This window comes from Burkholderia ubonensis subsp. mesacidophila (assembly GCF_002097715.1).
Lineage (GTDB): Bacteria > Pseudomonadota > Gammaproteobacteria > Burkholderiales > Burkholderiaceae > Burkholderia > Burkholderia mesacidophila.
In genome coordinates this window covers 3006059-3060914 of the sequence record NZ_CP020737.1, presented here as the reverse complement: position 1 = coordinate 3060914, position 54856 = coordinate 3006059, and the positions used below count along the sequence as shown (strand labels likewise).

The following is a 54856-nucleotide window of genomic DNA, read 5'->3' as shown; positions in this document are numbered from 1 at the left end:
CACCGGCGCCAGCATGTGTTCCTGCGGCCCGCGTCGCTGGCGGCGGCGAAGCGTCCGCCGCTGCAGCACCTCGGCGGCGCGCTGACCGGGCGCGCAGCCAGCGCGCTTCACCATCGCGGATCCTCTCCGGTGCCGGGCTGGGCGTGGGCGGCGATGATCGTGTTCGTCGCGCTGCTGCTCTACGCGGCGCGCTGGTTCAACGGCTGAGCTGAGCGCCACCCGGCGCGGTCCGCATCCCGCCGGCCGCCGCGCATGCGGCGGCCGTCACCTTGGCGCGTCCGCCGCCGTCCCCCGAAATTCCCGCCGATAGGCCGACGGCGACGTGCCGAGCGCGCTCGCGAAATGCTGGCGCAGCGACACGCTCGACCCGTAGCCGGCCGCCTGCGCGATTGCGTCGATCGATTGTCCCGTGGTTTCGAGCAGATGCTGCGCGCGCGCGAGCCGCTCGGCCTGCAGCCACGCGATCACGGTCGTGCCGGTCGCCTGGCGGAAGTGCCGCGTGAACGTGCGGCGGCTCATCAGCACGCGCGCCGCGAGCGAGTCGACGCTGTGCGGCGCGTCGAGATGCGCGCGCACCCAGTCGAGGAGGCCCGCGAGCCGCGCGTCGCGCGGGTGCGCGGCGACGGGCTGCGGCACGTATTGCGCCTGCCCGCCCTGGCGGTGCGGCGGAATCACGAGGCGCCGCGCGATCCGGTTCGCCGCGTCGGCGCCGAAGCGGCGGCGCACCACGTGCAGGCAGCAGTCGAGCCCCGCGGCGGTGCCGGCCGACGTCATCAGGTTGCCGTCGTCGACGTACAGCACGTCGGGGTCGAGCCGCACGCGCGGAAAGCGCCGCGCGAAGTCGTCCGCCCACGCCCAGTGCGTGGTCGCCGGGCGATCGTCGAGCAGGCCGGCTGCCGCGAGCACGTACGCGCCGAGGCACAGCCCGACCAGCAGCGCGCCGCGCTCGGCGGCCGCGCGCACGGCATCGAGCAGCACCGCCGGCGGCGTTTCGTCCGGGTCGCGCCAGCTCGGCACGATGACGATCTGCGCGTCGTCTAGCGCGTCGAGCCCGAGCGGGGCCGAGATCGTGAAGCCGCCCGTCGTCGCGAGCGGGCCCCGGTCCGCCGAGCACACGCGGAAGTCGAACGCGGGCGTGTCGGCCGCGTCGCGCTCCTTGCCGAACACGACGGACGGGACCGACAGGTGGAACGGGCTGATGCCGTCGAACGCGATCGCGGCGACGACGGTGGGAGAAGGGGCGGCGGGGACGGCGGGCATGGCGGGCTCCGGAATGCGGATGGCCCGATTCTATCGAAGAATGGCAATCGGGCCGCTGTCGGGGCCGGCGCCGCGGTTCGACAATGCGTCGCATCGCGCTGCCGACTGTGCTCGTTCCGAGGCGGGGCGGCGAGTCCGAACCAGGAGAACGTCATGTCGAAGCCCATTTTGAAGCCCGCTTCCCGCCGCGCCCTCATCGTGATCGACGTCCAGAACGAATACGTGACGGGCGGCCTGCCGATCGAATACCCGCCCGTCGACGCATCGCTCGCGAACGTCGGCCGCGCGATCGATGCCGCGCACGCGGCCGGCGTGCCGGTGATCGTCGTCCAGCACGTCGCGCCGGCCGGCGCGCCGATCTTCGCGCCCGGCACCGACGGCGTCGAACTGCATACGGTGGTTGCGTCGAGGCCCTACGCGCACCGGATCGAGAAGTCGCTCGCGAGCGCGTTCGCGGGCACCGATCTCGCCGCGTGGCTCGACGCGCACGGCATCGACACGCTCGCGGTGGCCGGCTACATGACGCACAACTGCAATGCGTCGACCGTGTATCACGCGGCGCATGCGGGGCTGAACGTCGAGTACCTGGAGGATGCGACGGGTGCGGTGCCGTACGAGAACGCGGCCGGCGCGGCGAGCGCCGAGGAGATCCATCGCGCGTTTGCGGTGGTGTTCCAATCGAACTTCGCGTCGGTGATGTCGACCGACGCATGGATTGCCGGGCTGGCGGGCGGCGCGATGCCGGCGCGCGATTCGGTGTCCGCGTCGAACCGGCGGGCCCGCGCGCGCCGCGCGCAGGCCGCCTGAGCCTGCCGCAGCACGCGGCCCGTCAGTCGTCCTTCAGCATCGCCGGGCTGTAGCGCAGCATGTCGAAGCAGCCGTCGACGAGCTTTTCCGCGTGCTGCTCCGCATCGATCTCGTCGGGCAGCATCAGCATGTCGCGCACGAAGCCGCTGACGAGCGTATGCAGCATCAGCGTCGCGCGCCAGGTGTCGAGCCGTTCCGGCAGCATCTTCTGCCGCACGGCCATCGCGAGATCGGCGTCGATCGCGTGCAGCGCGTCGCTCATGCCGGCGCGATTGCGCTGCAGCAGCGGTTCCATGTCCGCCACGTACTCGCACTTCATGAACAGGATGCTGAACACCCGGCGCAGCTGCGAATCGCGCTGGACGCCGAGCAGGCACCAGATCAGGATCTTGCGGACCTTCTCGAGCGGATTGCTGCCGGGCGCGTCGGCCGGCATCTTCTTCAGTTCGTCGATCGGCAGCAGGACGCGATCGAACATCGCATCGAACAGCTCGCTCTTGTTGGCGAAATGCCAGTAGATGGCGCCGCGCGTCACGCCGGCGTGGTGCGCGATGTCCGCGAGCGACGTGTGCGACACGCCTTTCTCGAAGAACACGTGTTCGGCGGCGTCGAGGATGCCGTTGCGGGTGGCAAGGGCTTCCTCCTTGGTGCGTCTGACCATATTCAGGCCTGAGAGGGTCAATCGGTGGGCGAAACAATAAGGTTCGCATCCCTCGCCGTACCCGTGCAAACGGGCTATCCTACTGACTCGTAACGATTTGTAATACCAGCGGTCGGGGCGGCGCAGGGCCTTTTTACATACATTCGTGAATGTATATACAATACCACCCTACGATCGAATGGCCAAAGGGGCAATCAGTTAATATCCCACACTGCTGATTCCCGCCAAAGCACTACCAGCCCGCAGTTCGGGGCGTCTTTCGTCGGCACAGTGGTTCCGTGCCGCGTGCTGTATCTAGCAGTCCAGTAATTCAGGTGTTCGATCTGCGCCGCGAGGCGCATCCGTGTTGCGCCCGGGCCGGGCGCGGCACTCATTCCATTGGTTACACACAGAGGTCGCTCCATGCGCGTCGAACGGGTTCCATACCGCTTAATCACTGTCGCGACGGCCGCCGTTTTCCTGGCCGCGTGCGGGAAAAAAGAATCGGCACCGCCGCCGCAAACGCCGGAAGTCGGCGTCGTCACCGTCCAGCCGGAAACCGTACCGGTCTTCACCGAACTGCCGGGCCGCACCAATGCGTTCCTCGTCGCGCAAGTGCGCGCGCGGGTCGACGGCATCGTGCTGCGCCGTGAATTCACCGAAGGCACCGACGTCAAGGCCGGGCAGCGCCTCTACAAGATCGATCCCGCACCGTACATCGCACAACTGAACAGCGCGAAGGCGTCGCTCGCGAAGGCGCAGGCGAACCTCGCGACGCAGAACGCACTGGTCGCGCGCTACAAGGTGCTGGTCGGCGCGAACGCCATCAGCAAGCAGGACTACGACAACGCGGTCGCCGCGCAAGGGCAGGCGGCGGCGGACGTCGCGGCCGGCAAGGCGGCGGTGGACACCGCGCAGATCAACCTCGGCTATACGGACGTGGTGTCGCCGATCACCGGCCGCGTCGGCATCTCGCAGGTCACGCCGGGCGCGTACGTGCAGGCGAGCCAGGCGACGCTGATGTCGACCGTGCAGCAGCTCGATCCGGTGTATGTGGACCTCACGCAGTCGAGCCTCGAAGGGCTGAAGCTGCGCCAGGACGTGCAGAGCGGCCGGCTGAAGACGAGCGGCCCGGGCGCGGCGAAGGTGTCGCTGATCCTGGAAGACGGCAAGACGTATGCGGAGCCGGGCAAGCTGCAGTTCTCGGACGTGACGGTGGATCAGGCGACGGGCTCGGTGACGATCCGCGCGATCTTCCCGAACCCGCACAAGGTGCTGCTGCCGGGGATGTTCGTGCGCGCGCGCATCGAGGAAGGCGTGAACGAGAACGCGTTCCTGGTGCCGCAGATCGGCGTCACGCATGACCAGAAGGGCCAGGCGGTTGCGCTGGTGGTCGGCGCGGACAACAAGGTCGCGCCGCGTCCGCTGACGACGACCGGCATGCAGGGCCAGAACTGGATCGTCGAAGGCGGCCTGCAGGCGGGCGACCGCGTGATCGTGCAGGGCATCGACAAGGTGCGTCCGGGCGCGACCGTGAAGACCGTCGCGGCCCAGCTCGCGCAGGCGCAGGACGGCGCATCAGGCGCCGCCGCAGGGTCCGCAGCGCCGGCCGCCGCGCCGTCGTCGGGTTCGTCGCCTGCCGCAGGATCGCCTGCCGCAGCGTCGGCCGCCGCCGCGTCGAGTGCTCATTAACCGGGAGCCTGTTTCATGGCAAAGTTTTTTATCGATCGCCCGATCTTTGCGTGGGTGATCGCCATCATCCTGATGCTGGCCGGGGTCGCGGCGATCTTCACGCTGCCGATCGCGCAGTATCCGACGATCGCGCCGCCATCGATCCAGATCACCGCGAACTACCCGGGCGCTTCCGCGAAGACGGTGGAAGACACGGTGACGCAGGTGATCGAGCAGCAGATGAGCGGTCTCGACAACTTCCTGTACATGTCGTCGACGAGTGACGACTCGGGCACGGCGACGATCACGCTGACGTTCGCGCCGGGCACCAATGCCGACATCGCGCAGGTCCAGGTGCAGAACAAGCTGTCGCTCGCGACGCCGATCCTGCCGCAGGTCGTGCAGCAGCTCGGCCTGTCGGTGACGAAGTCGAGCAGCAGCTTCCTGCTGGTGCTCGCCTTCACGTCCGAAGACGGCAGCATGAGCCGCTACGACCTCGCGAACTACGTCGCGTCGCACGTGAAGGACCCGATCAGCCGGCTCAACGGCGTCGGTACCGTCACGCTGTTCGGCTCGCAGTACGCGATGCGGATCTGGCTCGACCCGAACCGCCTGACCAACTACGGCCTCACGCCGGTCGACGTGACCAGCGCGATCGCCGCGCAGAACGTGCAGGTCGCGGGCGGCCAGCTCGGCGGCACGCCGGCGAAGCCGGGCACCGTGCTGCAGGCGACGATCACCGAGGCGACGCTGCTGCGCACGCCGGAGGAGTTCGGCAACATCCTGCTGAAGGTCAACCAGGACGGTTCGCAGGTTCGCCTGAAGGATGTCGGGCACGTCGCGCTCGGCGCGGAAAACTACAACTTCGACACCAAGTTCAACGGCAAGCCGAGCGCGGCGCTGGGCATCCAGCTCGCGACCAACGCGAACGCGCTCGCGACGGCGAAGGCGGTGCGCCAGCAGGTCGACACGCTGTCGAAGTACTTCCCGCATGGCCTGTCGGTGGCATATCCGTATGACACGACGCCGTTCGTGAAGCTGTCGATCGAGGAAGTGGTCAAGACGCTGCTCGAAGGTATCGTGCTCGTGTTCCTCGTGATGTATCTGTTCCTGCAGAACCTGCGGGCGACGATCATCCCGACGATCGCGGTGCCGGTGGTGCTGCTCGGCACGTTCGCGATCATGTCGCTGGTGGGCTTCTCGATCAACACGCTGTCGATGTTCGGCCTCGTGCTCGCGATCGGTCTGCTGGTCGACGATGCGATCGTGGTGGTGGAGAACGTCGAGCGGGTGATGGCGGAAGAGGGGCTGTCACCGAAGGAGGCGACCCGCAAGGCGATGGGCCAGATCACCGGCGCACTCGTCGGCGTCGCGCTCGTGCTGTCGGCGGTGTTCGTGCCGGTCGCGTTCTCCGGCGGGTCGGTCGGCGCGATCTATCGTCAGTTCTCGCTGACGATCGTGTCGGCGATGGTGCTGTCGGTGCTGGTCGCGTTGATTCTGACGCCGGCACTGTGCGCGACGATCCTCAAGCCGATCCCGCAAGGGCATCACGAAGAGAAGAAGGGCTTCTTCGGCTGGTTCAACCGCACGTTCAACAACAGCCGCGACAAGTACCACGTCGGCGTGCACCACGTGATCAAGCGTTCGGGCCGCTGGCTCATCATCTATCTGGTCGTGATCGTCGCGGTCGGCCTGCTGTTCGTGCGCCTGCCGAAGTCGTTCCTGCCCGATGAAGACCAGGGCCTGATGTTCGTGATCGTGCAGACGCCGTCGGGTTCGACGCAGGAAACGACCGCGAAGACGCTCGCGAACATTTCCGACTACCTGTTGAACGACGAGAAGGAGATCGTCGAATCCGCGTTCACGGTCAACGGCTTCAGCTTCGCGGGCCGCGGCCAGAACTCGGGTCTCGTGTTCGTCCGGCTGAAGGACTACGCGCAGCGTCAGCACGCGAACCAGAAGGTCCAGGCGCTGATCGGCCGGATGTTCGGGCGTTACTCGAAGTACAAGGACGCGCTGGTGATTCCGTTCAACCCGCCGTCGATTCCGGAACTCGGCACCGCCGCCGGCTTCGACTTCGAGCTGACGGACAACGCGGGTGTCGGCCACGACGCGCTGATGGCGGCGCGCAACCAGCTGCTGATGATGGCGTCGAAGGATCCGACGCTGCAGGGCGTGCGTCCGAACGGGCTGAACGATACGCCGCAGTACAAGGTGAACATCGACCGCGAGAAGGCGAACGCGCTCGGCGTCACCGCGCAGGCGATCGACCAGACGTTCTCGATCGCATGGGCGTCGCAGTACGTGAACAACTTCCTCGACACCGACGGCCGGATCAAGAAGGTCTACGTGCAGTCCGATGCGCCGTTCCGGATGACGCCGGAAGACCTGAACATCTGGTACGTGCGCAACGGCTCGGGCGGGATGGTGCCGTTCAGCGCGTTCGCGACCGGCCACTGGACGTACGGTTCGCCGAAGCTCGAGCGTTACAACGGCATCTCGGCCATGGAAATCCAGGGCCAGGCCGCACCGGGCAAGTCGACCGGCCAGGCGATGGCGGCGATGGAAGCGCTCGCGAAGAAGCTGCCGGAAGGCGTCGGCTATTCGTGGACGGGGCTGTCGTACCAGGAAATCCAGTCGGGTTCGCAGGCGCCGATCCTGTACGCGATCTCGATCCTCGTCGTGTTCCTGTGTCTCGCGGCGCTGTATGAAAGCTGGTCGATCCCGTTCTCGGTGATCATGGTCGTGCCGCTCGGCGTGATCGGCGCGCTGCTCGCGGCGACGCTGCGCGGGCTGGAAAACGACGTGTTCTTCCAGGTCGGCCTGCTGACCACGGTGGGCTTGTCCGCGAAGAACGCGATCCTGATCGTCGAGTTCGCGCGCGAACTGCAGGTGACGGAGAAGATGGGGCCGATCGAGGCCGCGCTGGAAGCGGCGCGCCTGCGGCTGCGTCCGATCCTGATGACGTCGCTCGCGTTCATTCTCGGCGTGATGCCGCTCGCGATCAGCAACGGGGCGGGCTCGGCGAGCCAGCACGCGATCGGCACGGGCGTGATCGGCGGGATGATCACCGCGACGTTCCTCGCGATCTTCATGATCCCGATGTTCTTCGTGAAGATCCGCGCGATCTTCAGCGGCGAGAAGGAAGATGTCGACGAGGCGCTGCGCCTGGCTCAGGAGCACTCGCATCGCGACGAGACGCCGGGCAACGGCGACGATGGCAAGAAGGGGCAGTGATGATGCAAAAACACGCTTTGACTGCAATTGCAGTCGCACTCTTCGCCACGGGCTGCACGATGGCGCCGCATTACACGCGGCCGGATGCGCCCGTCGCGCAGGCGTTCCCGTCGGGCGGCGTCTATGCGCCGCAGCCGGCCGCCACGGCCGGCGCGCGCAGCGCGAACGGCCAGGCGGCGACCGACATCGGCTGGCGCGAGTTCTTCGTCGATCCGCGCCTGCAGCGGCTGATCGAGATCGCGTTGACGAACAACCGCGACCTGCGGGTCGCGGTGCTGAACATCGAGGCCGCGCGCGCGCAGTACCAGATCACGCGTGCGGACCTGTTCCCGAAACTCGATGCGGTCGGCACCGGCAATCGCACTCGCACGCCGAACGCGCTGACGGCGTTCCCGGGGCGCAACATCTCGACGACCTACAACGTCGGGCTGCAGGCGCAGTGGGAACTCGACCTGTTCGGCCGGATCCAGAGCCTGAAGGACCAGGCGCTCGCGAAATACCTCGCGACCGCGCAGGCGCGCAAGGCGACGGAGATCCTGCTGGTGTCGCAGGTCGCGGACCAATACCTGACGGTGTTGTCGACCGACGACCTGCTGAAGGTCACGGAAGACACGCTGAAGTCCGCGCAGGCGTCGTACGACCTGACGAAGCTGAAGTTCGACAACGGCACCGGCTCGGAGCTCGACCTGCGCCAGGCGCAGACGATCGTCGAGACGGCGCTCGCGAACCAGCAGGCGCAGGCGCGTGCACGCGCGCAGGCGGTGAACGCGCTGGTGCTGCTGATCGGCCAGCCGTTGCCGGACGACCTGCCGGCGGGCCTGCCGCTCGACGCGCAGAATTTCCTGACCGACATCCCGGCCGGGCTGCCGTCGGATCTGCTGACGCGCCGTCCGGACATCATGGAAGCGGAGCAGAACCTGCTCGCCGCGAACGCGAACATCGGCGCGGCGCGCGCGGCGTTCTTCCCGAAGATCTCGCTGACGGGCGCGTTCGGCACCGCGAGCCCGACGCTTGGCGGGCTGTTCAAGGCCGGCACCGCGGCGTGGTCGTTCGCGCCGCAGATCACGATGCCGATCTTCGAGGGCGGCGCGAATCTCGCCAATCTCGATCTCGCGCACGTACAGAAGCGGATCGAGATCGCGAACTACGAGAAGGCGATCCAGTCGGCATTCCGGGATGTGTCGGATGGCCTGGCCGCGCGCGGCACGTACGACCAGCAGATCGCCGCGTTGCAGCGCAACGAGCATGCGCAGCAGCGTCGCTACGACCTGTCGGACCTGCGCTACAAGAACGGTGTGGACAGCTACCTGTCAGTGCTGACCGCGCAGACCGACCTGTATGCGGCGCAGCAGTCGCTGATCAGCGCACGGCTTGCACGGTGGACGAACCTCGTCGACCTGTACCGTTCGCTGGGCGGCGGCTGGATCCAGCGGGCCGGCGAGACGCCGCGTCCGGCCGACCAGCCGGTCGACTACGACAAGGCGGCCGCGCCTGTGCCGGCGTCGGCGGCTGCGAAGAACGGCTGAGCACCGCCGGTCATCGCAATGCATGGCGGGCAACCGCCAACGTCGAGCCGGCGGGCATGGCGTGCGTGACGTGATGCACGATACGCACGCCATGCCCCGCAAACGACAACGCCACGGACGAAAGTCCGTGGCGTTTCTTTTTGGGCGCGGGCTTTCGCGCCGGCACGCGACAGGCGGTCAATGCGGAATCGCGGCGCTTCCGCCCGCAAGCGGATGACACAACGAAAAAACGCCACGGCATGGCCGTGGCGTTTTTCGGTCCGGACGCAGCGCCGCATCACGGCGCGATCGGGCGGTCAGTGCAGGTCGACCGGCCGCCCGTCGAAATCGTGACCGGCGCGGCGGATGTCGCACTTTGCTTCCTTCTCGCCCTTCACGCCGTTGAACACGATGTTCAGGATCACGGCCGTCACCGACGCGAGCAGGATGCCGCTGTGCAGGATCGGCGCGAGCGCGGCCGGCAGCTTCGAGAAGAAGTGCGGCGACACGACCGGCACGAGGCCCATGCCGATGCTTACCGCGACGATGAACAGGTTGTGGTGGTTGTTCACGAAATCGACTTTCGACAGCACCTTCACGCCGTTCGCCGCGACCATCCCGAACATCACGATCCCCGCGCCGCCGAGCACGAACGGCGGCACCGACGCGACGACCTGCGCCATCTTCGGGAACAGGCCGAGCAGCACCAGGATCACGCCGCCCGTCGCGCAGACGAAGCGGCTCTTCACGCCCGTCACGCCGATCAGGCCGACGTTCTGCGAGAACGACGTATGCGGGAACGAGTTGAAGATGCCGCCGATCAGCGTGCCGAGGCCGTCGACGCGCAGGCCGCGCACGAGGCGCTCCTGGTCCACCGGACGATCGACCATGTCGCCGACCGCGAGGAACATCCCGGTCGATTCGATGAACGTGACGAACATCACCGTGACCATCGTCGCGATCGACAGCGGGTCGAAGTGCGGCCAGCCGAAATGGAACGGCATCACGAAGCCGACCCACGGCGCGAGCGAGACGCCATCGGTGTTCACGCGGCCGAGCGCGAACGCGATCGCGAAGCCCGCGACGATGCCGAGCAGCACCGAGATGTTCGCGACGAAGCCGCGGCCGTACTTGTTGATCAGCAGGATCAGCGTGAGCACGAGCAGCGACAGGCCGAGGTAGACGGGGCTGCCGTACTCCGGATTGCCGACGCCGCCGGCGGCCCAGTTGATGCCGACTTCCATCAGCGACAGGCCGATCACCGAGATCACCGTGCCGACGACGACCGGCGGGAAGAACCGCAGCAGCTTGCCGATGGTCGGCGCGAGCACGATGCCGATGATGCCGGCCGCGATCGTCGAGCCGAAGATGTCGAGGATGCCGAGGCCGGGGTTCGTGCCGATCGCCATCATCGGGCCGACCGCCGCGAACGTGCATCCCATGATCACCGGCAGGCGGATGCCGAAGACCCACAGGCCCAGCGTCTGGATCAGCGTCGCGATACCGCACGAAAACAGATCGGCGCTGATCAGGAACGCGATCTGGTCTTTCGGCAGCTTGAGCGCGCCGCCGACGATCAACGGCACGGCGACCGCGCCGGCGTACATGACGAGAACGTGCTGCAGTCCGAGCGTTACAAGCTTGCCGGTCGGCAACACTTCATCGCACGGATGGACCGTGTTCGATTGCATCTGTCTCACTCCATGATCTTGTATTCGGGGTGGTACGAAGTTATGCGGAACGGCACGCCGCAACAAGAGCGCTGGGTTCTATTCCGTTCTTTGCTGGTTCGATATGCCAATTCGGCATGAAGCGGGGTGTCGCGCATCGGGAATCTGCCGTAGGAGTGGGGTTTCCCGGTTTTATAGCCCTCCAAAATAATGCGGACTCCCATGTCAAATATGGATCGCTTTATGGTGTGTATCGCGATTAAGAAATAGTGGTCATTTCGGGGTGTGAAAAATTGAGCCGGGTTAACCCGCGAACGGGCGTTTTAGCGCACACGGTGGGCTCGATCGCATCGGCAATTTACGATCGCGAAAAAATGGGGCGCATATTGCGATCCCGCTATCATCGAAACTTGTCCATTCAAATCGTCGCTTCGTCATGCGCTTGCTCGGAATCGATCTCGGCACCGGCTCGGTGAAACTCGTCACGCTCGACCCGGACGGCGTCGAACGCGCGGTCGCGAGCGAACCTTATGCACTGTCGTCGCCGCAGCCCGGCTGGGCGGAAATCGCGCCGGATGCGTGGTGGGACGCGCTCGTGCGCGCGGCTGCGCGGCTGCCCGCCGATGAACGGGCGCAGGTCGCCGCGATCGGCTTTTCGGGGCAGATGCACGGCGTCGTGCTGATCGACGCGGCCGGCCGCGCGGTGCGGCCCGCGCTGTTGTGGCCCGACACGCGCGCCGCGCGGTTCGCCGGCGCGGCGGACTGGCCGGACGCGCCGAACCCGGTCGCGCCGGGGATGGCGGGCCCGCTGCTGCGCTGGGTGGCCGCTAGCGAGCCGGCGGCGCTGCGCGCCGCGCGCTGGGCCGTGCAGCCGAAGGACTGGCTGCGCATCGCGCTCGGCGGCGACGTCGCGGCCGATCCGAGCGACGCGTGCGCGACTGCGCTCGCGACACCCGACGGCGCATGGGACGACGCGCGGCTCGACGCGCTCGGCCTGCCGCGCGCGCTGTTTGCGCCGGTGCGCGCGTCGACGGCGCCGTGCGGCGTGCTCGCCGCGCAGGCGGCCGCGGCGCTCGGCTTGCCGGCCGGCGTGCCGCTCGCGACCGGCGCGGCCGACACCGCGTGCGCGGCGCTGGGCAGCGGCCTCGTCGCGGACGGCGACGCGCTGCTGACGACCGGCAGCGGCGGACAGATCGTCGTGCTCGCGGACCGGCTGCCCGCCGCGCGACGCGGGCTGCACCGCTATCGCGCGGCGGCGGGCGGCGGGTACTACGCGATGGCGGCGATGCAGAACGTCGGGCTCGCGCTCGAAGCCGTGCGCGGCTGGCTCGGCTACGCGAGCTGGCCGGCGGCCTACGACGATGCGTTCGCGCAGCCGGCGCCCGAACGGCTCTCCTTCCTGCCGTACCTGACCGGCGAGCGCTCGCCGTGGATGAATCCGGACGCGCGCGGCGGCTGGCTCGGCCTCGGGCTCGGCGATACGCGCGGCGCGATGATGAGGGCGGCGTTCGAGGGCGTCGCGTTCGCGCTGCGCGCGGGGCTCGATGCGATTCGCGGCGATCTGTCCGTCGGCGAGCACGCATGGGTCGGTCCTGCATCGGATGATCCGGCGGGTGCGACTCCCGGTCGCGGGCTGGATGTCGGCGTGTCGGCGCCGGCGGAGCGCGGGAGCGGCGCGTATGCACCGGTCGCGTCGCTGCGCCTGGCCGGCGGCGGCTCGGTCGATCCGCGCTGGCGTCAGCTGCTGGCCGACGCGCTTGGCGCCTCGCTCGACGCGGTCGACTGCCCGAACGCCGCGACGCGCGGCGCCGCGCTGCTCGCCGGCGTGGCGATCGGCCACTGGCGCGAGGACGCGCTGCGCGCGCTTGCGCCCGCCGCGTCGCCGGTGGCGGCGCCATGCGGCGACCGCGCACTCGCGGCGCGGCACGCGCGCTTCGTCGACCTGTATGAGCGGACCGCTGCATGGTTCACGCTGGACGTTTAAACTCGGGCACTTGTCGTTTTGCGTCAACGATGACGCATTCGGGCAATGCGGCGGCTGTTTCCCGCACGCGGCGCGTGCGTCGATCAGCCATCATGGTGAGCACGATTTCACTGGCCGTGCCGCACGCGACGCCGCGCGGCACGGCCATGTCAGCTTTGCATGGGACTTGAGCGAGCGCTAAAGCGCGAACTCGGGCCGACCGCGAAGCATGGGGCTGGAGTAAGCGCTGAAGCGCGAACTCGGGCCGACCGCGAAGCATGGGGCCGGAGTAAGCGCTGAAGCGCGAACTCGGGCCGACCGCGAAGCATGGGGCTGGAGTAAGCGCTAAAGCGCGAACTCGGGCCGACCGCGAAGCATGGGGCTGGAGTAAGCGCTGAAGCGCGAACTCGGGCCGACCGCGAAGCATGGGGCTGGAGTAAGCGCTGAAGCGCGAATTCGGGCCGACCGCGAAGCATGGGGCTGGAGTAAGCGCTAAAGCGCCAACTCCGGCCGACCGCGAAGCATGGGGCTGGAGTAAGCGCTAAAGCGCTAACTCCAGCCGACACACTAGACAGGAGTTACACGATGAAGACGAAAGCTGCGATTGCATGGAAGGCGGGTGCGCCGCTGACGATCGAGGAAGTCGATCTGGAAGGGCCGCGCGCGGGCGAGGTGCTGATCGAGGTGAAGGCGACGGGGATCTGTCACACCGACTACTACACGCTGTCGGGCGCGGATCCGGAAGGCATCTTCCCGGCGATTCTCGGTCACGAAGGCGCGGGCGTGGTGGTCGACGTCGGCCCCGGCGTCGGCACGGTAAGGAAGGGCGACCACGTGATTCCGCTCTACACGCCGGAATGCCGCGAGTGCAAGTTCTGCCTGTCGCGCAAGACCAACCTGTGCCAGAAGATCCGCGCGACGCAGGGCAAGGGGCTGATGCCGGACGCGACGTCGCGCTTCTCGCTCGACGGCAAGCCGCTCTTCCACTACATGGGCACGTCGACGTTCTCGAACTACATCGTGGTGCCGGAGATCGCGGTCGCGAAGGTGCGCGAGGACGCGCCGTTCGACAAGATCTGCTACATCGGCTGCGGCGTGACGACGGGCGTCGGCGCGGTGGTGTACTCGGCGAAGGTCGAGGCAGGCGCGAACGTCGTCGTGTTCGGTCTCGGCGGGATCGGCCTGAACGTGATCCAGGGCGCGAAGATGGTCGGCGCGGACAAGATCATCGGCGTCGACATCAACCCGAAGCGCGTCGAGCTCGCGAAGAAGTTCGGGATGACGCACTTCATCAACCCGAACGAGGTCGAGAACGTCGTCGACCACATCGTGCAGCTGACCGACGGCGGCGCGGACTACTCGTTCGAATGCGTGGGCAACGTGAAGCTGATGCGCCAGGCGCTCGAGTGCACGCACAAGGGCTGGGGCCAGTCGTTCATCATCGGCGTCGCGGCGGCGGGCGAGGAAATCAGCACGCGCCCGTTCCAGCTGGTGACGGGCCGCGAGTGGAAGGGCTCGGCGTTCGGCGGCGCGCGCGGGCGCACCGACGTGCCGAAGATCGTCGACTGGTACATGGAAGGCAAGATCAACATCGACGACCTGATCACGCACACGCTGCCGCTCGAGCGGATCAACGAAGGTTTCGACCTGATGAAGCAGGGCGAGTCGATCCGCTCGGTCGTGCTGTACTGACCGGGGAGCGCACCGTCATGCTCGAACTCGTTTCCTCGCATGCATGCCACGGCGGCGAGCAGCGTTTCTACCGTCACGATTCGAAGGCGATCGGCCTGCCGATGAAGTTTTCGGTGTACCTGCCGCCGCAGGCCGCGCACGGCCGCGTGCCGGCGCTGTTCTATCTCGCGGGGCTCACGTGTACCGACGAGACGTTCGCGATCAAGGCCGGCGCGCAGCAATACGCGGCGCAGCATGGCATCGCGCTTGTGATGCCCGATACGAGCCCGCGCGGCGCGGGCGTGCCGGGCGAGACCGATACGTGGGACTTCGGGGTCGGCGCGGGCTTCTACGTCGATGCGACCGAAGCGCCGTGGTCGACGCACTACCGGATGGAGTCGTACGTGACGGGCGAGTTGCGCGAGCGCGTCGCGGCAGAGCTGCCGATCGACGGCGCGCGGCTCGGGATCTTCGGGCACTCGATGGGCGGGCATGGCGCGCTGACGCTCGCGCTGCGTCATCCCGACCTGTACCGGTCGGTGTCGGCGTTCGCGCCGATCGCGGCGCCGACGCGCTGCCCGTGGGGCGAGAAGGCGTTCTCGGGTTACCTCGGCGACGATCGCGAAGCGTGGAAGGCACACGACGCGAGCGAACTCGTCGCACGCGCCGATGCGCCGAAGTTCGCGGACGGCATTTTGGTCGACCAGGGGCTCGCCGACCAGTTCCTCGCGAACCAGCTGAACCCCGACGTGTTCGAAGCGGCGTGCGCGGCGGCCGGACAGCCGCTGACGCTGCGGCGGCATGCGGGCTACGACCACGGCTACTACTTCATCTCGACCTTCATCGCGGATCACGTCGCGCATCACGCGCGGGTGCTCGCGCGATGACCGCATGACCCGCTTCGCGCGGGTCGCGCAATGCAAAACGCCGGCGCTGCCCTCGGGCGCGCCGGCGTTTTTTTCGTCGCGCGCGGCGTTACGCCGCCGCGTGCGTCACGCGTGTCGCCGCAACAGGCTCGCGCCATACACGAGCGCCGACAGCGCGGTGATCCAGAAGCTCGTCGGCCAGTCGGTGTAATACGCGAGCACGATGCCGAGCCACGCTTCGAACAGCGCGAACAGCGCGGCGAGCACCACGCCCGTCGACAGCCGCGTCGATACGTTCTGCGCGGCGGCGGCCGGGCCGACCAGCAGCGTGAACACGAGCAGCACGCCGACGATCTGCGTCGCCGCGGCGACCGCAAGCGCGCACACCGCGAGGAACAGCACCGACACCGCGCGCAGCGACACGCCCTTCGCTTCGGCGAGTTCGGGCTGCAGCGACGCGAACAGGAGCGGCCGCGCGATCAGCGCGAGCGCGGCGAGGCTCACCGCACCGATGCCGGCGAGCGCCGCGAGCGTGTCGTGGCTGACCGCGAGCACGTTGCCGAACAGCAGCGCCGTCACCTGCGTCGCGAACGACGTATAGAAATGCAGGAACAGCAGGCCGAAGCCGAGCGCGCCCGACAGGATCACGCCGATCGCGACGTCGCGCCCCGCGAGCCGCTCGCCGAGCGCGCCCATGCCGATGCCGGCCGCGAGGGTGAAGCCGACCATCCCCCAGATCGGCGAGATGCCGAGCAGCACCGCGCCCGTCGCGCCGGTGAAGCCGACGTGCGACAGCGCGTGGCCGGCGAAGGTCTGCCCGCGCAGCACCAGGAAGTAGCCGACGATGCCCGCGAGCACCGCGACGATTCCCGACGCCGCGAAGGCGTTGATCATGAAGTCGTATTCAAACATCGTGTGATTGCCCGCTCGCGTGAGGGTGCGCGTGTCCGTGGTGGGAATGGCCGTGGCCGCCGTGCGCATGGCCGTCGTCGTCGCCTTCGTGCTCGTGGTCGTGCTTCTCGACTTCCACGTCGCCGGACATCACGAAGATCTTGCCGTTCACGCGCATCACGTCGATCGGCGATCCGTACAGCCGCGACAGCACGGGTTTCGTGATCACCTCGTCGACGGTGCCGAGCGCCGCGACGCCGTTGCCGAGATACAGCACGCGGTCGAGCGCGTTGAGGAGCGGGTTCAGTTCGTGCGCGGAGAACAGCACCGTGATGCCGAGCTCGCGCTGCACGCGGCGCACGAGTTCGACCACGCCGCGCTGGTGGTTCGGGTCGAGGCTGATCAGCGGCTCGTCGAGCAGCAGCAGCCTCGGGCTGCCGAGCAGGCACTGTGCGAGCAGCAACCGCTGCCGTTCGCCGCCGGACAGCTCCGACAGCGGCCGGTGCGCGAGCGTGCGGCCGCCGACGAGGTCGAGCACGCGGTCGACGTCGTGCCGCGTCGCGGCGCTCGCGTGCGGCAGGCCCCAGCGGTGCCCGTCAGCGGCCATCGCGACGAAGTCGTAGCCGCGCATCCGGCGGCTCGCGAGGCCGCTCCTGATTTGCGGCATGTAGCCGATCGACGGATTGCCGCGCGCGACCGGCTCGCCGCCGACGCGCAGCGCGCCGCCCGCGACCGGCACGAGGCCGAGCACCGCGCGCATCAGCGTCGTCTTGCCGGCGCCGTTCGGCCCGAGCACGCCGACGAATTCGCCGGGCTCGATCGACAGGCTGACGTCGCGCAGGATCGTGCGTCCGCCCAGTTCGAGCGTGACGCGATCGAGTTCGAGTGCGTGGGGCGTGTGGGTCATGGCTTGCGGGTGGAAAGGGCCTTGCCGAGCGCGTCGAGCTGGCCGGCCATCCATTGCTGGAAGGTCTTGCCGGCCGGCTGCGTCTCGGTGACGCTGACGGTCGGCACGCCGCCGTCGCGCGCGATCTTCAGCATCCGCTTCGTCATCGGCGCCTCGGCCTGGCTGTTGTAGATGAGCGCGCGCACCTGCTGCTTGCGCAGGTCGGTCTCGAACGCGGCGACGTCCTGCGCGCTCGCCTCGGTGTTGTTCATCGTCGCGAGCTGGAAGCGCTGGTTGCGCATGTCGAGGCCGATCGCGTCGGCCATGTAGCCGAACACGGGCTCGGTGGCCGTCACCGGCACGCCCTTGTACTGCGCGCGCAGCGCGGCGACCTTGTCGTCGACGGGCTTCAGCGACGCGACGAACTTCTGCAGGTTCGCGTCGTAGTCGGCCTGGTGCGCCGGGTCCGCGCGGCCGAGCTCGGCCGCGATCGCGCGCGCGGCGGCGGGCATCGTCGCCGGGTCGTACCACAGGTGCGGGTTGTCGCCGGCCTTCTTGCCGACGAGGTCGGCGACGACGATCGTCGCGCGCTTCGCCTGCTTCGACGCCGCGAGCAGCTTGCCCATCCACGGATCGTAGTCGGCGCCGTTGTAGATCACGAGCTGCGCCTGCTGCAGCGCGCGCGCGGTCTTCGGGCTCGCCTCGAACAGGTGCGGGTCCTGGTCGGGATTGCTGAGGATGCTCGTCACCGCGACGTGGCGGCCGCCGATCTGCGACGCGACGTCGCCGTAGAAGTTCTCCGCGGCGACCACGTTGACGGCGGCCGCGTGCGCGAGCGCAGGCACGGCGAGCGACAGCGCGGCAAGGCCGGCGGCGAGCCAGCGGGCGGGGCGCGAGATGGCGCGCAGCGGGGCGCGCGTCAGGGCAATGGACATGAAACTCCTCGTAGGGAAGGGGCGGCGCGTCGGCGCGCGTTCGGCGTCAGCGCTGCGCCGGCTTGGTCTTGCAGTGTCCGCACAGGCCGCTCAGCTCGACGACCTGGTGATGGACCTCGAAACCGTGCGCGGGCGGGCTCGCGGACAGCTGCTTCGCGAGGTCGCCGCCCGGAATCTCGACGGTTTCGCCGCACGATTCGCAGATCAGGAACTGGCCCTCGTGCGGCACGCCGATCTCGCAGCACGCGAAGAACGCGTTCTTCGATTCGATCCGGTGGATGAAGCCGTGCTCGACGAGGAAATCCAGCGCGCGATACACGGTCGTGGGCGGCACCCGGCCGCGCTGCGGCTCGAGCTCGGCGAGCAGGTCGTACGCGCCGATCGGGCGCTGCGCGGCGAGCACGCGTTCGTAGACCTGCCGGCGCAGCGGCGTCCACGCGAGGCCGTGCTCGGCGGCGAACGCGTCGGCGCGGGACAGCCGGTCGGCGATGGACGCGATTGACGATGAAGTAGCCATGGCGCAATGCGGGCAATGGAACGAGAATATCGCGATGATATAACGTATCGTCACGCCGCGCATGCGGCCATCCGTCCCGTTTCTTCCCGAGCGCGCCAAAGCCGGCCCCACCGCCTGCCCCGCGGCGCGTCCGCCCGCGCCGCAACCTGTCCCGCTCGCCGTTGCCCCGCCTGCGCCCGCGGCCGTCCGCGCGGCGCCGTTCTGCCGCATCGCATCATCGAAACCGGCCCGATCCGCCTTGACAGCCCCGGTTCCGTATCCGATCATTCGATCGCAATCAGAGCAATTGTTCGTGTCGCGAGCGTTCGCTCACCTCGCGGCCCATCGCACAACGCAGAACGAAACGGAGACAGCCAGTGAGATTGCAGGACAAGGTCGCGATCCTGACGGGTGCCGCGAGCGGCATCGGCGAAGCGGTCGCGCAACGCTATCTGGAGGAGGGCGCGCGCTGCGTGCTCGTCGACGTGAAACCGGCCGGCGGGTCGCTTGCGCGGTTGATCGAGACGAGCCCGGGCCGCGCGGTCGCCGTGGCCGCGGACGTCACGCGCCGCGACGACATCGCGCGCATCGTCGCCACCGCGGTCGAGCGCTTCGGCGGCGTCGACATCCTGTTCAACAACGCGGCGCTGTTCGACATGCGCCCGCTCCTCGACGAATCGTGGGACGTGTTCGACCGCCTGTTCGCCGTGAACGTGAAGGGGCTGTTCTTCCTGATGCAGGCCGTCGCGCAGCGGATGGTCGAGCAGGGGCGCGGCGGCAAGATCATCAACATGTCGTCGCAGGCGGGCCGGCGCGGCGAGGCGCTCGTATCGCACTATTGCGCGACCAAGGCGGCGGTGATCAGCTATACGCAGTCGGCCGCGCTCGCGCTCGCGCCGCATCGGATCAACGTGAACGGGATCGCGCCGGGCGTCGTCGACACGCCGATGTGGGAGCAGGTCGACGCGCTGTTCGCGCGCTACGAGCACCGGCCGCCCGGCGAGAAGAAGCGGCTCGTCGGCGAAGCGGTGCCGCTCGGCCGGATGGGGCTGCCCGCGGACCTGACGGGCGCCGCGCTGTTCCTCGCGTCGGCGGACGCGGACTACGTCACCGCGCAGACGCTGAACGTCGACGGCGGCAACTGGATGAGCTGACGCGGCCCGACCCGCCGGCCCATCGATATCAACAACACACAAGAGACACTGGAGACATGCCATGCAACGAAAGACGCTTGCCGCCCGCGTGCTCGCGGGCGCGGCGCTCGCGACGGCCGCCGGCGCGGCGCTCGCGGGAACGCTGACGATCGCGACGCTGAACAATCCCGACATGATCGAGCTGAAGAAGCTCGCGCCGGCGTTCGAGAAGGCCAATCCCGACGTCAGGCTGAACTGGGTGATCCTCGAGGAAAACGTGCTGCGCCAGCGCGCGACGACCGACATCACGACCGGCAGCGGCCAGTTCGACGTGGTGATGATCGGCACCTACGAGACGCCGCAGTGGGGCAAGCGCGGCTGGCTCGCGCCCGTGGCCGGCCTGCCGGCCGACTACGACCTGAACGACGTCGTGAAGACCGCGCGCGACAGCCTGTCGTACAACGGCCAGCTCTACGCGCTGCCGTTCTACGTCGAGAGCTCGATGACGTTCTACCGCAAGGACCTGTTCGCGGCGAAGGGCCTCAGGATGCCCGACCGGCCGACCTACGAGCAGATCGCCGGGTTCGCGGACAAGCTGACCGACAAGTCGAAGGGCATCTACGGCATCTGCCTGCGCGGCAAGGCCGGCTGGGGCGAGAACATGGCGTACCTGTCGACGGTCGTGAACACGTTCGGCGGCCGCTGGTTCGACGACAAGTGGAACGCGCAGCTCACGTCGCCGGAATGGAAGAAGGCCGTCAACTTCTACGTGAACCTGCTGAAGAAGAACGGCCCGCCGGGCGCGAGCTCGAACGGCTTCAACGAGAACCTGACGCTGACCGCGTCCGGCAAGTGCGCGATGTGGATCGACGCGACCGTCGCGGCGGGGATCCTCTACAACAAGCAGCAGTCGCAGGTCTCGGACAAGATCGGCTATGCGGCAGCTCCTGTCGAGGCGACGCCGAAGGGCTCGCACTGGCTGTGGGCGTGGGCGCTCGCGATCCCGAAGACGTCGAAGCAGCAGGACGCCGCGAAGAAGTTCATCGCGTGGGCGACGTCGAAGCAGTACGTGGAGCTGGTCGCGAAGGATGAAGGGTGGGCGTCGGTGCCGCCGGGCACGCGCACGTCGACCTATCAGCGCGCCGAGTACAAGGCCGCCGCGCCGTTCTCCGACTTCGTGCTGAAGGCGATCGAATCGGCCGATCCGAACGATCCGTCCGCGCAGAAGGTGCCGTACGCGGGCGTGCAGTATGTCGGCATTCCCGAGTTCCAGTCGTTCGGCACCGTGGTCGGGCAGGGCATCGCGGGCGCGGTGGCCGGGCAGATGACGGTCGACCAGGCGCTCGCGGCCGGGCAGGCCGCGGCCGACCGCGCGGTGCGGCAGGCCGGCTACCAGAAGTAACGCGGCGCGCGCCGTGCGTCCGCGGACGCACGGCGCTCGTGAAGCGGCAAGGCGGGCGAGCGCTGCGCGCCCGCGTTTCAATCGGAGGTGGTCCCGATCATGCGTCACTTACGTCTTCCCCTGACTCACGCGCACCCGGTCGACGCCGCGTCGCGGCCGCCCGCGCCGGACCGGCCGCGGCGCGGCGCGAGCTGGCTCGTGTCGCCGTCCGTCGCGGTGCTGGTGCTGTGGATGTCGATCCCGCTCGCGATGACGGTCTGGTACTCGTTCTCGCGCTACAACCTGCTCAATCCGGACGTGAAGGGCTTCGCCGGATTCGACAACTACCGTTTCCTCGCGACCGATCCGGCGTTCCTGCCGGCGATCTGGCACACGCTCGTGCTGATCGGCGCGGTGCTCGCGATCACCGTGGTCGGCGGCGTGCTGATGGCGGTGCTGTTCGACCGCAAGTTCTACGGGCAGGGCATCGCGCGCCTCTTCGCGATCGCGCCGTTCTTCGTGATGCCGACCGTGTCCGCGCTGATCTGGAAGAACATGATCCTGCATCCGGTCTACGGGCTCGTCGCGAACGCGATGCGCGCGCTCGGCATGACGCCGGTCGACTGGTTCGCCGACTACCCGCTGACCGCGGTGATCATCATCGTCGCGTGGCAGTGGCTGCCGTTCGCATTCCTGATCCTGTTCACCGCGATCCAGTCGCTCGACCAGGAGCAGAAGGAAGCGGCGCGCATCGACGGCGCCGGCCCGATCGCGATGTTCTTCTACATCACGCTGCCGCACCTGAAGCGCGCGATCGCGGTCGTCGTGATGATGGAGACGATCTTCCTGCTGTCGATCTTCGCGGAGATCTACACGACGACGGGCGGCGGCCCCGGCAACGCGACGACCAACCTGTCGTACCTGATCTATGCGCTCGGCCTGCAGCAGTTCGACGTCGGCCTCGCGTCCGCGGGCGGGATCATCGCCGTCGTGGTCGCGAACGTCGTGTCGTTCTTCCTCGTGCGGATGCTCGCACGCAACCTGAAAGGGGAGTACGAACAATGAGCGACCTGACTCTCGATGCCGGCCGCCGCATGCCCGCCGCGTTCGGCCGGGTGCGCCGCGCGGTGCCGGGCCTGCTGGCATGGCTGATCGCGCTCGCGCTGTTCTTCCCGATCTTCTGGATGGCGCTCACCGCGTTCAAGACCGAGCAGCAGGCGTACGCGTCGGCGCTGTTCTTCGTGCCGACGCTCGACAGCTTCCGCGAGGTGTTCGCGCGCAGCGACTACTTCTCGTTCGCGTGGAATTCGGTGCTGATCTCGGCCGGCGTGACGGCGATCTGCCTGCTGTTCGCGGTGCCGGCCGCGTACGCGATGGCGTTCTTCCCGAACCGCCGCACGCAGAAGGTGCTGCTGTGGATGCTGTCGACGAAGATGATGCCGTCGGTCGGCGTGCTCGTGCCGATCTACCTGCTGTGGAAGAACGCGGGCCTGCTCGACAGCGTGTCGGGGCTCGTGATCGTCTACACGCTGATCAACCTGCCGATCGCGGTGTGGATGACGTTCACCTATTTCAACGAGATCCCGAAGGACATCCTCGAGGCGGGGCGCATCGACGGCGCGTCGACCTGGCAGGAGATCGTCTACCTGCTGCTGCCGATGGCGCTGCCGGGGCTCGCGTCGACCGCGCTGCTGCTGGTGATCCTGTCGTGGAACGAGGCGTTCTGGAGCATCAACCTGTCGAGCTCGAACGCGGCGCCGCTCACCGTGTTCATCGCGTCGTACTCGAGCCCGGAGGGGCTGTTCTGGGCGAAGCTGTCCGCAGCTTCCCTGCTCGCGGTCGCACCGATCCTGATCGTCGGCTGGCTGTCGCAGAAGCAGCTCGTGCGCGGGCTCACGTTCGGGGCGGTGAAATGAGCGCAGCCGGCGAAGGTGCGACCGGCGAAGGCGCGGCCGGCAAAGGTATGGATGACGAACGGATCAACGGCGCCGGCCGTCACGACGGCGTGCTGATTTGCGATTGCGACGGCGTGCTGATCGACAGCGAGGCGGTCGCCGCCGACATGCTGGTGCGCGAGCTCGAAGCGCGCTGGCCCGGCGTCGACGCGCGGCCGGCGGTGATGCCGCTGCTCGGGCTGCGGATCGAGCGCGTGCTCGCCGGCGCGAGCGCCGCGCTCGGCCGCACGCTGGACGACGCGGACGTCGGCGCGATCCGGCGCGCGGTCGAAGCCGCGGCGGTGAACGCGCCGGCCGTCGACGGCATTGCCGCGGCGCTCGACGCGATCACGCTGCCGATCGCGTGCGCGAGCAACAGCTACCGCGCGTACGTCGAGGCCGCGCTCGCGCGCACGGGCCTCAAGCGCTTCTTCGGCGAGCGGCTGTTCTGCGCGGACGCCGTCGCGCGCCCGAAGCCCGCGCCCGACGTGTATCTCGCGGCCGCGCATGCGCTCGGCGTCGCGCCCGCGCAATGCCTCGTCGTCGAGGACAGCGCGACCGGCATCACCGCGGCGGCCGCGGCCGGCATGACCGTGCTCGGCTTCGTCGGCGCGGGGCATGCGTCGCCCGCGCAGGTCGACGCGCTGCGCGGCATCGGCGCGCGCCACGTATTCGACGACATGCACGAGCTGCCCGGCTACGTCGCGCGCTGGCAGGCGACGGGCGCGGTGCTGCCGCATTGAGCAACGCGCCGCCCGCGGGCGGCGCATCACGAATCGAACATCGAACGGAGACAAATCATGGCAAGCGTGCTCCTGCGCAACATCGCGAAGCGCTACGAGGACAACGAAGTGCTGCGCAACGTGAACCTCGACATCGCCGACGGCGAGTTCGTCGTGTTCGTCGGCCCGAGCGGGTGCGGCAAATCCACGCTGATGCGGATGATCGCCGGACTCGAGGACATCTCGAGCGGCGACCTGCTGATCGACGGCGCGAAGGTCAACGACGTGCCGAGCGCGAAGCGCGGCATCGCGATGGTGTTCCAGTCGTATGCGCTGTATCCGCACATGACGCTGTACGACAACATGGCGTTCGGCCTGAAGCTCGCCGGCGCGAAGAAGCCCGAGATCGATCAGGCGGTGAAGAACGCGGCGAAGATCCTGCACATCGACCATCTGCTCGACCGCAAGCCGAAGCAGCTGTCGGGCGGCCAGCGGCAGCGCGTCGCGATCGGCCGCGCGATCACGAGGAAGCCGAAGGTATTTCTGTTCGACGAGCCGCTGTCGAACCTCGACGCGGCGTTGCGCGTGAAGATGCGGCTCGAGTTCGCGCGGCTGCACGACGAGCTGAAGACGACGATGATCTACGTGACGCACGACCAGGTCGAGGCGATGACGCTCGCGGACAAGATCGTCGTGCTGTCGGCCGGCAGCGTGCAGCAGGTCGGCACGCCGAACGCGCTGTATCACGCGCCCGCGAACCAGTTCGTCGCGGGTTTCATCGGCTCGCCGAAGATGAACTTCCTGAAAGGCACGGTCGAGGCGGTCGATGCGGGCGGCGTGCTGGTGCGCTTCGACAGCGGCGAGACGCAGCGCGTCGCGGTGGACGCGGCCGGGCTGCAGCGCGGCGCGGCCGTCACGGTCGGCGTGCGGCCCGAGCACCTGAAGGTCGGGGCAGGGGCCGACGGCGTCGCCGCGCGGACGATGGCCGTCGAATCGCTCGGCGATGCCGCGTATCTCTATGCGGAGTCGGCCGTCGCGCCGGACGGACTGATCGCGCGGATTCCGCCGCTCGACACCTATCGCACCGGCGAGGCGCTGCGCGTGCAGGCCGAGGCCGGGCATTGCCACCTGTTCGACGACGAGGGACGCGCGTTCCGGCGCCTGAGCCCGCACGCGAAGGCCGCGTGACGGCGGCGCCGCGGCGTCAGGACGCGAGGGCTTCCAGCGCCGCCTGCGCGCACGTCTCGTCGGTGACGAGCCCCGACAGCCAGCCGCCGCGCAGCGCGGCGATCACCGCGTCGCGCTTCTTCGGCCCGCCCGCGAACGCGATCGTCGGGCGTTTCGGCGGCGTGTCGAGCGACACGCTCGTCACCCGCGCGCTCGTCGACGCGGCGATCCGGCGGCCCTGCGCGTCGATCGGCACGCCGAGCAGTTCGGCGACCGCGCCGAGCGCGATCATCTCGTCGCGCTCCTGCTCGGTGATGAAGCCGTCCTCGTAGAGCGGGCAGTGGGGGCCGATGTTGCCGATGCCGACCAGCGCGACGTCGGCTTCGCCCGACAGCGCCTCGACGATCCGGTACAGCCGGTGATTGCACCACTGCGCGCGTTCGGCGCCGCTGTCCGCGAACAGCGGCGCGGGCAGCAGGAAGTGCTTGCCGCCCGTCTTCTCGGAGATGTCCTGCGCGACGTCGTAGCGGTTCGACGAGCCGTCGGCGGCGATCGCGCCGACCATCGACACGAGGCGGTGCTGCGGCCGGTCGATCTGCGCGATCTGCGCGACCGCGGCCTTCAGCGTGCGACCGCTGCTGACCGCGATCACCATCGGCCGCGTCTCGTTCAGGTAGCGCTCCATCACCTGCGCGCCGGCGACCGCGAGCTTGCGGTCGATCGCCTCGGGCGCGTCGTCGTCGACCGGCACGACTTCGCACATCGACAGGCCGTAGCGTTTCGACAGCTGCGTGCCGAGGTCGAGACAGTCGGCGAGCTGGTGATCGACGCGCACGCGGATCAGGTTCTTCTCGACCGCGAACGCGACGAGGCGCTGCGCGACCGGGCGCGACACCTGGAGCTTCTCGGCGATTTCGTTCTGCGTGTCGCCCGCGACGTAGTAGAGCCACGCGGCGCGGGTGGCGAGATCGAGTTTTTCTGAGGACTTGGGCACGATAGCGATTGAATTCGGATCCTGGCGGGCCGACCGGCGGCGCATGGGTACGCACTGTACCGCACTCGCCGCCGCGGCCGGCCCGCGCGTCGGTCAGGCTCGCCGGTCAGGCGCGCTCAGGCAAGCCGCGCGCGCGACGGCTCGTAGAGCGGGCGCACGTGGCGATACAGCGCGCGGAACGCGGCGAGGCGCTCGCGCAGCGCCGCATGGCGCACGGCGTCGGGCGCGTATTCGGCGCGCACCGGCGGCTTGCTCAGCACCGTGTGCGGATCGCCGCCGACCGCGAGCCAGCCGAGCCGCGCCGCGCCGAGCGCAGCACCCGTCTCGCCGCCGCCGTGCTGGCGGGTGCGCACGTTCAGCGCATCGGCGATCAGCTGCGCCCAGTACGCGCTGCGCGCGCCGCCGCCGATCAGCGACAGCGCGCCGGTCTCGACGCCCGCCGCATGCAGCGCATCGAAGCCGTCGGCGAGGCCTAGCGTCACGCCTTCGAGCACCGCATAGCCGAGATGCGCGCGTTCGGTCGCATGGGTCATCCCGAAGAACACGCCCTGCGCGTACGGATCGTTGTGCGGCGTGCGCTCGCCGGACAGGTAGGGCAGGAACAGCGGCGCGGCGGCGAGCGTGCCGGCGTCGAGTGCCTCGACTTCCGCGAGCAGCGTCGGCTCGTCGGTGCCGGTCAGCTTGCAGACCCAGCGCAGGCAGCTCGCGGCCGACAGCACGACGCTCATCAGCTGCCAGCGGTCCGGAATCGCGTGGCAGAACGCGTGCACCGCGGACGCCGGGTTCGGCATGAAGCGGTCGCCGACGACGCTCAGCACGCCTGACGTGCCGAGCGACACGAAGCCGTCGCCCGCGTGGATCGCGCCTATGCCGAGCGCGCTCGTCGCGTTGTCGCCGCCGCCGCCCGCGACGACGACGGCTTCCGACAGCCCCAGCTCGCGCGCGACATCGGCGCGCAGCGTGCCGGACGGCGCGTTGCCTTCGACGATCCGCGGCATCTGCGCGCGTGTCATCCCGCACGCGGCGAGCAGCGTGTCGGACCACTCGCGGCGCGCGACGTCGAGCCACAACGTGCCCGCGGCGTCGGACGGATCGGACACCTTCGCGCCAGTCAGCCGGAAGCGCAGGTAATCCTTCGGCATCAGCACGCAGGCCGTCGCCGCGAACAGGTCGGGTTCGTGCGTCGCGACCCACAGCAGCTTCGGCGCGGTGAAGCCGGGCATCGCGAGATTGCCGGTGAGCGCATGCAGGTCCGGCGCGCGTTCGGTGAGCAGCGCGCATTCGTCGGCGCTGCGCATGTCGTTCCACAGGATCGCGGGACGCAGCACGCGATCGGCGCGGTCGAGCAGCACCGCGCCATGCATCTGGCCCGACAGCCCGATGCCGCGCACCTGCGCGAACGCGTGCGGATGGCGCTCGCGCAACGCGGCGAGCGCGGCGAGCGTGCCGCGCCACCAGTCGTCCGGATGCTGTTCGGCCCAGCGCGGGCGCGGCCGCGACACGGTGAACGGCGCGCCCGCGGTGCCGACGACCGTGCCGTCCGGGGCGAGCAGCAGCACCTTCACTTCCGAGGTGCCGAGGTCGATGCCGAGATACATGTGCGATCCGTTCCGTCAGGGAGGAGCCGCTACTTTAGCCGCGCGGGTGCGCGCGTGCCAATGCCGGTTGACCCGACGCGCGGCCGGGCGCTCAGCGCCGCGCGAGCCAGGAATCGACGCGCGCAAGGCCGGCGCGCACCGCGTCGACGAGCGCGGCGTTGCCGGCGAGCGCTCCCCACAGCTGGCGCTCAACGCACAGCGCCGCGACCGGGTCGCGGGCCGCCACGATCGCGCGCGCGACACCTTCGTCCATCACGCCGTCCTGGTACGCATACGGCAGCGCGCCGCGCGCCCAGCGCTCGAGAAAGCGCAGGAACAGCGCGGGCAGCACCGCGGTCGCGACCGGCGCCGCGCCGCGCGCGATGCACTCGGCGAGTGTCGGCGCGATGAAGCCGGGCAGCTTCGAGAAGCCGTCCGCAGCGACGCGCTGGTTGGTGTCGAGCACGTACGGATTGCCGAAGCGCTCGAGCACGACGTCGCGATAGCGCGCGAGATCGAGCGGGCTCGGCCCGAGGTGCGTCAGGCACGGGATCACGTCCTGCGTCGCGTAGTCGTGCGCGAAGCGGCGGATCGCCGCGTCGTGCGTGCCTTCGTGGATGTACGTATGGCCCGCCAGCGTGCCGGCCCACGCGATGCAGCTGTGTGTCGCGTTGAGCAGGCGGATCTTCGCTTCCTCGTACGGGTGCACGTCGTCGACGAGTTCGGCGCCCGCCAGCTCCCAGCGTGGGCGGCCGGCCGCGAAGCGGTCCTCGATCACCCACTGGATGAACGATTCGCCCATCACCGGGCACGCGTCGTCGACGCCGGTCGCCGCACGCACGCGCTCGCGCACGTCGGCGGTCGGGCGCGGCGTGATCCGGTCGACCATCGCGCTCGGGCACGCGACGTGCGCGTCGAACCAGTCGAGCAGGTCGCGCGCGCCGCGCCGTTCGAGGAATTCGCGCATCCCTGCGCGAAAGCGCGCGCTGTTGCTGCGCAGGTTGTCGCAGCTCTGCAGCGTGAGCGGGCCCGCGCCGCGCTTCATCCGCTCGGCGAGCAGCGCGGCGAGCGCGCCGTACAGCGTCGTGCGCGCGCCCTGCAGGTCGGCCGCGAGATCGGGGTTCGCGAGGTCGAGCCGGTTGTGCTCGTCGAGGTAGTAGCCGCTTTCGGTGACGGTGAACGACACGATCCGGCAGGCGGGGTCCGCGCCGGCGTCGATCAGCGCGGCGAGATCGATCGACCACGGCAGCACGCGCGTGATCGCACGGATCGTCTCGTACGCGCGCTCGCCTTGCGGGGTGACCGTCTCGAGCGTGTACGCGCCGTGCTGCGCGGCGAGCGCATCCATGGTCGCGCGCATGTCGTCGCGGATGTTGCCGACGACCAGCGACCAGCGCTCGGCGGCCGGCACGGCCGCGTTGACGCGATGCAGGTACCACGCCTGGTGCGCGCGGTGGAACGATCCGGCGCCGATGTGCAGCAGCACGGGCGCGCGGGCGGGCGACGACTCGCTCATCCGTTGTCTCCTTCCGGCGGCCGCGAAGGGCAATGCCGGATCATTTGCTCGTTGTGTGAGCGAATGATCGTATTCGGGCGGGCGAAAGTCAAGGCGTGCGCGCGGGTTTTCGATGGTGCGCTGCGGCGGTGCGCGCTCAGGCGGCTTCGCGGGTCAGCGCGGCGAGCCCTTCGAGCAGTTTGACGGCGGGGCGGGGGAGGATGCCGTGGCGGCGGCGGAACGCGCTGCCGCGCGCCGTCACGATGGTCATGACGGCGCGCGGGCGAACGGCGGGTGAGTTACAGCGTCGTGCGCACGTGCCAGAGCTCGGGGAACAGCACGACGTCGAGCATCTTGCGCAGATACGGCGCGCCGCTCGTGCCGCCCGTGCCCTGCTTGAAGCCGATGATGCGCTCGACGGTCGTCACGTGGCGGAAGCGCCACTGGCGGAACGCGTCCTCGAGATCGACCAGTTCCTCGGCCATCTCGTACAGCTCCCAGTGCTGCTGCGGGTGCCGGTACACCTCGAGCCACGCGGCCTCGACGGTGTCGTCGTGCTGGGTCGGCTGGGTCCAGTCGCGCTCGAGCCGCGACGGCGCGATCGGAAAGCCGCGCCGCGCGAGCAGGCGCACGACCTCGTCGTAGAACGACGGCGCCTCGAGCGTTGCGCGCACCTGTTCGAGGATGTCCGGCCGGTGCGCATGCGGCTGCAGCATCTGCGGGTTCTTGTTGCCGAGCAGGAATTCGAGCTGGCGGTACTGGTACGACTGGAAGCCCGACGACTGGCCGAGATACGGCCGCATCGCCGAATACTCGGACGGCGTCATCGTCGCGAGCACGTTCCACGCCTGCACGAGCTGCTCGAGAATGCGCGACACGCGCGCAAGCATCTTGAACGCGGGTGGCAGCGCGTCGCGACGGACCGCGTCGAGCGCCGCGCGCAGCTCGAACAGCGCGAGCTTCATCCACAGCTCGCTTGTCTGATGCTGGATGATGAACAGCATCTCGTTGTGATCCGGCGACAGCGGATGCTGCGCGTCGAGGATCTTGTTGAGCGACAGGTAGTCGCCGTAGCTCATCGACTTCGAGAAATCGAGCTGAGCGTTGTGCCAGCCGGGTTGCTCGCCGGCTTCGCCCGGCACGTGCGACGCTTCGTGCGCAGGGTGTGCGCCCGAGAACGGGCAGCCCGCCGGCGCGTCGTTGCCGGGCGGTTGCATATGACCAGAATTCACGACTTCCCTCTCCAGGATTGAATGCGTATTGCTTGCTCGGGGCGATCGGCCCCGCAGCGGCCGATCAGGTCACCGCGCCGCGGGTGGCGAACTCGGGCGCTTTCCATGCGCCGGTGTCGAGGATGTCGCGCAGCGTCTCGACGGCGTCCCACACGTCGGCGAAGCGCGTATAGAGCGGCGTGAAGCCGAAGCGCAGCACGTGCGGCTCGCGGTAGTCGCCGATCACGCCGCGCGCGATCAGCGCCTGCATCACCTCGTAGCCGTGCGGATGCTCGAAGCTCGCCTGCGAGCCGCGCTGGTGATGGCTGCGCGGCGTGACGAGCTTCAGCGCATGGCCTTCGCAGCGCGCCTCGACGAGCGCGATGAACGCGTCGGTCAGCGCGAGCGACTTGCGGCGGATCGCGTGCATGTCGGTCTGCAGGAACACGTCGAGCCCGCATTCGACCATCGACATCGACACGATCGGCTGCGTGCCGCACAGGAAGCGCGCGATGCCGGGATCGGGCGCGAACTCGGGCTGCATCGCGAACGGCGCGCGGTGGCCCCACCACCCGGACAGCGGCTGCGAGAAGTGCGCGTGATGGCGCTTCGGCACCCACACGAACGCGGGCGAGCCCGGGCCGCCGTTCAGGTACTTGTACGTGCAGCCGACCGCGCCGTCCGCGCGCGCGCCCTTCAGGTCGACCGGCACCGCGCCCGCCGAATGCGCGAGATCCCACAGCATCAGCGCGCCCGCGTCGTGCACGAGCTGCGTGACGGCCGGCATGTCGTGCAGGTAGCCGGTGCGATAGTTCACCTGCGTGATCATCGCGACCGCAGTGTCCTTGCCGAGCGCGTCGGGCAGGTCGGCCGGGTCGTCGATCAGGCGCAGTTCGTAGTCGCCGCCGAGCTGCGCGATCAGCCCCTGCGCGATGTACAGGTCGGTCGGGAAGTTCGAGCGCTCCGACACGATCACGCGGCGCTCGGGCGCGCGTTCGGCCTGGTAGCGCAGCATCGCGGACAGCAGCTTGAACAGGTTGATCGAGATCGTATCGGTGACGACGGTCTCGTCCGGCGCGCCGCCGATCAGCGTCGCGAGCTTGTCGCCGAGGCGGCGCGGCAGCGCGAACCAGCCGGCCGTGTTCCAGCTGCGGATCAGGCCTTCGCCCCATTCGGCGCCGATCACCTGCTGCGCGCGGGCGGCCGATGCGCGCGGCTGCGCGCCGAGCGAGTTGCCGTCGAGGTAGATCACGCCGTTGGGCAGCGCGAACTGGTCGCGCAGCGGGGCGAGCGGGTCGTCGCGGTCGAGCGCGAGCGCATCTTCACGGGTCTTGATCATGATGGTCGGGGTGTGTGTCGAGGGTTCAGTCGGGGCGGCCGGGCAGCGCGCGCAGTACGGCGCGCACGGGGCTCGCGTCGAGCGTCGCGAGCTTGAGCGGCAGCGCGATCAGTTCATAGTCGGCGGCCGGCACGGCGTCGAGCACGATGCCTTCCAGGATCGCCATCCGGTGCGCGCGGATGCGGCGATGCGCATCCATCGTCTTCGATTCCTGCGGATCGAGCGACGGCGTATCGATGCCGATCAGCTTCACGCCATGTTCGGCGAGCAGGTCGATGGTGGCGGGTGCGACCGCACAGAAATCCGGATCCCATTGCGCGGCGGGCGCATGCGCATAGGTGCGCAGCAGCACGCGCGGCGGCACGCCGTCGAGCGCGGCTTCGACGTCGGCCGGCGTGACGACGGGGGAGGCGCCGATGCAGTGGATCACGCGGCACGGGCCGAGATACACATCGAGCGGCACCGCGCCGATCGGCGCGCCGTCGGCGTCGTAGTGGAGCGGCGCGTCGGTGTGCGCGCCGGTATGCGGCGACAGCGTCAGGCGCGCGACGTTGACGGGCGAGCCCGCCTCCATCCGCCAGACGCGTTCGACGGTGACCGGCGTGTCGCCCGGCCACACGGGGGTGGCGGTGTCGACCGGCGGCGAGATGTCCCAGAGTGTGTCCATGGCATGACGAAACAGCGAAATGATGCTTCGCATGATAGGCGGACGCTCGCAAAAAGTGCTTGCGAAATAGACATGGACAAACCGCCAGATTGGCAGATAATTCGAATCAGAGAGAAAACGGGGACCAAAAATGCACGCGATCACGCTCGACGCCACCGACTGCCGGATTCTCGCGGTCCTGCAGGAGGAAGGCAGAATCAGCAACCTGGATCTTGCCGAACGGATTTCATTGTCGCCATCGGCCTGCCTGCGGCGCATGCGCCTGCTGGAAGACCAGGGCGTGATCGAGCATTACCGCGCCTGCCTGAGCCGGGAGAAGCTCGGCTTCGAGCTGGAGGCGTTCGTGCAGGTGTCGATGCGCAACGAGCAGACGCAGTGGCACGAACGGTTCGCCGAGGAACTGCGGGAATGGCCCGAGGTGGTCGGCGCGTTCGTCGTGACGGGCGAGAGCCACTACCTGCTGCGGGTGCTCGCGCACAACCTCAAGCACTATTCGGATTTCGTGTTGAACCGGCTGTACAAGGCGCCGGGCGTGATGGACATCCGTTCGAACATCGTGCTGCAGACGCTGAAGGACGAGGCGGGCGCGCCGGTCGTGCTGGCGCGCACCGGCGCGATCAAAGCTGTGTGAGGCCGTGGAAGCCGCCGCCGTGGAACACGAGCGGCGCGGTTTCGGCGGCATCCGGGTGCACGCCGCAGCGCTCCACCTCGCCGACGAAGATCACGTGGTCGCCTTCGTCGTAGCGGCTGCGGTTGTGGCACTCGAACCATGCGATCGCGCCGTCGAGCACCGGCATCCCGGAGTTGCCGGCCACATGCGCGATGCCCTCGAAGCGGTCGCCCTTGTAGGTCGAGAAGCGCTTGCACAGGTCGAGCTGCGACGCCGCGAGCACGTTGACGACGTAGTGGCTGTTGCTGCGGAACACCGGCATCGACGCCGACTTGTGCGCGAGGCTCCACAGCACGAGCGGCGGGTCGAGCGACACCGAGTTGAACGAGCTCGCGGTGATGCCGATCAGCTGCCCGGACGGCGCGCGCGTCGTGATGACCGTCACGCCGGTCGCAAACTGGCCGAGCGCCTGCCGGAACGCGGCGACGTCGAAATTCGGCGGCGTTGCGCGGCTCATCGGGCGACCATCCGGAACGGGACGCGCGAGCATGGCGCGCGGCGGGTGAAATGGGCGAAGGGCGACAAGGCAGTCAGTCTGGAAATGGGACGCATGGTCCGATTTTAGCGGAATCGCCCGCAGCGGGACGCAGTGCTGCGCGCAGCGGTGCAATGCGACCGCCGCGCGCCTGTTGTCAGCGCGGGCGGACAGCTAGCCCGCCGCGCCGAGCCCGAGCGACACCGCGCCGATCAGGATCAGGCTCGACGCCCAGAGCGCATCGAGGTTGAACCAGCTCCGCGACACGAACTTCAGCCCGAGGTAGCGGTAGACCAGCCACGCGAGCAGCCCGCCGGCGGCGAGCATCGCGGCGGCATGCGTGGCCGCGACGACGAGCGCCATCCCGAGGTTCGCATTCACGAGCGCCGTGGCCGCGCGATGTCCCGGGTCCATGTCGATCCCGCAGAGCCCGAGATAGATCGGCACCAGCATCAGCCCCGCGCCGTGCGCGATCGCCACCGCGAACGACCAGAGCCCGAGCCGCGACGGCGGGATGCGCGCGAGGATCCGCGGGTGGCGCGGCCGCAGCAGCAGCACGGCCCCGCAGGCGATCACGAGCACGCTCGCGCCGATCCGGATCGGCGCCTGCCATGCGACGAGCGCGGCGAGCGCCGCGAACGGCAGCATCATCGCGAACACCGACAGCGCGTGCCCGAGCGCGAGATAGCCGAGCGCCGCGACCAGCGCGCGGCCGCTGCGCGCCATCAGCGCGTTCGACACGGCGAGCGGCCATCCCATCGCCGGGTTGAACCCGTGATAGAGGCCGCTTGCCAGCACCGCGGACCAGAGACCGACCTGGGCCGTGACGTGGCCGCTCAAGACCGGACCGACGGATAGCAAAACGAATCGGTCGAGCAATCGCCGCCTTCGAGCCGGATCTGGTGCGCGCGGTAGCCGTCCGGAAACGCGACCCAGTAGTCGTCGGCGAGCGTCAGGCCGCCGCCGGGCCCGGCGTGCGCCATCACCTGCGCGCCGGGCACGCCGTCGGGGTAGAACTGGTTATCCCACGTTGAATAGAGCGAGTTGGTCCAGTAGACCCGCTTGCCGTCGCGGCTGATCTCGACCATCTGCGGGCCGCCCGCGAACGTCTTGCCGTTCGGGTGCGGCGTGCGCCGCACGATGCCGCCGATATGCACCGATCCCGCGAGCTTCGGCTTGCGCGGGTCGGTGACGTCGTACTGGCGCATCTCGCCGGTGCCCCAGCAGGACACGTACAGGAAGCGGTCGTCGAGCGACAGGTCGATGTCGGTCACGAGCGGCGGCACCGCGCCGAACGGTTTCAACAGTGGCGGCAGCTGGTCCGCGGGCGCGGGCTCGGCCGGGATCGTCGCGGTCTTCTCGATGTGGAACCGGCCGTCTTCGCGCCACCAGGTCCAGATCGAGCCTTCGAGGTTCGTCGTGTCGATCACGACACCGAGGAAGCCGTATTCGCGCGCGGGATCATGCGCGGGCCGCACCTCCAGCGCCATCTGGTGCTGCGCGCCGAGGTCGATGGTCTGCACGTTGCGCCGCGCGCGCAGGTCCCAGAAATGCAGCCGGTGCCCGTACCGGTTCGCCAGCAGCTCCTCGGGGACGAGGCCGTTCTCGAATTGCGGCGGCAGCGCCCATTCGCTCGACACCATGTAGTCGCGCGGCAGGTTCCACCAGAAGTCGTAATGCTTGTCCTGCGTGCCGCGGTCGATTTCCCAGGGGCCGACGACGTCGAAGGTCTCGCAGTCCATGATGAAGATGCCCGGCTGGCCGTCCATGCCGTCCTCGCCGGCGCCGCCCAGCGTGCTGACATAGATCCCCTCGGGCCCGCAATGGACCGTGTGCGGCCGCGAGTAGCCGGTCTTGCTGAACACTTCGTCGGGTTCGATGATCTTGTGGATGCGCGCCTGGGTCGGGTGCGGATGCGTGTCCACGACGTAGATGCGCGACGAGCGCAGGCCCGGGATGATCAGGAAGCGGCGCTGGAGAAACGCGTGGCCGGTGAGCGGCGACAGCGACGACGAGCACGCATTCCAGCCGAAGTGATGGAATTCGTCGCCGGTGGTCGGCATCGTCACCGTATGCACGATCTGGCCGTAGGTTTCCGAGCCGGGCTTCACGTCGATCACGGCGAGCGCGTCGGGCTGCGAAAAGTCGGGGCTCAGCAGCAGGGTGTAGGCGAAGGATTCGGCTGGCGCGCGCATCGCGAGTTCCGGCGACGCGTGAAACGTCGGGTCAGGCCGCATGGTCATGGTAGTGCCCTCTCGTTATGGTATTTGAGCGCCCGGCGCGGGATCGCCGATGACGGGCGCGGTTGTCATGCGAGACGGCCGGGCGGGGTTGCCGCCGCGGCCGAACGGAGCTGCCGGCACCCGCGACGCTCGCGTGCGAGACGGGCGGTGCCTTCCATCCAGAAGCGAAAACAGATGACGTGTATCGGGTGAAGCGTCGACGCTTGGCCGATTGCGGCGCGACGTTGCCGCCGACCGGCCGGGGCTCGATCGAGCCGGTGATGCGAGGGGTGTTCGCTGAAGCATCCGGAACGCTGCTGCAACGGACGATGATGCATCAGGGTGGAGCATGGGGCGATCCCGGCGGAAGGGCGGATCTTTCTTCCTGGCCGAGAGTGGCCTAGTGTAGTCGAGAATCGGCGGCGACGTCTTCGCCGCAGTGCGCGGGCGCACCGCGGCATTGCGCATTCCGTCGTCGTGCAGGTGATTGGTTCGGATGCGATACTGCCCGTTCTCAACGGCTATTTGATTTCAAGGGGAACGAGATGCTTGAAACCGCGACTTTAGGCGGCGGCTGCTTCTGGTGCACGGAAGCGGTGTTTCTCGACGTCGACGGCGTGACGGCGGTCGAGTCCGGCTACGCGGGTGGGCATACCCGCAATCCGGGCTATCGCGACGTGTGCGACGGCGACACCGGACACGCGGAGGTCGTCAACGTGACGTTCGACCCGGCGCGCATCGGCTATCGCGAGATCCTCGAAATCTTTTTCGCGACGCACGATCCGACCCAGCTCAACCGGCAGGGCAACGATACCGGCACGCAATACCGGTCGGTGGTGTTCACGCATTCGGACGCGCAGCGCGACACCGCGCTCGACGTGATCCGCGAGCTCGAGCGCGAGCAGGTATTCGCGCAGCCGATCGTCACGCAGGTCGTGCCGCTCGACGGCAATTACTGGCCGGCCGAGGACTACCACCAGAACTACTATGCGCAGAATCCCGGCCAGGGGTATTGCGCGGTCGTGATCGGGCCGAAGCTCGCGAAGTTCCGCCAGAAGTTCGCGCACCGGCTGAAGTCGTCGCGCGGCGCGTGAACTGGCGCCAAGACCCTAGGCCGCCTCGCTGCGCAACTGCGCGCACGCGGCGGCGATCTCGCGCGCGAGCGCGATGCACGACAGCGGCGCGGAGCCTTCGGCCTTGTTGTTGATCGTGATGAGCACGGGCTGGCCGGCCATTGCATAGCGCGCGGCCAGTTCGGCGAGCGCCGAGCGCGTGTGCGGATCCTCGTCGACGAGCCGGTCGAACGGCTCGTATTTCGCTTTCGCCTGCTCGTACTTGAAGCCGGCGTGCAGGCTCCAGCGCACGATCAGCGGGCCCGGCGCATCGCCGTCGAGCAGCGCGAGCGCGGCCGCCTGCCGCAGCGGGTCGGGCATCCGCGCGTGCAGGCCGACGCAGTAGCGCACGCCGAGCGCGGCGAGCGCGCGGATGAAACGCGGCGTGAGCAGGCTCGCGTCGCGGATCTCGATCGCATAGCGCGGGCCGTCCGGCTCGGGCGGCAGCGGCGGCAGCGCCGCGAAGAACGCGCTCAGCCGGTCGATCAGCGCGGCGGGGTCGGCGAGCAGTCGATCCGGCAGCGGCGAGAACTGGAACACCAGCACGCCGGCCTTCCTGCCGAGCCCGTCGAGGCACGGCCGCACGAATTCGTTCGTCGCGAGCGCGGCATCGAGGAAGGTCGGATTCGGTCCGGACGGCTCGCCGCGCCGGCCGCGCACGACCGCGTCGGTGACCGATGCGGGCGCCTTGACGACGAAGCGGAAATCGTCCGGCACTTGCTGCGCGTAGCGCAGGTAGTCGGCGACGGACAGCGGCCCGTAGAACGACCGGTCGAGGCTCACGCTCTTGAGCAGCGGATGCGCGCCGTACGCTTCGAGCCCTTCGCGCGACAGCTTGGTCTGCGCGAAGTCGCCGTCGTAGACGATGCCGTTCCAGCCGGGGAAAAACCATGACGACGTGCCGAGCCGCACGTTCGGAGGCAGGCCGGCCGCGGCGTCCGCCACGTCGGGCGCGATCGGCGCGGGCGCCACGCCGCGCCGGCGCTTGCCTTTCTTCGGCGCGGACGGCGGCGCGGGTTCGTCCCACAGCAGGCCGGTGGAGGGAGGCGTTGCGTCGTCGGGTGCGCGGGGCGCAGGCACAGGCGGCGCGTTGCCGCTGTCGTCCGGCGTCACATTGACGTTATCGCCGGCGTTCGCACGAGTGTCGTCGTCCGCGGGCGGAACGGCGCGTGCGTCGTCGGGCGCCGCGCCGAACAGGTCGAACTGTCCGTCGGCGGGCGTCCCGTCCGAATCGTCGTGTTGCTGCCGTCCCGGCGGCGCCTTGCGCCGCGTCCTGCCGTCACCCATGCATGCCGTGCGTGAAGCGCCGCCTAGCGCGGCAGCGCGTGTTCGTACATGTAGCGCCGCGACCACGGCAGCGTCTTCGCGCTCTGCCCGGCCTTGCGGCACACGATTTGAAAGATCGACACGTCGTCGTGCTCGAACGCATACGCGCAGCCGGCGAGATACACGCGCCAGATGCGGAATTTTTCGTCGTCGACGAGCTGCCTGGCTTCCTCGGCCTTCGCTTCGAAGTTCTCGGTCCAGATGTCGAGCGTGCGCGCATAGTGCCGCCGCAGGCTTTCGACGTCAATCGCCTCGAGCCCGCCGCGCTGCGCCGCTTCGAGCGCGAGGCTGATGTGCGGCAGCTCGCCGTCCGGGAACACGTAGCGGTCGATGAACTCGCCGCCGCCGAGCGCCGTCTCGCCACTTTCCGCGTCGGTCGACGTGATGCCGTGGTTCATCGCGATGCCGTCGTCGGCGAGCAGCTCGCGGATTCGCGTGAAGTAGAGCGGCAGGTTCTTGCGGCCGACGTGCTCGAACATCCCGACGCTCGTGATGCGGTCGAACTGGCCGTCGATCTCGCGGTAGTCCTGCAGGCGGATCTCGATTTTGTCCTCCAGCCCCGCGGCCTTCACGCGCGCGGTCGCGAGGTCGAACTGGTTCTGCGACAGCGTCACACCGAGACACTGCGCGCCGAACTTGCTCGCGGCCCGCAGCACCAGCGCGCCCCAGCCGCAGCCGATGTCGAGCAGGCGCTGGCCCGGCTGCAGCCCGATCTTCGTGAGGATGTGGTCGATCTTCTTGATCTGCGCGGTGGCGAGATCCTCGTCGCCGTTCTCGAAGTACGCGCACGAGTAGACCATGTTCTCGTCGAGCCACAGCCGGTAGAACTCGTTCGAGACGTCGTAGTGATACTGGATCGCCTTCTTGTCGGTGTTCTTCGTGTGATTGAAGTAGCGCTTCACGCGCGCGAGCTTGCTCGCATTCGTCACGGTGCTGCGCGCGAGCGAGTAGCTGATGTTGATGATGTCGGAGAGCTTGCCCTCGATGTCGATCTTGCCCTTCACGTACGCCTCGCCGAGGTTGTCGAGGCTCGGGTCGAGCAAGAGCGGCAACGCCGATGCGCTGTTGACCTTCAGCGTGACCTGCGGCGCGGCGAACGTGCCGAAATCGAGCTGATCGCCGTTCCACAAAACGAGGCGCGCCGGAATGTTCGCCTTCGCCCGTACTTCGTCCGCCCACTGTGCCAGCTTCTTTTCCCAGAACATTTGGAATCTCCGTTGTTCGTTGAATCGAATACAGCCAAGTTTCTTGACCGGCGCCCGCCGACCAAGCGGGCGCCCGCATGCAATACGAAAAATACGAAGCGCGATCGGCGGTGCGCGCCGCGCCGGCTTACGGCGACAGGCGCGAAATCGTCCAGCCGTGCGGCGCGGCGGGCTCGCGCGTATACAGCAGCCGGTCGTGCAGCCGCGACGGGCGGCCCTGCCAGAATTCGAGCGACTCGGGCACGAGGCGGTAGCCGCCCCAGTGCGGCGGCCGCGGCGGGTCGTCGCCGTAGCGCTCGCTGACGGCCTTCTCGCGCGCTTCGAGCGTCGCGCGGCTGTCGATCACGGCGCTCTGGTCGGACGCCCACGCGCCGATGCGCGAGCCGAGCGGGCGCGACGCGAAATAGCGGTCGCTGTCCTCGGCGCTGGTCTTCTCGATGCGGCCTTCGACGCGCACCTGGCGCTCGAGCTCGATCCAGTAGAACAGCAGCGCGGCATACGGATGCGTGGCGAGATCGCGGCCCTTGCGGCTTTCGTAATTGGTGAAGAAGACGAACCCGCGTTCGTCGACGCCCTTGATCAGCACGATCCGGGCGGACGGACGGCCGTTTTCGCCGACGGTGGCGAGCGTCATCGTGTTCGGCTCGGGAAGCTTGGCGTCGAGCGCCTCCTTGAACCAGCGGTCGAACTGTGCGAAGGGGTTCGGGGCGGCGTCGGCTTCGTCGAGCGAAGCACGCGAGTAATTGATGCGGAGATCGGCGAGTGTCGTCATGTTATGCGAACGCTTCAATCTGGGGCCAGTATAGCGAAGGCGGAAGAAACGTGCGTGCACAGTGGCGCGTGTTGGCGAGCGGTTCAGGCAAAATACGGGGCTGCACGACTTACGTTTCCCTTGCCGCCATGTCATTCCACGACGCCGCCCCGATAACCTCTGATCTTACCCCGAGCCCGTCAACTCAGCTTGACGTGGATCGCGCCCGGCGCTTCGGCGGCATTGCGCGACTGTACGGCGCGCCCGCGCTCGCCGCGTTCGAGCGCGCGCACGTCGCGGTGATCGGCATCGGCGGGGTCGGTTCGTGGACGGCCGAGGCGCTCGCGCGCAGCGCGGTCGGCCGGCTTACGCTCGTCGATCTCGATAACGTTGCCGAAAGCAACACGAACCGGCAGATCCACGCGCTCGACGGCAATTACGGCAAGCCGAAGGTCGACGCGATGGCCGAGCGGATCGCGCTGATCGATCCCGCGTGCCGCGTGAACCGGATCGAGGATTTCGTGGAAGCCGACAATTTCGACGCGCTGCTCGGCGGCGGCTTCGACTACGTGATCGACGCGATCGACAGCGTGCGCACGAAGGTCGCGCTGATCGCGTGGTGCGTCGCGAAAGGGCAGCCGCTCGTCACGGTCGGCGGCGCGGGCGGGCAGCTCGACCCGACCCGCATCCGCATCGACGATCTCGCGCTGACGATCCAGGATCCGCTGCTGTCGAAGGTGCGCGCGCAGCTGCGCAAGCAGCACGGCTTCCCGCGCGGGCCGAAGGCGCGCTTCAAGGTCAGCGCCGTGTATTCGGACGAGCCGCTGATCTATCCGGAAGCCGCCGCCTGCGATATCGAGGACGGCGCGGAGCCGTCCACGGCCGCGCACGTCGCGGGGCTCAACTGCGCGGGCTTCGGCTCGAGCGTGTGCGTGACCGCGAGCTTCGGCTTCGCGGCGGCCGCGCATGCGCTGCGGGCGATCGCGGCGCGGGCCGCCGCGGCCTGACCGGGGGAGGCCGCGCTCGCTTGCCGCCCGCCGGCCCGGGTCAGTGGAGCGCCATGCTCAGCTTGCGCCGCCACACGGCAACGAGGTCCGGGCGGTCGCCCGCCAGCTCGAACACCGAGATCATCGTCTTGCGGCCGAGGTCGTCGCCGTACGCGCGGTCGCGCACGACGATTTCCAGCAACTGCTCCAGCGCGCCTTCGTACGCGCGCCGCGCGATCAGGCTCTGCGCGAGATCGAAACGCGCGTCGAGGTCGGCCGGATTCTCGGCGATGCGCGCCTCGAGCGCGTCGGTCGGCGGCAGGTCGGCGGTCGCGGCGAGCGCGTCGAAACGGGTCTGGATCGCCTGCAGGCGCGGATCGCCGTTTTGCACGGTCTGCGGCGACAGGCGCTCGGTTTCCGCGCGCGCCGCATCGACGTGGTTGCTCGCGAGCAGCAGCTCGATCAGGTCGAGCCGCGCGTCGTCGAAGCCGGGGTTCAGCGCGAGCGCGGCTTCGAGGTGGGCGCGCGCATCGTCGAAGCGTCCCTCCGCCGCCGCGAACTGCGCGGCGCGGCGCTCGGCTTCCTCGGGCGCCGGCAGCAGCCGGTCGAGGAACGCGCGCAATTGCCCTTCGGGCAGCACGCCGACGAACTGGTCGACCGGGCGGCCGTCGGCGAACGCGATCACATGCGGAATGCTGCGCGTCTGGAAGTGCGCGGCGAGTTCCTGGTTCTCGTCGACGTTGACCTTCACGAGCTTCCAGCGGCCCTCGTAGTCGCTTTCGAGCTTTTCCAGCAGCGGGCCGAGCGTCTTGCAGGGGCCGCACCACGGCGCCCAGAAGTCGACCAGCACGGGCGTGTCCAGCGACGCCTCGATGACGTCTTTTTCGAAAGTGGCAAGCGTGGTGTCCATGTCGTCCTCTTGAGTTCGGATGTCGTCAGGTTGGGGCGGCACGCGCGTTTTTCAACGCGGCTTGCGCTCGGGCAGCGGGATCCACTCGGTCTCGCCGGGCACCTTGCCCATTTCCTGCCGCGTCCAGGCTTCCTTCGCGCGCTCGATCGCGTCGCGGCTGCTCGCGACGAAATTCCAGTCGATGAAGTGTTCGCCGTCGAGCCGGTCGCCGCCGAGCAGCATCGCGCGCGCGCCGGCGGTGCTCGTCAGCGTGACGGTCGCGCCGGGCGCGAGCACGGCCATCTGCGCGGGCTCGAGCGGCGTGCCGTCGATCGCGAGGTCGCCTTCGACCAGATAGATCGCGCGCTCCTCGTGCGACGCGTCGAGCGCGAGGCGGCCGCCGTCCGCGAATTCCGCGGCCACGTACAGCGTGCGCGAGAACGTCGTGACGGGCGAGCGCAGCCCGAACGCGTCGCCGGCGATCACCGTCAGCGCCACGCCGTTGTCGTTCAGCTTCGGCAGCGCCGCGGCCTCGTGGTGCTCGAACGACGGCTCGTCGGTCTCGTGCGCGAGCGGCAGCGCGACCCAGGTCTGGATCCCGTGCACGGTGTGGCCCCGCTCGCGCAGCGCGTCGGGCGTGCGCTCGGAATGGACGATCCCGCGTCCCGCGGTCATCCAGTTGACGTCGCCGGGCACGATCTCCTGCAGCGAGCCGAGGCTGTCGCGGTGCAGGATCGCGCCCTCGAACAGGTACGTGACGGTCGCGAGCCCGATGTGCGGATGCGGGCGCACGTCGAGGCCCGTGCCGGGCGGCAGCGTCGCGGGCCCCATGTGATCGAAGAAGATGAACGGGCCGACGAGGCGCGCGGCGAGCGCGGGCAGCGTGCGGCGCACCTGCAGGTTGCCGATGTCGCGCACGTGCGGCTTCAGCAGGGCTTTGATGGAGTCGGTCATGGCGGATCCTGTCGACGCTGCGGGGATGCGGGTCATTGTACTGGCTGTACTGGCGCCCGGCAGCGTGCGCGCGACGCGTCGTGGGCCGTGCGGAGCGGTACGGTTCTTGCTCGCGTGCAGCGTGCTCGCCGCACCGGCTTGGCGCCCGCCGTATCCACAACGCGCGTGCGGGATTCCGGACGGTTCCCGATCGCCGGTAAACTGGCGACCCTCAGAACGACATATCAAGGAGACCACGATGATGACCCCGAAGGACCTGCTGCTGGCGCTGGTCGTGATCCTCGCGTGGGGGGTGAACTTCGTCGTGATCCGGGTCGGGCTGAACGGGATGCCGCCGATGTTGCTCGGCGCGCTGCGCTTCACGCTCGCGGCGGTGCCGGCGGTGTTCTTCGTGCGCCGCCCGCAGATTCCGTGGCGGCTGCTCGTGCTGTACGGCGCGACGATCCAGCTCGGCCAGTTCGTGTTCCTGTTCACCGCGATGTACGTCGGGATGCCCGCCGGGCTCGCGTCGCTCGTGCTGCAGTCGCAGGCGTTCTTCACGCTGGTATTCGCGATGGCGTTCCTCGGCGAGCGGCTGCGCGTGCAGAACCTGGTCGGCCTCGCCATCGCCGCGACCGGCCTCGTCGTGATCGCCGCGCAGGGCGGGCGCGCGATGACCTTGGCCGGCTTCCTGCTGACGCTCTGCTCGGCCGCGATGTGGGCGTTTGGCAACATCGTGACGAAGAAGGTCGGGCAGGCCAACCTCGTGTCGCTCGTCGTGTGGGCGAGCCTCGTGCCGCCGGTGCCGTTCTTCGCGCTGTCGCTGTGGTTCGAAGGGCCGCAGCGGATCGTGGCCGCGCTCGGCGCGCTGACGGGCACGTCGATCTTCGCGGTCGTCTATCTCGCGTTCGTCGCGACGCTGCTCGGCTACGGCTTGTGGAGCCGGCTGCTGTCGCGCTATCCGGCCGCGCAGGTCGCGCAGTTCTCGCTGGTGGTGCCGGTCGTCGGCCTCGCGTCGGCGGCGCTGCTGCTCGACGAGCACCTGACGCGCGCGCAGTTCGCGGGCGCGGCGCTCGTGATGGGCGGCCTCGCGGTCAATGTGTTCGGCGGGAAGCTGATGCGCCGCTTCGCGGTGTCATGACGTCGTGACGCGCGCGCCCGCACGCAGCGCGTGCGGCCGGCGGCGCGGGGGAAACGCGGAGACGGCGGCCGTCAGGCCATCCGGTTCTTCGCGAGCGGCGGGTTCGCCGCGAAATAGCGCTTGATGCCGCGGAAGATCGCGTCGGCCATCTCGTCGCGATAGCTGTCGTCGTTGAGCCGGCGCTCCTCGTCCGGGTTGCTGATGAACGCGGTCTCGACGAGGATCGACGGGATGTCGGGCGCCTTCAGCACCGCGAACCCGGCCTGCTCGACCGAGCCCTTGTGCAGCTTGTTGATGCCGCCGACTTCCTTCAGCACGTAGTTGCCGTAGCGCAGCGAGTCGCGGATCTGCGCCGTCGTCGACATGTCGAACAGCGCGCGGCTCACCGCGGCGTCCTGGGTCTTGATGTTGATCCCGCCGATCAGGTCCGACGCGTTTTCCTTGTTCGCGAGCCAGCGGGCCGCCGCGCTCGACGCGCCGTGGTCCGACAGCGCGAACACCGACGAGCCGCGCGCGGACGGCGTCGTGAACGCGTCCGCGTGGATCGACACGAACAGGTCCGCGCCGACGCGGCGCGCCTTCTGCACGCGCACGTTGAGCGGCACGAAGAAGTCGGCGTCGCGCGTCATCATCGCGCGCATGTTCGGCGCCGCGTCGATCTTCGCGCGCAGCTTCTTCGCGATGTCGAGCGCGACGTGCTTCTCGTAGGTGCCGCCGCCGCCGATCGCGCCCGGGTCCTCGCCGCCGTGGCCCGGATCGATCGCGACCGTCAGCAGGCGCACGGTGCCGCCCTTGCCGGCTTTCGGCGCGCTGAACTTGTAGGTGTCGTCGCCTTCGTCCTCGTCGTCCTTGCGCGCGATGACGGGCGGCGGCTTGACCGCGGGCTTCGCGCTCGCGCTCCCTGCCGCGGCCGGCGGCGCATGTGGCGTGGCGGGCGTGTTCTGCGCGAAGCGCTGGAAGAACGCATCGCTGTTGTCGTTGCCGGCGGCGGGCGGCTGTGTCGGGCCGCTCAGCGCGGTCGGCGGCTGCACCTGCTGCGCGCGCGTGGCTTCGTTGAGCTGCTGTTCCTTGCGCTCCGTCTGCGCGATCAGGTCGGTCAGCGGATCGGGCGCGACGGCCGGATACAGGTCGAACACCAGGCGGTACTTGTAGGTGCCGACGGGCGGCAGCGTGAACACCTGCGGCTTCACCGAGCCCTTCAGGTCGAACACCATCCGCACGACGTGCGGCTGATACTGGCCGACGCGCACCGAGTGGATCTGCGGATCGTTCGGCGCGATCTTCGACACGAGGTCGCGCAGCGACTGGTCGAGATCGAGCCCGTTCAGGTCGACGACGAGGCGGTCGGGGCCCTGCAGCAGCTGTTGGGTATTCTGCAGCGGCTGGTCGGATTCGATCGTCACGCGCGTGTAATCGCGCGCGGGCCACACCCGCACGCCGAGCACCGACGTCGCATGCGCGACGCGCGGCAGCGCGAGGCCGAGCACCAGCGTCGACGCGCCCGCGCACAGGATCTGGCGGCGCCGCCAGTTATGCGTCGCGGTGGCCGCCGATTCGATCGAGCGGAACGGTTTGATCAACATCTTTCGAGACATGCGTTTCCTGAAGCGCTGTACGCCCGGACGGTGAGGGCGCGGCCGTCGCCGTCCACGTCGAGCGAGAAGACCAGATCGGGCACGCCGAGCAGCGTGCCCGCCTGTTGCGGCCATTCGACGAGGCAGATCGCGCTGGAATTGAAATACTCGCGAAAGCCGGCGTCGGACCATTCGGCCGGGTCGTTGAAACGGTACAGATCGAAGTGATAGACCTCGAGTTCCCCATCGTCGCGTTCGAGCGCGTACGGCTCGACGAGCGTGTAGGTCGGGCTGCGCACGCGGCCGCGATGGCCGAGGCCGCGCAGGATCGCGCGCACGAGGGACGTCTTGCCTGCGCCGAGGTCGCCGACCAGCTGGATTTGCAGGCCGTCGAACGCGTGCGTGCGCGTCAGTTCGATGCGTGCCGCGTCGAGCACCTGCGCGAAGCGTGCGCCGAAGGCCTCGGTCGCCGCTTCGTCGGCGAGCGCGAACACGCGCTCCGCGAGCGGGGCGGGCAGCGTGGAGGCGTGGGGCGGATGGCTGTGCGTCGCTGGCATTCTCGTAAAATAGTGCGATGAACCGATTACCGGAACTCGCCGCATCCGAAACGCGCTCGACCCAGGCCGAGCGCGCGGCGCCGTGCGTCCTCGACGATGCGGCGTTGACTGCGCTCGCCGCGCGCATCAGGGCGTGGGGGCGCGAATTGGGTTTCGGGGCGATCGGCATCAGCGATACCGATCTCTCGGAGGCCGAAGCGGGGCTCGCCGCCTGGCTGGAAGCCGGTTGCCACGGCGAGATGGATTATATGGCGAAACATGGGATGAAACGCGCGCGGCCGGCCGAACTTGTGGCCGGTACGCGACGCGTGATCTCGGCCCGGCTAGCCTATCTGCCGGCGCAGACGCTCGCGGGCGACGCGCCGGACGATGCGCACGGCGCGCGCGCGCCGCGCGACTGGCGCGCGCGCGAGCAGGCCCGCCTCGACGATCCGCAGGCCGCCGTCGTGTCGATCTACGCGCGCGGCCGCGACTATCACAAGGTATTGCGCAATCGCCTGCAGACGCTCGCCGAGCGCATCGAGCGCGAGATCGGCGCGTTCGGCTACCGCGTGTTCACCGATTCCGCGCCGGTGCTCGAGGTCGAGCTCGCGCAGAAGGCCGGTGTCGGCTGGCGCGGCAAGCACACGCTGCTGCTGCAGCGCGATGCGGGCTCGCTGTTCTTCCTCGGCGAGATCTACGTCGACATCCCGCTGCCGACCGATGCGCAGACCGCGCCCGACGCGGCGCCCGAGACCCCGGGCGCGCATTGCGGCAGCTGCACGCGCTGCATCGACGCGTGTCCGACCGGCGCGATCGTCGAGCCGTACCGCGTCGATGCGCGGCGCTGCATCTCGTACCTGACGATCGAACTGAAAGGCAGCATCCCCGAGCCGATGCGGCCGCTGATCGGCAACCGCGTGTACGGCTGCGACGACTGCCAGCTCGTCTGTCCCTGGAACAAGTTCGCGCAGGCCGCGCCGGTCGCCGATTTCGACGTGCGTCACGGGCTCGACCGCGCGACGCTCGTCGAGCTGTTCGGTTGGAGTGCCGACGAATTCGACGCGCGGATGCAGGGCAGCGCGATCCGGCGCATCGGCCACGAATGCTGGCTGCGCAATCTCGCGGTCGGCCTCGGCAACGCGTTGCGCGCGCCGCGGGAACGGCTCGCGCCGGCCGCGCGCGACGCGATCGTCGCCGCGCTGCGCGCGCGCGCCGACGATCCGTCGCCGCTCGTGCGCGAGCATGTCGAGTGGGCGCTGCGGGCGGCGTGAAGGCGGCGTAAAGTGGCGGTTCGACAGGTGTCAGGCTGCGGCCGCGCTTGCCGGCGCAGCGCCGGCGGGACGGGCGGCGCGCCGGCTGCAATTCTTTCGGCTTGGCACGGGATGGGCGTGCGAAGCATGGGACCGGAGACAGTAATGTTCAACGCAGTAATCTATGCGCCATTCGGCAAGGTCGGCATCCGCACGGATGCGGGCGTGGTGCGCGAGATCGTCTATCTGCCCGAATCGGTGAAATCCGTCGATCCGGACACGCCGCTCGCGAAGCGCGCGGTCGAGCAGATCGAACGCTATTTCGAGCGCGCGTCGGCGACCTTCGACCTGCCGCTCGCCGAGGTCGGCACCGCGTTCCAGCACCGCGTGTGGAATGCGATCTGCGAGATCCCGCCGGGCGTCGTGCTGACTTACGGGCAGGTTGCGAAACAGATCGGCAGCGCGCCGCGCTCGGTCGGCCAGGCGTGCGGCGCGAACTATTTCCCGCTCGTGATCCCGTGCCATCGCGTCGTCGCGTCGGGCGGCATCGGCGGCTTCGCGAACCACGACGACGGCTACTACCTCCGGGTGAAGCGCTGGCTGCTCGCGCACGAGGGCGTGCCGTACCGATGAGCGAACCGCTGCTTTCCCCGGAGGCCGCCGACGACGCGGCCGCGTCGCCGGCGCTGCTCGCGAGCCGCGCGTCGATCGACGTGTTCTGCGACGCGTTGTGGCTCGAGCACGGCCTCGCGCGCAATACGCTCGACGCATACCGCCGCGATCTGGCGCTGTTTGCGCAGTGGCTCGCGGCGACGCACGACGCGTCGCTCGACGTCGCCGACGAGACGATGGTGACGGGCTACATCGCCGCGCGCAGCGACGGCAAGGCGACGTCGTCGAACCGGCGCCTGTCGGTGTTCCGTCGCTATTACGGCTGGGCCGTGCGCGAGCATCGCGCGAGCGCGGACCCGACGCTGCGGATCACCTCCGCGAAGCAGGCCGCACGATTTCCGTCGACGCTGTCCGAAGCGCAGGTCGAGGCGCTGCTCGGCGCGCCCGATGTCGACACGGCGCTCGGCCTGCGCGACCGCACGATGCTCGAGCTGATGTATGCGAGCGGGCTGCGCGTGAGCGAGCTCGTGACGCTGAAGACCGTCGAGGTCGGGCTCAACGAAGGCGTCGTGCGCGTGATGGGCAAGGGCTCGAAGGAGCGGCTCGTGCCGTTCGGCGAAGTCGCGCACGGCTGGATCGAGCGTTACCTGCGCCACGCGCGGCCGGCGCTGCTCGGCGCGCGCGCGGCCGATGCGCTGTTCGTGACCGCGCGCGGCGACGGCATGACGCGCCAGCAGTTCTGGAACATCATCAAGCGCCACGCGCGGCAGGCGGACGTGCGCGCGCACCTGTCGCCGCACACGCTGCGGCACGCGTTCGCGACGCACCTGCTGAATCACGGCGCGGACCTGCGCGTCGTGCAGATGCTGCTCGGCCACAGCGACATCTCGACGACGCAGATCTATACGCACGTCGCGCGCGAGCGCCTGAGGACGCTGCACGCGCAGCACCACCCGCGCGGATAGCGCGGGGCGCCGCGGCTGCGTGCGTCAGAGCATGTCGCGCAGCTTGTGCTTCAGCACCTTGCCGGTCGACGCAGCCGGCAACGCGTCGAGCACGCGGATGTGCGCGGGCCGCTTGTACGGCGCGAGCCGCGCCGCGCACCATTCGTGCAGCGCGGCCTCGGTCGCCGTGGCGCCCGGCGCAAGCTCGACGAACGCGAGCACTTCCTCGTTGCCCTCGACCGGGCGGCCGATCACGGCCGCCTGCACGACGTCCGGGTGCGCGTTCAGCACCTGCTCGACCTCGACCGGATACACGTTGAAGCCGGAGCGGATGATCAGCTCCTTGCTGCGCCCGGCGATCGTCACCGCGCCGTCGGCGTCCTGCCGCGCGAGATCGCCGGTCTTCAGCCAGCCGTCAGGCGTAACCGCCGCGCGCGTCGCATCCGGATTGCGGTAATAGCCGAGCATCACGTTCGGCCCGCGCACGTGGATCTCGCCGACCTCGCCTTGCGGCACGTCGCGGCCGTCCGGCGCGACGATGCGCATTTCGACGCCCGGAATCGGCACGCCGACCGAGCCGTCGGCGCGCGGCGCATCGAGCGGCGTCTGCGCGATCGTGGGGCTGCTCTCGGTCATCCCGTAGCCGTTGTGCAGCGGCACGCCGTACACGCGCTCGACGCGCGCCTTCAGTCCGGTGTCGAGCGGCGAGCCGCCCGAATACGCGAAGCGCAGGCGCGGCGCATGCCACGCATGACCGTGCGTGTGCAGATGCTCGAGCAGCTTCGCATGCATCGCAGGCACGCCCTGGAAGATCGTGATCCCTTCGTCGGCCAGCGCGACGCGCACGGCCTCGGGCGAAAAGCGCGGCGCGAGCCGCAGCGTCGCGCCCGCGTACAGGCTGCCGAGGCAGACCGACGCGAGGCCGTACACGTGCGACACCGGCAGCACCGTATAGACGACGTCCTCGGGCGACACGCGCCGCAGCGCGCTCGACGTCGCCGCGACGTACAGCAGGTTGCGGTGCGACAGCATCACGCCCTTCGGCATGCCGGTGGTGCCGGTCGTGTAGATCAGCGCCGCGCATTGCGCGGCGCCGTCCGCGGCCACCGGCTCGCCGGGCGCGTCCGCGTCGACGCGGTACGACCAGGCGCCGATGTCGATCGCGAGCGCGGGGGCGGGTGTCGCGTCGTGGCGCGCGGCATGCGCGCGCGCATCCGGCGACGCGGCCTCGGCGAACGCGATCAGCTTCGGGCGCGCATGCGCGGCGATCGCGTCGAGCTCGACGGCCGACAGCCGCGCGTTCGACATGAGCGCCCACGCGTCGAGGCGCGCCACAGCGAACAGCAGCACGATCTGCGCGACGCAGTTCTCCGCGACGATCATCACGCGGTCGCCGCCGCGCACGCCGCAGCCGGCGAGCTGCGCGGCGGCCGCATCGATCGCCTGAGACAGTTCGCGGTATGACAGGCGGCGCGCGTCCTCGATCAGCGCCGGGCGATCGGGCGCATGGGCGGCCCAGTGCGCGGGGACGTCGGCGATGCGGCCGGGCAGGGCGGCCAGCAGCGCGTCGACGTCGAGCGGCGCGCACGGAGGGATGGGCGAGATCATGGCGTCTCCTGAAGAGGGGCGGGCAGGCGAAGTTGGCGAACGATCGTGCCATGTCGGCGGGCGCGCCACAATCGGCCATTCGGTCAATAGCGCTTCGCGATGCGCGCAATGATGATGGACGGTGTCGCGTCGGGTTCGCCGCTGCCGCCCGGGTGACGGAAAAGCGGGCCGCGAGTATACCGCCGACGAGAAGCGCGGCGCGCCCCGGCCGCCGTTCCCCATTAAAATGCCGCCATGAGCAAATCCAGACACGTGTCCGAAACGCCCGCGACCCAGCTGCTGCGTCGCCACGCCGTCGCGTTCGGCGAGCATCCTTACGATTACGTCGAGCATGGCGGCACCGGCGAATCCGCGCGCCAGCTCGGCGTCGACGAGCACGTCGTCGTGAAGACGCTCGTGATGGAAGACGAGCACGCGAAGCCGCTGATCGTGCTGATGCACGGCGACCGCACGGTGTCGACCAAGAACCTCGCGCGGCAGATCGGCGCGAAGCGCGTCGAGCCGTGCAAGCCCGACATCGCGAACCGCCATTCGGGCTACCTGGTCGGCGGCACGTCGCCGTTCGGCACCCGCAAGGCGATGCCGGTCTACGTGGAGTCGACGATCCTCGAATTGCCGACGATCTACCTGAACGGCGGACGCCGCGGCTATCTGGTCAGTCTTGCTCCGTCGGTCCTGACGACGCTGCTGCGCGCGCAGCCGGTGCAATGCGCAAGCGTCGACTGAGGGTTTCACCTTCGTGGCAGCCCGCGCTGCTTCGGTAGAATGAGCGCCGCTTCGGCCCGCCGTCGCGGCCGTCCGTCCATCGATACGTTGAAAGAAGAGTCATCCGCATGCAGATCCTGCTCGCCGCCGTCGTTGCCTACCTGATCGGCTCGGTGTCGTTCGCCGTCGTCGTCAGCGCCACGATGGGCCTGGCCGATCCCCGTTCGTACGGTTCGAAGAACCCCGGCGCCACCAACGTGCTGCGCAGCGGCAACAAGAAGGCCGCGATCCTGACGCTCGTCGGCGATGCGTTCAAGGGCTGGGTCGCCGTCTGGCTCGCGCGGCGCTTCGGCCTGCCCGATGTCGCGATCGCATGGGTGGCGATCGCGGTGTTCATCGGCCACCTGTACCCGATTTTCTTCCGCTTCCAGGGCGGCAAGGGCGTCGCGACCGCGGCCGGCGTGCTGCTCGCCGTGCACCCGGTGCTCGGGCTGGCGACCGCGCTGACCTGGCTGATCATCGCGTTCTTCTTCCGCTACTCGTCGCTCGCGGCGCTCGTCGCGGCGGTGTTCGCGCCGGTGTTCGACGTGTTCCTGTTCGGCACGCGCCACAACCCGGTCGCGTGGGCCGTGCTCGCGATGAGCGTGCTGCTCGTGTGGCGTCACCGCAGCAACATCTCGAAGCTGCTGGCGGGGCAGGAAAGCCGGATCGGCGACAAGAAGAAGGCGGCCGGGAACGGCAACGCGCAGGACGGCGGGAAGGCCTGAGGAGGCCGGCCGGAGGAACGCGCCGGGCGCATCGCGCAGCCCGGCGGTGTGACGCGACCGGTCAGTCGCGGAAGTTGTTGAAGTCGAGCGGGGTGTCGGTCACGTCCTTGCGCAGCATCGCGATCACGCTCTGCAGGTCGTCGCGCTTCGTGCCCGACACGCGCACCGCGTCGCCCTGGATGCTCGCCTGCACCTTGATCTTGCTGTCCTTCACGAGCCGCACGATCTTCTTCGCGAGATCGCCGGTCACGCCTTTCTTCACGGTGACGATCTGCTTGACCTTGTCGCCGCCGATCTTCTCGATCTTGCCGTAGTCGAGGAAGCGCACGTCGACGTTGCGCTTGGCCAGCTTGCCGATCAGCACGTCCTTGACCTGGCCGAGCTTGAAATCGTCGTCGGCAAACAGCGTCAGTTCGCGTTCCTTCTGCTCGACGCGGGCGTCGGAGCCCTTGAAATCGAAGCGCGTCGAAATTTCCTTGTTCGACTGCTCGATGGCGTTCTTCACTTCGATCATGTTCGCTTCGCTAACGACGTCGAACGATGGCATGGCATTCTCCCTGTAAAACGCGCGGGCCCGGCTTGCGCGCGGGCACTCGCTATAATTGCGGACTGTTTGCCATTCTACCGATGCCCCTTCGTTTGCCCAAGGCCGGCCGCCTGCCGTCCGGGCAAGTTCGGGCACGCCCGACCGCGATTGCCGATGCTTCCAGCCGATTCCACCCTGTCGCTGCTTCCCGACCATCCGCTCGCCGCGCACAACACGTTCGGGTTCGACGTGAGCGCGCGGCTGGCCGCGCGCGTGACGCACGCCGCCCAGTTCGCGGCGCTGCATCGCGACGCGCGCGTCGCGAACCTGCCGCTGCTGGTGCTCGGCGGCGGCAGCAACGTCGTGTTCACGCGCGACTTCGACGGCCTCGTGCTGCTGGACGAGATCGCCGGCCGTCGCGTCGTGCGCGAGGACGACGACGCGTGGGTCGTCGAGGCGGGCGGCGGCGAGAACTGGCACGCGTTCGTCGCGTGGACGCTCGAGCAGGGCATGGCCGGCCTCGAGAACCTGGCGCTGATTCCCGGCACGGTGGGCGCCGCGCCGATCCAGAACATCGGCGCGTACGGGCTCGAGATGAAGACATATTTCGATTCGCTCGTCGCCGTCGAGCTGGCGACCGGCCGCAGCGAGCGCTTCGACGCCGCGCGCTGCGCGTTCGGCTATCGCGACAGCATCTTCAAGCGGGAAGGCCGCGGGCGCTACGCGATCGTGTCGGTAACGTTCCGGCTGCCGAAGCGCTGGACGCCTCGGCTCGGCTACGCGGACGTGTCGCGCGAACTCGATGCGCGCGGCATCACGCCGGACACGGCGACAGCGCGCGACGTGTTCGACGCGGTGGTCGCGATCCGTCGCGCGAAGCTGCCCGATCCGCTCGCGCTCGGCAATGCAGGCAGCTTCTTCAAGAATCCGGTGATCGGCGCGGCGCAGTTCGACGCGCTGCGCGCACAGGCGCCCGATATCGTGTCGTATCCGCAACCGGACGGGCAGGTGAAGCTCGCGGCCGGCTGGCTGATCGACCGCAGCGGCTGGAAGGGGCGCGCGCTCGGTGCCGCGGCCGTGCACGACCGGCAGGCGCTCGTGCTCGTCAACCGCGGCGGCGCGACGGGCGCCGAGGTGCTCGCGCTCGCGCGGGCGATCCAGGACGACGTGCGCGCGAAATTCGGCGTCGAGCTGGAGCCGGAACCGGTGTGCCTGTAAGGCGGACCGCCCCGCCCGCGTAACGGCGGCGCGCGAATGTCGCGCCGTTGCGCCGCCTGTCCATCCCCATCGATGTCGTCGCGTTCATCTCTCACGTCCTTTCCTTGACTCTCATTTAACCTTGAAGTTAAATGAGATCATGCGTTCCCCATCCGATTCCCTGTCCGCGGTGTTCGCCGCACTTGCCGACCCGACCCGCCGCGCGATCCTGCTACGGCTGGCCGAGGGCGCGGCGCCCGTCGGCGAGCTGGCCCGGCCGTTCGACATCTCCGCACCGGCCGTTTCGAAGCACCTGCGCGTGCTGTCCGAGGCGGGACTGATCGAACGGGAAGTCGACGCGCGCTGGCGGATCTGCCGGCTGCGCGCCGACGGGATGCGTGATGCGCACGGCTGGCTCGAAACCTATCGCCAGTTTTGGGAAGACAGCCTCGATCGTCTGAAGGTGTTCGTCGAACAGTCGAGCGCGGAGCGCGACGCCGGCGACGCCTGCCCACCCGCTCCGTCCCCCGAGGAGAAGCCATGAGTCAAGCAGCGACGTTTCATCTGGAAATGGACCGCTTCATCCGCGCGTCGCGCGAACGTGTGTTCGACGCGTTCACCAGCGAGACCGCGCTGGCGGCCTGGCATTGTCCGCGCGGGATGAGCGTGGTCGAAGCGAGCGCCGACGCGCGGGTCGGCGGCAAGTACCGGATCGTGATGGGCGGGCGCGACGGCTCGCAGCACATCGCGGCAGGCGAATACCAGAAGGTCGACCGCGTCGATTTTCTGGCTTACACGTGGGCGTGGGAGGCGGGCGAGATGCCGTCCGAGCTCAAGACGCTGATCGAGGTCACGTTCACCGACCAGGACGGCGGCACGCACTTGCACATGCGTCACAGCGGTTTTCCGGACGAGCGGACGCGCGATTCGCACATGGGCGGCTGGCAGTCGGTGTTCAACCGGCTCAGCGACCTGCTGGACCCGGAAGGCAGCGCGGGAACGGTGCGCGTGTTCGGCGATCCGCGCAGCACGTATGTCCGCACGGTGCGGATGGCGCTCGCGGAGAAGGGCGTCGCCTATGCACTCGAATCGCTGCCGCCGCATTCGCCGGAAATGCTCACGCACAACCCGTTCGGCCGCATTCCGGCCTTTGCTGACGGGCCGGTCGAGTTCTATGAAACCCGGGCGATCCTCGGCTACATCGACGAAGCGTTCGACGGCCCGAGCCTGCTGCCGCAATGGGGCGTGACCGCGCACGCGCGCGGCGAGCAGTGGATCAGCCTGATCAATTGCCATGCGTACGACG

At 69.0% G+C, this 54856-nt stretch carries 52 protein-coding genes (2 of these 52 cut by a window edge); 26 read left to right on the top strand and 26 right to left on the bottom strand.

Features of this window, described 5'->3' with window-relative positions; genetic code table 11:
- Positions 1–207 carry the end of an SRPBCC family protein gene (locus B7P44_RS14370; protein WP_084905210.1) on the top strand. Its footprint begins 498 nt before the window's first position, so only the last 207 of its 705 coding nucleotides appear in the window; the start codon falls outside the window, past its left edge; its stop codon occupies positions 205–207.
- A gap of 57 nt (positions 208–264) precedes the next feature.
- Here B7P44_RS14370 and B7P44_RS14365 read toward each other — a convergent pair whose 3' ends face one another.
- Entirely contained in the window at positions 265–1260 is a 996-nt protein-coding gene (locus B7P44_RS14365) for a helix-turn-helix domain-containing protein (RefSeq protein ID WP_084905208.1), read from the bottom strand.
- A gap of 153 nt (positions 1261–1413) precedes the next feature.
- On the opposite strand from B7P44_RS14365, the gene B7P44_RS14360 reads away from it, so the two are divergent.
- Positions 1414–2067, top strand: a complete 654-nt coding sequence (locus B7P44_RS14360; protein WP_084905206.1) for a cysteine hydrolase family protein — start codon at positions 1414–1416, stop codon at positions 2065–2067.
- 22 nt (positions 2068–2089) lie between these two features.
- Here B7P44_RS14360 and B7P44_RS14355 read toward each other — a convergent pair whose 3' ends face one another.
- Positions 2090–2728 carry a TetR family transcriptional regulator gene (locus B7P44_RS14355; RefSeq protein WP_084905204.1) on the bottom strand — a complete coding sequence of 213 codons (639 nt, stop codon included), beginning with the start codon at positions 2726–2728 and terminating at the stop codon, positions 2090–2092.
- Positions 2729–3130: 402 nt separating this feature from the next.
- Here B7P44_RS14355 and B7P44_RS14350 point away from each other — a divergent pair, with 402 nt between their 5' ends.
- The 3 genes from B7P44_RS14350 to B7P44_RS14340 are packed head-to-tail and all read left to right on the top strand — an operon-like array spanning position 3131 to position 9141.
- Positions 3131–4399, top strand: coding sequence for an efflux RND transporter periplasmic adaptor subunit (locus B7P44_RS14350; protein ID WP_084905202.1), 1269 nt, complete (start codon positions 3131–3133; stop codon positions 4397–4399).
- Between the two features lie 15 nt (positions 4400–4414).
- Positions 4415–7615 carry an efflux RND transporter permease subunit gene (locus tag B7P44_RS14345; protein ID WP_084905200.1) on the top strand — a complete coding sequence of 1067 codons (3201 nt, stop codon included), beginning with the start codon at positions 4415–4417 and terminating at the stop codon, positions 7613–7615.
- Complete coding sequence (locus B7P44_RS14340) at positions 7615–9141, top strand: efflux transporter outer membrane subunit (RefSeq protein WP_084905198.1); 1527 nt, start codon at positions 7615–7617, stop codon at positions 9139–9141. The genes B7P44_RS14345 and B7P44_RS14340 overlap by 1 nt, the downstream gene beginning before the upstream one ends.
- 296 nt (positions 9142–9437) lie before the next feature.
- Here the strand turns inward: B7P44_RS14340 and B7P44_RS14335 are convergent, their stop codons facing one another.
- On the bottom strand, positions 9438–10811 hold the full coding sequence (locus B7P44_RS14335; RefSeq protein ID WP_084905196.1) for a nucleobase:cation symporter-2 family protein: 1374 nt from the start codon (positions 10809–10811) through the stop codon (positions 9438–9440).
- A 415-nt stretch (positions 10812–11226) separates the two neighbouring features.
- Between B7P44_RS14335 and B7P44_RS14330 the strand changes: the two genes are divergently transcribed.
- On the top strand, positions 11227–12774 hold the full coding sequence (locus B7P44_RS14330) for a xylulokinase (protein WP_084905194.1): 1548 nt from the start codon (positions 11227–11229) through the stop codon (positions 12772–12774).
- On the opposite strand, the gene B7P44_RS36335 is transcribed toward B7P44_RS14330, so the two are convergent.
- A complete protein-coding gene (locus B7P44_RS36335) occupies positions 12758–12922 on the bottom strand; it encodes a hypothetical protein (protein WP_157721064.1) in 165 nt (54 codons plus the stop codon). The two genes, B7P44_RS14330 and B7P44_RS36335, sit on opposite strands and share 17 nt — an antisense overlap.
- A 416-nt stretch (positions 12923–13338) precedes the next feature.
- Here B7P44_RS36335 and B7P44_RS14325 point away from each other — a divergent pair, with 416 nt between their 5' ends.
- Both B7P44_RS14325 and fghA read left to right on the top strand, forming a co-directional pair.
- Entirely contained in the window at positions 13339–14445 is a 1107-nt protein-coding gene (locus B7P44_RS14325; RefSeq protein ID WP_034178897.1) for an S-(hydroxymethyl)glutathione dehydrogenase/class III alcohol dehydrogenase, read from the top strand.
- 17 nt (positions 14446–14462) lie between these two features.
- On the top strand, positions 14463–15311 hold the full coding sequence (gene fghA, locus B7P44_RS14320) for an S-formylglutathione hydrolase (protein ID WP_084905192.1): 849 nt from the start codon (positions 14463–14465) through the stop codon (positions 15309–15311).
- A 105-nt stretch (positions 15312–15416) separates the two neighbouring features.
- On the opposite strand, the gene B7P44_RS14315 is transcribed toward fghA, so the two are convergent.
- From B7P44_RS14315 to B7P44_RS14300, 4 genes are read right to left on the bottom strand one after another with little or no spacing between them, the layout of a single operon-like run.
- On the bottom strand, positions 15417–16202 hold the full coding sequence (locus B7P44_RS14315; protein ID WP_084905190.1) for a metal ABC transporter permease: 786 nt from the start codon (positions 16200–16202) through the stop codon (positions 15417–15419).
- Entirely contained in the window at positions 16195–17088 is an 894-nt protein-coding gene (locus B7P44_RS14310) for an ABC transporter ATP-binding protein (RefSeq protein ID WP_084905188.1), read from the bottom strand. The genes B7P44_RS14315 and B7P44_RS14310 overlap by 8 nt, the downstream gene beginning before the upstream one ends.
- Positions 17085–18002 carry a metal ABC transporter solute-binding protein, Zn/Mn family gene (locus B7P44_RS14305; protein WP_084905186.1) on the bottom strand — a complete coding sequence of 306 codons (918 nt, stop codon included), beginning with the start codon at positions 18000–18002 and terminating at the stop codon, positions 17085–17087. The genes B7P44_RS14310 and B7P44_RS14305 overlap by 4 nt, the downstream gene beginning before the upstream one ends.
- A 46-nt stretch (positions 18003–18048) precedes the next feature.
- Positions 18049–18519, bottom strand: coding sequence for a Fur family transcriptional regulator (locus B7P44_RS14300; protein ID WP_231716624.1), 471 nt, complete (start codon positions 18517–18519; stop codon positions 18049–18051).
- Between the two features lie 356 nt (positions 18520–18875).
- On the opposite strand from B7P44_RS14300, the gene B7P44_RS14295 reads away from it, so the two are divergent.
- The 6 genes from B7P44_RS14295 (at position 18876) to B7P44_RS14270 (ending at position 24856) form a co-directional block, all read left to right on the top strand.
- A complete protein-coding gene (locus B7P44_RS14295) occupies positions 18876–19652 on the top strand; it encodes an L-iditol 2-dehydrogenase (RefSeq protein ID WP_084905182.1) in 777 nt (258 codons plus the stop codon).
- A 61-nt stretch (positions 19653–19713) separates the two neighbouring features.
- Positions 19714–21033, top strand: coding sequence for an ABC transporter substrate-binding protein (locus tag B7P44_RS14290; protein ID WP_084905181.1), 1320 nt, complete (start codon positions 19714–19716; stop codon positions 21031–21033).
- Positions 21034–21132: 99 nt separating this feature from the next.
- Positions 21133–22077 carry a carbohydrate ABC transporter permease gene (locus tag B7P44_RS14285; RefSeq protein WP_084905179.1) on the top strand — a complete coding sequence of 315 codons (945 nt, stop codon included), beginning with the start codon at positions 21133–21135 and terminating at the stop codon, positions 22075–22077.
- Positions 22074–22928 (top strand): carbohydrate ABC transporter permease, encoded by an 855-nt coding sequence (locus tag B7P44_RS14280; RefSeq protein WP_084905177.1) that lies wholly within the window; start codon positions 22074–22076, stop codon positions 22926–22928. Before B7P44_RS14285 ends, B7P44_RS14280 begins: the two co-directional genes overlap by 4 nt.
- Positions 22925–23689 carry an HAD family hydrolase gene (locus tag B7P44_RS14275; RefSeq protein ID WP_407923990.1) on the top strand — a complete coding sequence of 255 codons (765 nt, stop codon included), beginning with the start codon at positions 22925–22927 and terminating at the stop codon, positions 23687–23689. The genes B7P44_RS14280 and B7P44_RS14275 overlap by 4 nt, the downstream gene beginning before the upstream one ends.
- A gap of 57 nt (positions 23690–23746) precedes the next feature.
- Complete coding sequence (locus B7P44_RS14270; protein WP_084905175.1) at positions 23747–24856, top strand: ABC transporter ATP-binding protein; 1110 nt, start codon at positions 23747–23749, stop codon at positions 24854–24856.
- Positions 24857–24872: 16 nt separating this feature from the next.
- Here the strand turns inward: B7P44_RS14270 and B7P44_RS14265 are convergent, their stop codons facing one another.
- The 6 genes from B7P44_RS14265 to kynB all read right to left on the bottom strand — a co-directional run bounded on the left by B7P44_RS14265 (position 24873) and on the right by kynB (position 32118).
- Positions 24873–25874: a sugar-binding transcriptional regulator gene (locus B7P44_RS14265; protein ID WP_084905173.1), complete on the bottom strand. Its 1002-nt coding sequence runs from the start codon at positions 25872–25874 to the stop codon at positions 24873–24875.
- Positions 25875–25945: 71 nt separating this feature from the next.
- On the bottom strand, positions 25946–27427 hold the full coding sequence (xylB, locus tag B7P44_RS14260; RefSeq protein ID WP_084905171.1) for a xylulokinase: 1482 nt from the start codon (positions 27425–27427) through the stop codon (positions 25946–25948).
- Positions 27428–27518: 91 nt separating this feature from the next.
- Positions 27519–28922, bottom strand: coding sequence for a D-arabinitol 4-dehydrogenase (gene dalD, locus B7P44_RS14255; protein WP_084905169.1), 1404 nt, complete (start codon positions 28920–28922; stop codon positions 27519–27521).
- A gap of 278 nt (positions 28923–29200) precedes the next feature.
- On the bottom strand, positions 29201–30118 hold the full coding sequence (gene kynA, locus B7P44_RS14250) for a tryptophan 2,3-dioxygenase (RefSeq protein ID WP_084905167.1): 918 nt from the start codon (positions 30116–30118) through the stop codon (positions 29201–29203).
- A 79-nt stretch (positions 30119–30197) separates the two neighbouring features.
- Positions 30198–31451, bottom strand: a complete 1254-nt coding sequence (kynU, locus tag B7P44_RS14245; RefSeq protein WP_084905165.1) for a kynureninase — start codon at positions 31449–31451, stop codon at positions 30198–30200.
- Positions 31452–31476: 25 nt separating this feature from the next.
- On the bottom strand, positions 31477–32118 hold the full coding sequence (kynB, locus tag B7P44_RS14240; protein ID WP_084905163.1) for an arylformamidase: 642 nt from the start codon (positions 32116–32118) through the stop codon (positions 31477–31479).
- Positions 32119–32248: 130 nt separating this feature from the next.
- Between kynB and B7P44_RS14235 the strand changes: the two genes are divergently transcribed.
- Positions 32249–32749 carry an Lrp/AsnC family transcriptional regulator gene (locus tag B7P44_RS14235; protein WP_010090865.1) on the top strand — a complete coding sequence of 167 codons (501 nt, stop codon included), beginning with the start codon at positions 32249–32251 and terminating at the stop codon, positions 32747–32749.
- Here the strand turns inward: B7P44_RS14235 and B7P44_RS14230 are convergent.
- The 3 genes from B7P44_RS14230 to B7P44_RS14220 all read right to left on the bottom strand — a co-directional run bounded on the left by B7P44_RS14230 (position 32736) and on the right by B7P44_RS14220 (position 35506).
- Positions 32736–33245, bottom strand: coding sequence for a flavin reductase family protein (locus B7P44_RS14230; RefSeq protein ID WP_084906694.1), 510 nt, complete (start codon positions 33243–33245; stop codon positions 32736–32738). The genes B7P44_RS14235 and B7P44_RS14230 overlap by 14 nt on opposite strands.
- Positions 33246–33437: 192 nt before the next feature.
- The gene (locus tag B7P44_RS14225) at positions 33438–34103 is read right to left on the bottom strand and encodes a hypothetical protein (protein ID WP_084905162.1); all 666 of its coding nucleotides are present in this window, start codon (positions 34101–34103) and stop codon (positions 33438–33440) included.
- The gene (locus tag B7P44_RS14220; RefSeq protein ID WP_084905160.1) at positions 34100–35506 is read right to left on the bottom strand and encodes a selenium-binding protein SBP56-related protein; all 1407 of its coding nucleotides are present in this window, start codon (positions 35504–35506) and stop codon (positions 34100–34102) included. Before B7P44_RS14220 ends, B7P44_RS14225 begins: the two co-directional genes overlap by 4 nt.
- Before the next feature lie 524 nt (positions 35507–36030).
- Here B7P44_RS14220 and msrA point away from each other — a divergent pair.
- The gene (gene msrA, locus B7P44_RS14215) at positions 36031–36579 is read left to right on the top strand and encodes a peptide-methionine (S)-S-oxide reductase MsrA (RefSeq protein WP_084905158.1); all 549 of its coding nucleotides are present in this window, start codon (positions 36031–36033) and stop codon (positions 36577–36579) included.
- A gap of 15 nt (positions 36580–36594) precedes the next feature.
- Here the strand turns inward: msrA and B7P44_RS14210 are convergent, their stop codons facing one another.
- The 3 genes from B7P44_RS14210 to pdxH all read right to left on the bottom strand — a co-directional run bounded on the left by B7P44_RS14210 (position 36595) and on the right by pdxH (position 39900).
- Positions 36595–37884: a DUF72 domain-containing protein gene (locus tag B7P44_RS14210; RefSeq protein WP_084905156.1), complete on the bottom strand. Its 1290-nt coding sequence runs from the start codon at positions 37882–37884 to the stop codon at positions 36595–36597.
- Between the two features lie 23 nt (positions 37885–37907).
- A complete protein-coding gene (locus B7P44_RS14205; RefSeq protein ID WP_084905154.1) occupies positions 37908–39128 on the bottom strand; it encodes a class I SAM-dependent methyltransferase in 1221 nt (406 codons plus the stop codon).
- Positions 39129–39255: 127 nt separating this feature from the next.
- On the bottom strand, positions 39256–39900 hold the full coding sequence (gene pdxH / locus B7P44_RS14200) for a pyridoxamine 5'-phosphate oxidase (RefSeq protein ID WP_084905152.1): 645 nt from the start codon (positions 39898–39900) through the stop codon (positions 39256–39258).
- A 128-nt stretch (positions 39901–40028) separates the two neighbouring features.
- On the opposite strand from pdxH, the gene tcdA reads away from it, so the two are divergent.
- Complete coding sequence (tcdA, locus tag B7P44_RS14195) at positions 40029–40886, top strand: tRNA cyclic N6-threonylcarbamoyladenosine(37) synthase TcdA (RefSeq protein ID WP_084905150.1); 858 nt, start codon at positions 40029–40031, stop codon at positions 40884–40886.
- Between the two features lie 40 nt (positions 40887–40926).
- Here tcdA and trxA read toward each other — a convergent pair whose 3' ends face one another.
- Positions 40927–41775 (bottom strand): thioredoxin, encoded by an 849-nt coding sequence (trxA, locus tag B7P44_RS14190; protein ID WP_084905148.1) that lies wholly within the window; start codon positions 41773–41775, stop codon positions 40927–40929.
- Positions 41776–41826: 51 nt separating this feature from the next.
- Positions 41827–42708: a pirin family protein gene (locus tag B7P44_RS14185; protein WP_084905147.1), complete on the bottom strand. Its 882-nt coding sequence runs from the start codon at positions 42706–42708 to the stop codon at positions 41827–41829.
- 241 nt (positions 42709–42949) lie between these two features.
- On the opposite strand from B7P44_RS14185, the gene B7P44_RS14180 reads away from it, so the two are divergent.
- Entirely contained in the window at positions 42950–43828 is an 879-nt protein-coding gene (locus B7P44_RS14180; protein ID WP_193834330.1) for an EamA family transporter, read from the top strand.
- Between the two features lie 71 nt (positions 43829–43899).
- On the opposite strand, the gene B7P44_RS14175 is transcribed toward B7P44_RS14180, so the two are convergent.
- Positions 43900–45423, bottom strand: a complete 1524-nt coding sequence (locus B7P44_RS14175; protein ID WP_084905143.1) for an N-acetylmuramoyl-L-alanine amidase — start codon at positions 45421–45423, stop codon at positions 43900–43902.
- Positions 45405–45959 carry a tRNA (adenosine(37)-N6)-threonylcarbamoyltransferase complex ATPase subunit type 1 TsaE gene (gene tsaE, locus B7P44_RS14170; protein ID WP_084905142.1) on the bottom strand — a complete coding sequence of 185 codons (555 nt, stop codon included), beginning with the start codon at positions 45957–45959 and terminating at the stop codon, positions 45405–45407. Before tsaE ends, B7P44_RS14175 begins: the two co-directional genes overlap by 19 nt.
- 17 nt (positions 45960–45976) lie before the next feature.
- On the opposite strand from tsaE, the gene queG reads away from it, so the two are divergent.
- The 3 genes from queG (at position 45977) to xerD (ending at position 48768) form a co-directional block, all read left to right on the top strand.
- Positions 45977–47212, top strand: coding sequence for a tRNA epoxyqueuosine(34) reductase QueG (gene queG, locus B7P44_RS14165; RefSeq protein WP_084905140.1), 1236 nt, complete (start codon positions 45977–45979; stop codon positions 47210–47212).
- Between the two features lie 144 nt (positions 47213–47356).
- On the top strand, positions 47357–47824 hold the full coding sequence (locus B7P44_RS14160; RefSeq protein ID WP_084905138.1) for a methylated-DNA--[protein]-cysteine S-methyltransferase: 468 nt from the start codon (positions 47357–47359) through the stop codon (positions 47822–47824).
- The gene (gene xerD, locus B7P44_RS14155) at positions 47821–48768 is read left to right on the top strand and encodes a site-specific tyrosine recombinase XerD (RefSeq protein ID WP_084905136.1); all 948 of its coding nucleotides are present in this window, start codon (positions 47821–47823) and stop codon (positions 48766–48768) included. Before B7P44_RS14160 ends, xerD begins: the two co-directional genes overlap by 4 nt.
- A gap of 24 nt (positions 48769–48792) precedes the next feature.
- Here xerD and B7P44_RS14150 read toward each other — a convergent pair whose 3' ends face one another.
- Positions 48793–50355, bottom strand: a complete 1563-nt coding sequence (locus B7P44_RS14150) for a class I adenylate-forming enzyme family protein (protein ID WP_084905135.1) — start codon at positions 50353–50355, stop codon at positions 48793–48795.
- A 234-nt stretch (positions 50356–50589) separates the two neighbouring features.
- Here B7P44_RS14150 and ybaK point away from each other — a divergent pair, with 234 nt between their 5' ends.
- Complete coding sequence (ybaK, locus tag B7P44_RS14145) at positions 50590–51081, top strand: Cys-tRNA(Pro) deacylase (protein WP_084905133.1); 492 nt, start codon at positions 50590–50592, stop codon at positions 51079–51081.
- A 107-nt stretch (positions 51082–51188) separates the two neighbouring features.
- Positions 51189–51827 carry a glycerol-3-phosphate 1-O-acyltransferase PlsY gene (gene plsY, locus B7P44_RS14140; RefSeq protein WP_060367140.1) on the top strand — a complete coding sequence of 213 codons (639 nt, stop codon included), beginning with the start codon at positions 51189–51191 and terminating at the stop codon, positions 51825–51827.
- A gap of 61 nt (positions 51828–51888) precedes the next feature.
- On the opposite strand, the gene B7P44_RS14135 is transcribed toward plsY, so the two are convergent.
- Positions 51889–52374, bottom strand: coding sequence for a YajQ family cyclic di-GMP-binding protein (locus B7P44_RS14135; protein WP_084905131.1), 486 nt, complete (start codon positions 52372–52374; stop codon positions 51889–51891).
- Between the two features lie 147 nt (positions 52375–52521).
- On the opposite strand from B7P44_RS14135, the gene murB reads away from it, so the two are divergent.
- The 3 genes from murB to B7P44_RS14120 form a co-directional block, all read left to right on the top strand.
- A complete protein-coding gene (gene murB, locus B7P44_RS14130) occupies positions 52522–53571 on the top strand; it encodes a UDP-N-acetylmuramate dehydrogenase (RefSeq protein ID WP_084905129.1) in 1050 nt (349 codons plus the stop codon).
- A gap of 139 nt (positions 53572–53710) precedes the next feature.
- Positions 53711–54094 carry an ArsR/SmtB family transcription factor gene (locus B7P44_RS14125; protein WP_084905127.1) on the top strand — a complete coding sequence of 128 codons (384 nt, stop codon included), beginning with the start codon at positions 53711–53713 and terminating at the stop codon, positions 54092–54094.
- Positions 54091–54856, top strand: the 5' portion of a protein-coding gene (locus tag B7P44_RS14120) for an SRPBCC domain-containing protein (RefSeq protein ID WP_084905125.1). 317 nt of this gene lie beyond the right edge of the window; only the first 766 of its 1083 coding nucleotides appear in the window; the start codon lies at positions 54091–54093; its stop codon lies off the right edge, out of view. The genes B7P44_RS14125 and B7P44_RS14120 overlap by 4 nt, the downstream gene beginning before the upstream one ends.

Excerpts from the sequence above, each read along its gene's own strand:
- B7P44_RS14365 (WP_084905208.1), bottom strand. The coding sequence starts at position 1,260 with ATGCCCGCCGTCCCCGCCGCCCCTTCTCCCACCGTCGTCGCCGCGATC.
- B7P44_RS14360 (WP_084905206.1), top strand. The coding sequence starts at position 1,414 with ATGTCGAAGCCCATTTTGAAGCCCGCTTCCCGCCGCGCCCTCATCGTG.
- B7P44_RS14355 (WP_084905204.1), bottom strand. The coding sequence starts at position 2,728 with ATGGTCAGACGCACCAAGGAGGAAGCCCTTGCCACCCGCAACGGCATC.
- B7P44_RS14350 (WP_084905202.1), top strand. The coding sequence starts at position 3,131 with ATGCGCGTCGAACGGGTTCCATACCGCTTAATCACTGTCGCGACGGCC.
- B7P44_RS14345 (WP_084905200.1), top strand. The coding sequence starts at position 4,415 with ATGGCAAAGTTTTTTATCGATCGCCCGATCTTTGCGTGGGTGATCGCC.
- B7P44_RS14340 (WP_084905198.1), top strand. The coding sequence starts at position 7,615 with ATGATGCAAAAACACGCTTTGACTGCAATTGCAGTCGCACTCTTCGCC.
- B7P44_RS14335 (WP_084905196.1), bottom strand. The coding sequence starts at position 10,811 with ATGCAATCGAACACGGTCCATCCGTGCGATGAAGTGTTGCCGACCGGC.
- B7P44_RS14330 (WP_084905194.1), top strand. The coding sequence starts at position 11,227 with ATGCGCTTGCTCGGAATCGATCTCGGCACCGGCTCGGTGAAACTCGTC.
- B7P44_RS36335 (WP_157721064.1), bottom strand. The coding sequence starts at position 12,922 with ATGGCCGTGCCGCGCGGCGTCGCGTGCGGCACGGCCAGTGAAATCGTG.
- B7P44_RS14325 (WP_034178897.1), top strand. The coding sequence starts at position 13,339 with ATGAAGACGAAAGCTGCGATTGCATGGAAGGCGGGTGCGCCGCTGACG.
- fghA (WP_084905192.1), top strand. The coding sequence starts at position 14,463 with ATGCTCGAACTCGTTTCCTCGCATGCATGCCACGGCGGCGAGCAGCGT.
- B7P44_RS14315 (WP_084905190.1), bottom strand. The coding sequence starts at position 16,202 with ATGTTTGAATACGACTTCATGATCAACGCCTTCGCGGCGTCGGGAATC.
- B7P44_RS14310 (WP_084905188.1), bottom strand. The coding sequence starts at position 17,088 with ATGACCCACACGCCCCACGCACTCGAACTCGATCGCGTCACGCTCGAA.
- B7P44_RS14305 (WP_084905186.1), bottom strand. The coding sequence starts at position 18,002 with ATGTCCATTGCCCTGACGCGCGCCCCGCTGCGCGCCATCTCGCGCCCC.
- B7P44_RS14300 (WP_231716624.1), bottom strand. The coding sequence starts at position 18,519 with ATGGCTACTTCATCGTCAATCGCGTCCATCGCCGACCGGCTGTCCCGC.
- B7P44_RS14290 (WP_084905181.1), top strand. The coding sequence starts at position 19,714 with ATGCAACGAAAGACGCTTGCCGCCCGCGTGCTCGCGGGCGCGGCGCTC.
- B7P44_RS14285 (WP_084905179.1), top strand. The coding sequence starts at position 21,133 with ATGCGTCACTTACGTCTTCCCCTGACTCACGCGCACCCGGTCGACGCC.
- B7P44_RS14280 (WP_084905177.1), top strand. The coding sequence starts at position 22,074 with ATGAGCGACCTGACTCTCGATGCCGGCCGCCGCATGCCCGCCGCGTTC.
- B7P44_RS14275 (WP_407923990.1), top strand. The coding sequence starts at position 22,925 with ATGAGCGCAGCCGGCGAAGGTGCGACCGGCGAAGGCGCGGCCGGCAAA.
- B7P44_RS14270 (WP_084905175.1), top strand. The coding sequence starts at position 23,747 with ATGGCAAGCGTGCTCCTGCGCAACATCGCGAAGCGCTACGAGGACAAC.
- B7P44_RS14265 (WP_084905173.1), bottom strand. The coding sequence starts at position 25,874 with ATGCGCCGCCGGTCGGCCCGCCAGGATCCGAATTCAATCGCTATCGTG.
- xylB (WP_084905171.1), bottom strand. The coding sequence starts at position 27,427 with ATGTATCTCGGCATCGACCTCGGCACCTCGGAAGTGAAGGTGCTGCTG.
- dalD (WP_084905169.1), bottom strand. The coding sequence starts at position 28,922 with ATGAGCGAGTCGTCGCCCGCCCGCGCGCCCGTGCTGCTGCACATCGGC.
- kynA (WP_084905167.1), bottom strand. The coding sequence starts at position 30,118 with ATGCAACCGCCCGGCAACGACGCGCCGGCGGGCTGCCCGTTCTCGGGC.
- kynU (WP_084905165.1), bottom strand. The coding sequence starts at position 31,451 with ATGATCAAGACCCGTGAAGATGCGCTCGCGCTCGACCGCGACGACCCG.
- kynB (WP_084905163.1), bottom strand. The coding sequence starts at position 32,118 with ATGGACACACTCTGGGACATCTCGCCGCCGGTCGACACCGCCACCCCC.
- B7P44_RS14235 (WP_010090865.1), top strand. The coding sequence starts at position 32,249 with ATGCACGCGATCACGCTCGACGCCACCGACTGCCGGATTCTCGCGGTC.
- B7P44_RS14230 (WP_084906694.1), bottom strand. The coding sequence starts at position 33,245 with ATGAGCCGCGCAACGCCGCCGAATTTCGACGTCGCCGCGTTCCGGCAG.
- B7P44_RS14220 (WP_084905160.1), bottom strand. The coding sequence starts at position 35,506 with ATGACCATGCGGCCTGACCCGACGTTTCACGCGTCGCCGGAACTCGCG.
- msrA (WP_084905158.1), top strand. The coding sequence starts at position 36,031 with ATGCTTGAAACCGCGACTTTAGGCGGCGGCTGCTTCTGGTGCACGGAA.
- B7P44_RS14210 (WP_084905156.1), bottom strand. The coding sequence starts at position 37,884 with ATGGGTGACGGCAGGACGCGGCGCAAGGCGCCGCCGGGACGGCAGCAA.
- B7P44_RS14205 (WP_084905154.1), bottom strand. The coding sequence starts at position 39,128 with ATGTTCTGGGAAAAGAAGCTGGCACAGTGGGCGGACGAAGTACGGGCG.
- pdxH (WP_084905152.1), bottom strand. The coding sequence starts at position 39,900 with ATGACGACACTCGCCGATCTCCGCATCAATTACTCGCGTGCTTCGCTC.
- tcdA (WP_084905150.1), top strand. The coding sequence starts at position 40,029 with ATGTCATTCCACGACGCCGCCCCGATAACCTCTGATCTTACCCCGAGC.
- trxA (WP_084905148.1), bottom strand. The coding sequence starts at position 41,775 with ATGGACACCACGCTTGCCACTTTCGAAAAAGACGTCATCGAGGCGTCG.
- B7P44_RS14185 (WP_084905147.1), bottom strand. The coding sequence starts at position 42,708 with ATGACCGACTCCATCAAAGCCCTGCTGAAGCCGCACGTGCGCGACATC.
- B7P44_RS14180 (WP_193834330.1), top strand. The coding sequence starts at position 42,950 with ATGACCCCGAAGGACCTGCTGCTGGCGCTGGTCGTGATCCTCGCGTGG.
- B7P44_RS14175 (WP_084905143.1), bottom strand. The coding sequence starts at position 45,423 with ATGTCTCGAAAGATGTTGATCAAACCGTTCCGCTCGATCGAATCGGCG.
- tsaE (WP_084905142.1), bottom strand. The coding sequence starts at position 45,959 with ATGCCAGCGACGCACAGCCATCCGCCCCACGCCTCCACGCTGCCCGCC.
- queG (WP_084905140.1), top strand. The coding sequence starts at position 45,977 with ATGAACCGATTACCGGAACTCGCCGCATCCGAAACGCGCTCGACCCAG.
- B7P44_RS14160 (WP_084905138.1), top strand. The coding sequence starts at position 47,357 with ATGTTCAACGCAGTAATCTATGCGCCATTCGGCAAGGTCGGCATCCGC.
- xerD (WP_084905136.1), top strand. The coding sequence starts at position 47,821 with ATGAGCGAACCGCTGCTTTCCCCGGAGGCCGCCGACGACGCGGCCGCG.
- B7P44_RS14150 (WP_084905135.1), bottom strand. The coding sequence starts at position 50,355 with ATGATCTCGCCCATCCCTCCGTGCGCGCCGCTCGACGTCGACGCGCTG.
- ybaK (WP_084905133.1), top strand. The coding sequence starts at position 50,590 with ATGAGCAAATCCAGACACGTGTCCGAAACGCCCGCGACCCAGCTGCTG.
- plsY (WP_060367140.1), top strand. The coding sequence starts at position 51,189 with ATGCAGATCCTGCTCGCCGCCGTCGTTGCCTACCTGATCGGCTCGGTG.
- B7P44_RS14135 (WP_084905131.1), bottom strand. The coding sequence starts at position 52,374 with ATGCCATCGTTCGACGTCGTTAGCGAAGCGAACATGATCGAAGTGAAG.
- B7P44_RS14125 (WP_084905127.1), top strand. The coding sequence starts at position 53,711 with ATGCGTTCCCCATCCGATTCCCTGTCCGCGGTGTTCGCCGCACTTGCC.